This window comes from uncultured Eudoraea sp. (assembly GCF_947260015.1).
Taxonomy (GTDB): Bacteria; Bacteroidota; Bacteroidia; order Flavobacteriales; family Flavobacteriaceae; genus Eudoraea.
Genome location: NZ_CAMYOM010000021.1, coordinates 1 through 56,480, shown reverse-complemented (window position 1 = coordinate 56,480; position 56,480 = coordinate 1). Strand labels below are relative to the sequence as shown.

The 56,480-nt window shown below is 38.0% G+C and carries 64 protein-coding genes and 2 pseudogenes; 50 read left to right on the top strand and 16 right to left on the bottom strand.

Features of this window, described 5'->3' with window-relative positions; all coding sequences use genetic code 11:
- From rplB to ctlX, 30 genes and pseudogenes are all read left to right on the top strand, one after another.
- On the top strand, positions 1 to 809 hold an 809-nt coding region (gene rplB / locus Q0X66_RS10360), incomplete at its 5' end, for a 50S ribosomal protein L2 (RefSeq protein ID WP_297706048.1).
- A gap of 13 nt (positions 810 to 822) precedes the next feature.
- Positions 823 to 1,101: a 30S ribosomal protein S19 gene (gene rpsS, locus Q0X66_RS10355; RefSeq protein ID WP_297706046.1), complete on the top strand. Its 279-nt coding sequence runs from the start codon at positions 823 to 825 to the stop codon at positions 1,099 to 1,101.
- 7 nt (positions 1,102 to 1,108) lie between these two features.
- Positions 1,109 to 1,516 (top strand): 50S ribosomal protein L22, encoded by a 408-nt coding sequence (gene rplV / locus Q0X66_RS10350; RefSeq protein WP_297706044.1) that lies wholly within the window; start codon positions 1,109 to 1,111, stop codon positions 1,514 to 1,516.
- A gap of 10 nt (positions 1,517 to 1,526) precedes the next feature.
- Complete coding sequence (gene rpsC / locus Q0X66_RS10345; RefSeq protein ID WP_297706042.1) at positions 1,527 to 2,243, top strand: 30S ribosomal protein S3; 717 nt, start codon at positions 1,527 to 1,529, stop codon at positions 2,241 to 2,243.
- Between the two features lie 24 nt (positions 2,244 to 2,267).
- The gene (rplP, locus tag Q0X66_RS10340; RefSeq protein ID WP_297706039.1) at positions 2,268 to 2,690 is read left to right on the top strand and encodes a 50S ribosomal protein L16; all 423 of its coding nucleotides are present in this window, start codon (positions 2,268 to 2,270) and stop codon (positions 2,688 to 2,690) included.
- Between the two features lie 17 nt (positions 2,691 to 2,707).
- Positions 2,708 to 2,899 carry a 50S ribosomal protein L29 gene (rpmC, locus tag Q0X66_RS10335; RefSeq protein ID WP_297706037.1) on the top strand — a complete coding sequence of 64 codons (192 nt, stop codon included), beginning with the start codon at positions 2,708 to 2,710 and terminating at the stop codon, positions 2,897 to 2,899.
- A 13-nt stretch (positions 2,900 to 2,912) separates the two neighbouring features.
- Positions 2,913 to 3,170 (top strand): 30S ribosomal protein S17, encoded by a 258-nt coding sequence (rpsQ, locus tag Q0X66_RS10330; RefSeq protein WP_297706035.1) that lies wholly within the window; start codon positions 2,913 to 2,915, stop codon positions 3,168 to 3,170.
- A 2-nt stretch (positions 3,171 to 3,172) separates the two neighbouring features.
- A complete protein-coding gene (rplN, locus tag Q0X66_RS10325; protein WP_161437260.1) occupies positions 3,173 to 3,541 on the top strand; it encodes a 50S ribosomal protein L14 in 369 nt (122 codons plus the stop codon).
- Positions 3,542 to 3,552: 11 nt separating this feature from the next.
- Complete coding sequence (gene rplX / locus Q0X66_RS10320) at positions 3,553 to 3,864, top strand: 50S ribosomal protein L24 (RefSeq protein ID WP_297706029.1); 312 nt, start codon at positions 3,553 to 3,555, stop codon at positions 3,862 to 3,864.
- A gap of 2 nt (positions 3,865 to 3,866) precedes the next feature.
- Entirely contained in the window at positions 3,867 to 4,418 is a 552-nt protein-coding gene (rplE, locus tag Q0X66_RS10315; RefSeq protein WP_297706027.1) for a 50S ribosomal protein L5, read from the top strand.
- A gap of 1 nt (position 4,419) precedes the next feature.
- A complete protein-coding gene (gene rpsN, locus Q0X66_RS10310; RefSeq protein WP_297706025.1) occupies positions 4,420 to 4,689 on the top strand; it encodes a 30S ribosomal protein S14 in 270 nt (89 codons plus the stop codon).
- Between the two features lie 21 nt (positions 4,690 to 4,710).
- Positions 4,711 to 5,109: a 30S ribosomal protein S8 gene (gene rpsH, locus Q0X66_RS10305; protein ID WP_297706023.1), complete on the top strand. Its 399-nt coding sequence runs from the start codon at positions 4,711 to 4,713 to the stop codon at positions 5,107 to 5,109.
- Positions 5,110 to 5,128: 19 nt separating this feature from the next.
- Positions 5,129 to 5,671, top strand: a complete 543-nt coding sequence (gene rplF / locus Q0X66_RS10300; protein ID WP_297706021.1) for a 50S ribosomal protein L6 — start codon at positions 5,129 to 5,131, stop codon at positions 5,669 to 5,671.
- 10 nt (positions 5,672 to 5,681) lie between these two features.
- Positions 5,682 to 6,038 carry a 50S ribosomal protein L18 gene (rplR, locus tag Q0X66_RS10295; RefSeq protein WP_297706018.1) on the top strand — a complete coding sequence of 119 codons (357 nt, stop codon included), beginning with the start codon at positions 5,682 to 5,684 and terminating at the stop codon, positions 6,036 to 6,038.
- A gap of 8 nt (positions 6,039 to 6,046) precedes the next feature.
- A complete protein-coding gene (rpsE, locus tag Q0X66_RS10290) occupies positions 6,047 to 6,571 on the top strand; it encodes a 30S ribosomal protein S5 (protein WP_297706016.1) in 525 nt (174 codons plus the stop codon).
- Between the two features lie 11 nt (positions 6,572 to 6,582).
- On the top strand, positions 6,583 to 6,762 hold the full coding sequence (gene rpmD, locus Q0X66_RS10285; protein WP_297706014.1) for a 50S ribosomal protein L30: 180 nt from the start codon (positions 6,583 to 6,585) through the stop codon (positions 6,760 to 6,762).
- A 12-nt stretch (positions 6,763 to 6,774) separates the two neighbouring features.
- A complete protein-coding gene (rplO, locus tag Q0X66_RS10280) occupies positions 6,775 to 7,227 on the top strand; it encodes a 50S ribosomal protein L15 (RefSeq protein WP_297706013.1) in 453 nt (150 codons plus the stop codon).
- A gap of 12 nt (positions 7,228 to 7,239) precedes the next feature.
- Complete coding sequence (secY, locus tag Q0X66_RS10275) at positions 7,240 to 8,583, top strand: preprotein translocase subunit SecY (RefSeq protein ID WP_297706011.1); 1,344 nt, start codon at positions 7,240 to 7,242, stop codon at positions 8,581 to 8,583.
- 3 nt (positions 8,584 to 8,586) lie between these two features.
- Entirely contained in the window at positions 8,587 to 8,802 is a 216-nt protein-coding gene (gene infA, locus Q0X66_RS10270) for a translation initiation factor IF-1 (RefSeq protein WP_015753973.1), read from the top strand.
- Between the two features lie 10 nt (positions 8,803 to 8,812).
- Entirely contained in the window at positions 8,813 to 8,929 is a 117-nt protein-coding gene (ykgO, locus tag Q0X66_RS10265) for a type B 50S ribosomal protein L36 (protein ID WP_297706006.1), read from the top strand.
- A 2-nt stretch (positions 8,930 to 8,931) separates the two neighbouring features.
- Complete coding sequence (rpsM, locus tag Q0X66_RS10260; RefSeq protein ID WP_297706004.1) at positions 8,932 to 9,306, top strand: 30S ribosomal protein S13; 375 nt, start codon at positions 8,932 to 8,934, stop codon at positions 9,304 to 9,306.
- A 10-nt stretch (positions 9,307 to 9,316) separates the two neighbouring features.
- Positions 9,317 to 9,709 carry a 30S ribosomal protein S11 gene (gene rpsK, locus Q0X66_RS10255; protein WP_297706002.1) on the top strand — a complete coding sequence of 131 codons (393 nt, stop codon included), beginning with the start codon at positions 9,317 to 9,319 and terminating at the stop codon, positions 9,707 to 9,709.
- A 12-nt stretch (positions 9,710 to 9,721) separates the two neighbouring features.
- Positions 9,722 to 10,327 (top strand): 30S ribosomal protein S4, encoded by a 606-nt coding sequence (rpsD, locus tag Q0X66_RS10250; RefSeq protein WP_297706000.1) that lies wholly within the window; start codon positions 9,722 to 9,724, stop codon positions 10,325 to 10,327.
- 19 nt (positions 10,328 to 10,346) lie between these two features.
- Entirely contained in the window at positions 10,347 to 11,339 is a 993-nt protein-coding gene (locus Q0X66_RS10245; protein WP_297705998.1) for a DNA-directed RNA polymerase subunit alpha, read from the top strand.
- Positions 11,340 to 11,395: 56 nt separating this feature from the next.
- Positions 11,396 to 11,839, top strand: a pseudogene (rplQ, locus tag Q0X66_RS10240) (50S ribosomal protein L17); the annotation flags it as partial.
- A 347-nt stretch (positions 11,840 to 12,186) separates the two neighbouring features.
- On the top strand, positions 12,187 to 13,314 hold the full coding sequence (gene carA / locus Q0X66_RS10235) for a glutamine-hydrolyzing carbamoyl-phosphate synthase small subunit (RefSeq protein ID WP_297705996.1): 1,128 nt from the start codon (positions 12,187 to 12,189) through the stop codon (positions 13,312 to 13,314).
- 99 nt (positions 13,315 to 13,413) lie between these two features.
- Positions 13,414 to 14,703: a phosphopyruvate hydratase gene (gene eno / locus Q0X66_RS10230; RefSeq protein WP_297705994.1), complete on the top strand. Its 1,290-nt coding sequence runs from the start codon at positions 13,414 to 13,416 to the stop codon at positions 14,701 to 14,703.
- A gap of 297 nt (positions 14,704 to 15,000) precedes the next feature.
- Positions 15,001 to 16,284 (top strand): citrate synthase, encoded by a 1,284-nt coding sequence (locus Q0X66_RS10225; RefSeq protein WP_297705992.1) that lies wholly within the window; start codon positions 15,001 to 15,003, stop codon positions 16,282 to 16,284.
- Between the two features lie 19 nt (positions 16,285 to 16,303).
- Positions 16,304 to 17,218, top strand: a complete 915-nt coding sequence (locus Q0X66_RS10220; protein WP_297705990.1) for a dimethylarginine dimethylaminohydrolase family protein — start codon at positions 16,304 to 16,306, stop codon at positions 17,216 to 17,218.
- A 231-nt stretch (positions 17,219 to 17,449) separates the two neighbouring features.
- Positions 17,450 to 18,382, top strand: a complete 933-nt coding sequence (gene ctlX / locus Q0X66_RS10215; RefSeq protein ID WP_297705989.1) for a citrulline utilization hydrolase CtlX — start codon at positions 17,450 to 17,452, stop codon at positions 18,380 to 18,382.
- 28 nt (positions 18,383 to 18,410) lie between these two features.
- Here ctlX and Q0X66_RS10210 read toward each other — a convergent pair whose 3' ends face one another.
- The 3 genes from Q0X66_RS10210 to Q0X66_RS10200 all read right to left on the bottom strand — a co-directional run bounded on the left by Q0X66_RS10210 (position 18,411) and on the right by Q0X66_RS10200 (position 21,831).
- Positions 18,411 to 19,904, bottom strand: coding sequence for a carboxypeptidase-like regulatory domain-containing protein (locus Q0X66_RS10210; protein ID WP_297705987.1), 1,494 nt, complete (start codon positions 19,902 to 19,904; stop codon positions 18,411 to 18,413).
- 73 nt (positions 19,905 to 19,977) lie between these two features.
- The gene (locus Q0X66_RS10205) at positions 19,978 to 21,402 is read right to left on the bottom strand and encodes an SDR family oxidoreductase (protein WP_297705984.1); all 1,425 of its coding nucleotides are present in this window, start codon (positions 21,400 to 21,402) and stop codon (positions 19,978 to 19,980) included.
- Positions 21,403 to 21,405: 3 nt separating this feature from the next.
- Positions 21,406 to 21,831 carry a hypothetical protein gene (locus Q0X66_RS10200; protein ID WP_297705982.1) on the bottom strand — a complete coding sequence of 142 codons (426 nt, stop codon included), beginning with the start codon at positions 21,829 to 21,831 and terminating at the stop codon, positions 21,406 to 21,408.
- A gap of 162 nt (positions 21,832 to 21,993) precedes the next feature.
- Here Q0X66_RS10200 and argS point away from each other — a divergent pair, with 162 nt between their 5' ends.
- Positions 21,994 to 23,781, top strand: coding sequence for an arginine--tRNA ligase (argS, locus tag Q0X66_RS10195; RefSeq protein WP_297705979.1), 1,788 nt, complete (start codon positions 21,994 to 21,996; stop codon positions 23,779 to 23,781).
- Between the two features lie 65 nt (positions 23,782 to 23,846).
- Here the strand turns inward: argS and Q0X66_RS10190 are convergent, their stop codons facing one another.
- Positions 23,847 to 24,578 (bottom strand): bacteriorhodopsin-like, encoded by a 732-nt coding sequence (locus tag Q0X66_RS10190; RefSeq protein ID WP_297705977.1) that lies wholly within the window; start codon positions 24,576 to 24,578, stop codon positions 23,847 to 23,849.
- Positions 24,579 to 24,676: 98 nt separating this feature from the next.
- Between Q0X66_RS10190 and Q0X66_RS10185 the strand changes: the two genes are divergently transcribed.
- Positions 24,677 to 25,573: a Brp/Blh family beta-carotene 15,15'-dioxygenase gene (locus Q0X66_RS10185; RefSeq protein WP_297705975.1), complete on the top strand. Its 897-nt coding sequence runs from the start codon at positions 24,677 to 24,679 to the stop codon at positions 25,571 to 25,573.
- Here the strand turns inward: Q0X66_RS10185 and Q0X66_RS10180 are convergent.
- The 3 genes from Q0X66_RS10180 to Q0X66_RS10170 form a co-directional block, all read right to left on the bottom strand.
- Positions 25,570 to 28,158, bottom strand: a complete 2,589-nt coding sequence (locus Q0X66_RS10180) for a carboxypeptidase-like regulatory domain-containing protein (RefSeq protein WP_297705973.1) — start codon at positions 28,156 to 28,158, stop codon at positions 25,570 to 25,572. The genes Q0X66_RS10185 and Q0X66_RS10180 overlap by 4 nt on opposite strands.
- Entirely contained in the window at positions 28,139 to 29,050 is a 912-nt protein-coding gene (locus Q0X66_RS10175) for a FecR family protein (protein ID WP_297705971.1), read from the bottom strand. Before Q0X66_RS10175 ends, Q0X66_RS10180 begins: the two co-directional genes overlap by 20 nt.
- Before the next feature lie 106 nt (positions 29,051 to 29,156).
- Positions 29,157 to 29,654, bottom strand: a complete 498-nt coding sequence (locus Q0X66_RS10170; protein WP_297705970.1) for a sigma-70 family RNA polymerase sigma factor — start codon at positions 29,652 to 29,654, stop codon at positions 29,157 to 29,159.
- Between the two features lie 124 nt (positions 29,655 to 29,778).
- Here Q0X66_RS10170 and Q0X66_RS10165 point away from each other — a divergent pair, with 124 nt between their 5' ends.
- From Q0X66_RS10165 to Q0X66_RS10145, 5 genes are all read left to right on the top strand, one after another.
- Positions 29,779 to 31,572, top strand: coding sequence for a hypothetical protein (locus Q0X66_RS10165; protein ID WP_297705969.1), 1,794 nt, complete (start codon positions 29,779 to 29,781; stop codon positions 31,570 to 31,572).
- A 169-nt stretch (positions 31,573 to 31,741) separates the two neighbouring features.
- Positions 31,742 to 33,070, top strand: coding sequence for a signal recognition particle protein (gene ffh, locus Q0X66_RS10160; protein WP_297705967.1), 1,329 nt, complete (start codon positions 31,742 to 31,744; stop codon positions 33,068 to 33,070).
- A gap of 29 nt (positions 33,071 to 33,099) precedes the next feature.
- Positions 33,100 to 33,984 carry a bifunctional methylenetetrahydrofolate dehydrogenase/methenyltetrahydrofolate cyclohydrolase FolD gene (gene folD, locus Q0X66_RS10155; RefSeq protein ID WP_297705965.1) on the top strand — a complete coding sequence of 295 codons (885 nt, stop codon included), beginning with the start codon at positions 33,100 to 33,102 and terminating at the stop codon, positions 33,982 to 33,984.
- A gap of 91 nt (positions 33,985 to 34,075) precedes the next feature.
- Positions 34,076 to 35,812, top strand: coding sequence for an alpha/beta hydrolase-fold protein (locus Q0X66_RS10150; protein ID WP_297705963.1), 1,737 nt, complete (start codon positions 34,076 to 34,078; stop codon positions 35,810 to 35,812).
- A gap of 11 nt (positions 35,813 to 35,823) precedes the next feature.
- Positions 35,824 to 36,012, top strand: coding sequence for a hypothetical protein (locus tag Q0X66_RS10145; protein ID WP_297705961.1), 189 nt, complete (start codon positions 35,824 to 35,826; stop codon positions 36,010 to 36,012).
- Between the two features lie 7 nt (positions 36,013 to 36,019).
- Here the strand turns inward: Q0X66_RS10145 and Q0X66_RS10140 are convergent, their stop codons facing one another.
- The 5 genes from Q0X66_RS10140 to Q0X66_RS10120 all read right to left on the bottom strand — a co-directional run bounded on the left by Q0X66_RS10140 (position 36,020) and on the right by Q0X66_RS10120 (position 40,573).
- Positions 36,020 to 36,442, bottom strand: coding sequence for a VOC family protein (locus tag Q0X66_RS10140; RefSeq protein WP_297705959.1), 423 nt, complete (start codon positions 36,440 to 36,442; stop codon positions 36,020 to 36,022).
- Between the two features lie 10 nt (positions 36,443 to 36,452).
- Positions 36,453 to 37,316: an alpha/beta hydrolase gene (locus Q0X66_RS10135; protein WP_297705957.1), complete on the bottom strand. Its 864-nt coding sequence runs from the start codon at positions 37,314 to 37,316 to the stop codon at positions 36,453 to 36,455.
- A gap of 110 nt (positions 37,317 to 37,426) precedes the next feature.
- Complete coding sequence (locus Q0X66_RS10130; RefSeq protein ID WP_297705955.1) at positions 37,427 to 38,389, bottom strand: DUF4440 domain-containing protein; 963 nt, start codon at positions 38,387 to 38,389, stop codon at positions 37,427 to 37,429.
- 99 nt (positions 38,390 to 38,488) lie between these two features.
- Complete coding sequence (locus tag Q0X66_RS10125) at positions 38,489 to 39,043, bottom strand: hypothetical protein (RefSeq protein WP_297705953.1); 555 nt, start codon at positions 39,041 to 39,043, stop codon at positions 38,489 to 38,491.
- A 6-nt stretch (positions 39,044 to 39,049) separates the two neighbouring features.
- Positions 39,050 to 40,573 carry a helicase HerA-like domain-containing protein gene (locus tag Q0X66_RS10120; protein ID WP_297705951.1) on the bottom strand — a complete coding sequence of 508 codons (1,524 nt, stop codon included), beginning with the start codon at positions 40,571 to 40,573 and terminating at the stop codon, positions 39,050 to 39,052.
- 57 nt (positions 40,574 to 40,630) lie between these two features.
- On the opposite strand from Q0X66_RS10120, the gene Q0X66_RS10115 reads away from it, so the two are divergent.
- Both Q0X66_RS10115 and Q0X66_RS10110 read left to right on the top strand, forming a co-directional pair.
- A complete protein-coding gene (locus Q0X66_RS10115; RefSeq protein ID WP_297705949.1) occupies positions 40,631 to 41,083 on the top strand; it encodes a Rid family detoxifying hydrolase in 453 nt (150 codons plus the stop codon).
- A gap of 55 nt (positions 41,084 to 41,138) precedes the next feature.
- The gene (locus Q0X66_RS10110; RefSeq protein WP_297705947.1) at positions 41,139 to 41,771 is read left to right on the top strand and encodes a 7-carboxy-7-deazaguanine synthase QueE; all 633 of its coding nucleotides are present in this window, start codon (positions 41,139 to 41,141) and stop codon (positions 41,769 to 41,771) included.
- 86 nt (positions 41,772 to 41,857) lie between these two features.
- On the opposite strand, the gene Q0X66_RS10105 is transcribed toward Q0X66_RS10110, so the two are convergent.
- Together Q0X66_RS10105 and Q0X66_RS10100 are read right to left on the bottom strand one after the other, a co-directional pair.
- Positions 41,858 to 42,652, bottom strand: coding sequence for a hypothetical protein (locus tag Q0X66_RS10105; RefSeq protein WP_297705945.1), 795 nt, complete (start codon positions 42,650 to 42,652; stop codon positions 41,858 to 41,860).
- A 66-nt stretch (positions 42,653 to 42,718) separates the two neighbouring features.
- Positions 42,719 to 43,432: a methyltransferase domain-containing protein gene (locus Q0X66_RS10100; RefSeq protein WP_297705943.1), complete on the bottom strand. Its 714-nt coding sequence runs from the start codon at positions 43,430 to 43,432 to the stop codon at positions 42,719 to 42,721.
- Between the two features lie 89 nt (positions 43,433 to 43,521).
- Between Q0X66_RS10100 and Q0X66_RS10095 the strand changes: the two genes are divergently transcribed.
- Together Q0X66_RS10095 and Q0X66_RS10090 are read left to right on the top strand one after the other, a co-directional pair.
- Entirely contained in the window at positions 43,522 to 44,016 is a 495-nt protein-coding gene (locus Q0X66_RS10095) for a YkgJ family cysteine cluster protein (protein ID WP_297705941.1), read from the top strand.
- A gap of 77 nt (positions 44,017 to 44,093) precedes the next feature.
- Positions 44,094 to 44,933, top strand: a complete 840-nt coding sequence (locus Q0X66_RS10090; protein ID WP_297705939.1) for a sterol desaturase family protein — start codon at positions 44,094 to 44,096, stop codon at positions 44,931 to 44,933.
- Positions 44,934 to 44,936: 3 nt separating this feature from the next.
- Here the strand turns inward: Q0X66_RS10090 and Q0X66_RS10085 are convergent.
- Positions 44,937 to 46,146: pseudogene (locus tag Q0X66_RS10085) on the bottom strand (DUF1343 domain-containing protein).
- A 3-nt stretch (positions 46,147 to 46,149) separates the two neighbouring features.
- On the opposite strand from Q0X66_RS10085, the gene Q0X66_RS10080 reads away from it, so the two are divergent.
- The 9 genes from Q0X66_RS10080 to Q0X66_RS10040 all read left to right on the top strand — a co-directional run bounded on the left by Q0X66_RS10080 (position 46,150) and on the right by Q0X66_RS10040 (position 54,935).
- Entirely contained in the window at positions 46,150 to 47,391 is a 1,242-nt protein-coding gene (locus Q0X66_RS10080; RefSeq protein ID WP_297705937.1) for an FtsX-like permease family protein, read from the top strand.
- A gap of 132 nt (positions 47,392 to 47,523) precedes the next feature.
- The gene (locus Q0X66_RS10075) at positions 47,524 to 48,507 is read left to right on the top strand and encodes a PLP-dependent cysteine synthase family protein (RefSeq protein ID WP_297705935.1); all 984 of its coding nucleotides are present in this window, start codon (positions 47,524 to 47,526) and stop codon (positions 48,505 to 48,507) included.
- A 19-nt stretch (positions 48,508 to 48,526) separates the two neighbouring features.
- Entirely contained in the window at positions 48,527 to 49,825 is a 1,299-nt protein-coding gene (locus Q0X66_RS10070) for a M20/M25/M40 family metallo-hydrolase (RefSeq protein ID WP_297705933.1), read from the top strand.
- A gap of 3 nt (positions 49,826 to 49,828) precedes the next feature.
- Positions 49,829 to 50,602: an aldose 1-epimerase gene (locus tag Q0X66_RS10065; protein ID WP_297705931.1), complete on the top strand. Its 774-nt coding sequence runs from the start codon at positions 49,829 to 49,831 to the stop codon at positions 50,600 to 50,602.
- A 54-nt stretch (positions 50,603 to 50,656) separates the two neighbouring features.
- Positions 50,657 to 51,289, top strand: coding sequence for a Crp/Fnr family transcriptional regulator (locus tag Q0X66_RS10060; RefSeq protein WP_297705929.1), 633 nt, complete (start codon positions 50,657 to 50,659; stop codon positions 51,287 to 51,289).
- 4 nt (positions 51,290 to 51,293) lie between these two features.
- Positions 51,294 to 53,024, top strand: a complete 1,731-nt coding sequence (gene sulP, locus Q0X66_RS10055; RefSeq protein ID WP_297705927.1) for a SulP family inorganic anion transporter — start codon at positions 51,294 to 51,296, stop codon at positions 53,022 to 53,024.
- A gap of 57 nt (positions 53,025 to 53,081) precedes the next feature.
- Complete coding sequence (locus Q0X66_RS10050; protein WP_297705925.1) at positions 53,082 to 54,491, top strand: MBL fold metallo-hydrolase; 1,410 nt, start codon at positions 53,082 to 53,084, stop codon at positions 54,489 to 54,491.
- A 97-nt stretch (positions 54,492 to 54,588) separates the two neighbouring features.
- Positions 54,589 to 54,753: a DUF2892 domain-containing protein gene (locus Q0X66_RS10045; RefSeq protein WP_297705923.1), complete on the top strand. Its 165-nt coding sequence runs from the start codon at positions 54,589 to 54,591 to the stop codon at positions 54,751 to 54,753.
- Positions 54,754 to 54,806: 53 nt separating this feature from the next.
- A complete protein-coding gene (locus Q0X66_RS10040; protein WP_297705921.1) occupies positions 54,807 to 54,935 on the top strand; it encodes a hypothetical protein in 129 nt (42 codons plus the stop codon).
- Positions 54,936 to 55,465: 530 nt separating this feature from the next.
- Here the strand turns inward: Q0X66_RS10040 and Q0X66_RS10035 are convergent.
- Positions 55,466 to 56,480, bottom strand: a 1,015-nt coding sequence (locus Q0X66_RS10035; protein WP_297705919.1) for a GIY-YIG nuclease family protein, incomplete at its 5' end; no start/stop codon positions are given.

The following is a 56,480-nucleotide window of genomic DNA, read 5'->3' as shown; positions in this document are numbered from 1 at the left end:
TAAAACCGATCACTCCAGGACAGCGTTTTAAAGTAGTAAACGGGTTTGACGCCATTACTGCTGATAAGCCGGAGAAAAGCTTGCTTGCTCCGTTAAAAAAGTCTGGAGGTAGAAACAGTCAGGGAAAAATGACCATACGCCATAGAGGTGGTGGGCATAAAAGAAGGTATCGAATTATTGATTTCAAACGGGAAAAGCAGGACGTTGCTGCAGTAGTAAAGTCTATCCAGTATGATCCAAATAGAACGGCTTTTATCGCCTTGGTGGAATACACAGATGGTGAAAAGCGATATATTATTGCTCCAAATGGCTTGCAGGTAGGACAAAAAATATCTTCTGGAGGAAATGCAGCTCCTGAGATAGGTAATGCTCTTCCCTTAAATAAAATTCCTTTGGGAACTATTATTTCTTGCATTGAATTACGTCCCGGTCAGGGTGCGATAATGGCAAGAAGTGCTGGAACTTTTGCTCAATTAATGGCAAGAGAAGGAAAGTATGCAACAGTAAAATTGCCTTCTGGTGAGACAAGATTGGTGCTGGCAAATTGTTTGGGTACTATTGGTGCCGTCTCAAATTCAGACCAACAATTGATTGTTTCTGGTAAAGCCGGGAGAAGCAGATGGTTGGGTAGAAGACCAAGAACGAGACCGGTGGCTATGAATCCTGTAGATCATCCAATGGGTGGTGGTGAAGGTAGAGCCTCTGGTGGACATCCAAGATCTAAAAACGGAATTCCTGCAAAAGGATTCAGGACTAGGTCCAGGACCAAGGATACAAATAGGTATATATTAGAACGTAGAAAGAAATAAAAAGTAGAAAGAAATGGCACGTTCACTAAAAAAAGGACCATACATTCATCATAGTTTGGATAAAAAAGTCCAGCTGAATATAGGTTCAGGTAAGAAGTCGGTAATAAAGACCTGGTCCAGAGCATCGACAATTAGTCCGGACTTTGTAGGTCAGACCATTGCGGTTCACAACGGAAGACAATTTGTCCCCGTATATGTTACCGAGAATATGGTAGGACACAAACTGGGCGAATTCTCTCCAACAAGATCTTTCCGAGGTCATGCCGGGGCAAAAAATAAAGGTAAAAAGTAAGTAAGCTATGGGAGTTCGAAAAAAACAAATGGCCGAAAGACTAAAGGCTGAAAAACAAAAAATAGCATTTGCTAAATTAAATAACTGTCCTACATCACCAAGAAAAATGCGATTAGTCGCAGATTTGGTTCGTGGAGCAGAAGTAGAAAAGGCCCTTGCTATTCTTAGATTCAGTCCTAAAGAAGCCTCCCGTAGGTTGGAAAAGTTATTGCTTTCAGCAATCGCAAACTGGCAGGCGAAAAATGAAGAGGTAGATATTGAAGAAGTTGAGCTGTTTGTAAAAGAAATAACAGTAGACAGTGGACGAATGCTAAAAAGATTAAGGCCGGCACCTCAGGGTAGGGCTCATAGAATAAGAAAACGTTCCAACCATGTTACCTTGGTATTGGGATCTAACAATAATACACAAAGCTAGAAATTTTAGTATGGGACAAAAAACAAATCCAATCGGAAATCGTCTAGGAATAATCAGAGGTTGGGAATCTAACTGGTATGGTGGAAACGATTATGGCGATAAACTAGCGGAAGATGATAAGATCAGAAAATATATTCATACACGTTTGGCGAAAGCTAGTGTATCAAGGGTAATTATTGAAAGAACGTTAAAGCTTATTACAGTTACCATAACCACGGCCAGGCCAGGTATAATTATCGGGAAAGGTGGTCAGGAAGTGGACAAATTGAAAGAAGAGCTTAAAAAAATTACAGATAAGGAAGTACAAATAAATATTTACGAGATAAAAAGGCCAGAAGTTGATGCAAATCTCGTAGCAGCCAGTGTAGCCCGGCAAATTGAAAATAGAATTTCCTTTAGAAGAGCAATTAAGATGGCTATTGCCGCGGCAATGAGAATGAATGCTGAAGGGATAAAAATACAGATTTCAGGAAGGTTGAACGGAGCAGAAATGGCCAGGTCAGAATCTTATAAAGACGGTAGAATACCTTTATCCACTTTTAGGGCTGATATAGATTATGCTCTTCATGAAGCACATACTACCTATGGAAGATTAGGAATTAAAGTATGGATAATGAAAGGTGAGGTTTATGGTAAAAGAGAGCTTTCTCCGCTAATTGGAATGTCGAAAGGACAGTCCAAAGGAAAGCAACATGATGGAGGCAAAAAGCAACGTCGCAGAAAGTAATAATTAAAGAAGAAGTTAGAGATTATGTTACAGCCAAAAAGAACGAAGTTTCGCAAAGCGCAGAAAGGCCGTATGAAAGGGAATTCCGGTAGAGGGAATCAACTTTCAAATGGAATGTTCGGGATTAAATCTTTGGATTCCTGCTTTCTTACTTCACGCCAGATTGAGGCGGCTCGTATTGCTGCGACCAGGTATATGAAAAGGCAAGGGCAATTATGGATTAAAATTTTCCCGGACAAGCCTATTACCAAAAAACCTTTAGAGGTTCGTATGGGTAAAGGAAAAGGAGCTCCGGAATATTTTGTAGCAGTAGTTAAGCCCGGAAGAATAATGTTCGAGGTTGCAGGCGTACCTATGGACGTGGCAAAGGAAGCTTTAAGGCTTGCAGCGCAAAAATTACCAGTAAAGACAAAATTTATAGTGGCTAGGAACTACGAAGCGGAATAATTTTTATAATTAGGATGATGAAACAATCAGAAATAAAAGAATTATCGGTAGAAGAATTGAAGGAAAAAATGGCACAATTTAAGAAGCAGCATGCAGATCTTAAAATTGCGCATTCTGTCACTCCACTGGAAAACCCCCTTCAAATCAGGAAGGTAAGAAGAAATGTGGCGCAATTGGCTACTGAATTAACAAAAAGGGATAACCAATAATTGGTTCTGCTTTATGGAAAAAAGAAATTTAAGAAAGGAAAGAGTAGGCGTTGTAACTAGTAACAAAATGGAGAAATCTATTGTAGTTGCCGAAGTAAAGCGCGTTAAGCATCCTATGTATGGTAAGTTCGTACTGCGGACAAAAAAGTATGTTGCACATGATGAGACCAATGACTGCAATATTGGGGATACTGTTAAGATAATGGAGACACGTCCATTGAGTAGAACCAAATGCTGGAGACTGGTTGAAGTCCTAGAAAGAGCTAAATAATTATGTTACAGCAAGAGTCAAGATTAAAAGTAGCAGACAATACGGGTGCCAAAGAGGTATTAACCATACGAGTGCTGGGTGGTACAAAGAGGAGATATGCATCGGTTGGGGACAAAATTGTAGTCACTGTTAAAGAGGCCACTCCAAACGGAGGTATTAAGAAAGGAGCCGTTTCAACGGCAGTTGTTGTAAGAACAAAAAAAGAAGTAAGAAGACCGGATGGTTCTTATATTCGTTTTGATGATAACGCCTGTGTTTTGTTAAATCCTACAGGTGAAATGAGAGGAACTCGCGTTTTCGGACCTGTTGCCAGGGAGTTGCGTGATAAACAATTCATGAAAATTGTTTCATTAGCTCCTGAGGTGCTTTAAAATATTGTAAGATGAAATTAAGAATAAAAACGGGAGATAAAGTAAGGATAATTGCAGGTGACCATAAAGGAACCGAAGGCAAGGTTACTCTTGTGGACCGTGAAAAAAATAAGGCGATCGTAGAAGGTGCCAATATGGTGTCTAAACACGAAAAACCAAGTGCACAAAATCCTCAGGGAGGAATTGTCAAAAAAGAAGCTCCTATACATTTATCAAACTTGTCACTTATTGATTCCAAATCTGGTGAAACAACAAGAGTGGGCTATGAGGTAAGAGATGGGAAGAAAGTACGGTTTTCTAAAAAATCTAACGAAGTAATTTAGTTATGGCTTACGTTCCGAGATTAAAGCAAGAATATGGAGAGCGAATTGTTTCAGCTCTCAAAGAAGAATTTGGTTACAAAAATGTAATGCAAGTACCCAAGCTGCAAAAGATAGTTGTTAGCAGGGGTGTTGGTGCAGCAGTAGCCGATAAAAAATTGGTGGACCATGCTTTAGATGAGTTAACCCTAATCACAGGGCAAAAGGCGATATCAACAATATCAAAAAAGGATGTTGCAGCTTTTAAACTCAGAAAGGGTATGCCTATAGGGGCTAAAGTTACTCTTAGAGGTGAGCAGATGTATGAATTTTTAGATAGATTAGTGACTTCTGCCTTGCCAAGGGTAAGAGATTTCCAGGGAATTAGAGCTACAGGTTTTGATGGAAGAGGAAATTACAACCTGGGTGTAACAGAGCAGATCATATTTCCGGAAATTAATATTGATAAGATTAATAGGATTAATGGAATGGATATCACCTTTGTAACCAGTGCTGATACAGATAAAGAAGCAAAATCATTGTTAACCGAATTGGGATTACCTTTTAAAAAGAATTAGTATGGCTAAAGAATCAATGAAAGCTCGTGAAAGAAAAAGGGCGAAGGCTGTAGCAAAATATGCTGAGAAGAGAAAGGCTTTAAAAGAAGCCGGCGACTATGAGGCTTTGCAAAAACTGCCTAGAAATGCTTCTCCTATTCGTATGCACAATAGATGTAAATTAACAGGTAGGCCTAAAGGCTATATGAGAACTTTTGGTATTTCTCGGGTAATGTTTAGAGAAATGGCTAATAAAGGATTGATTCCCGGTGTTAAAAAAGCAAGTTGGTAACCCAATATAAAAGTTAAGAAGATGTTTACAGATCCAATAGCAGATTATTTAACAAGAATTAGAAACGCGAGTAGTGCGGGTCATAGGGTAGTTGAAATTCCTGCTTCTAATTTGAAAAAAGAAGTAACTAAGATATTATTCGATCAAGGATATATTTTGAGTTATAAATTCGAGGAGAATGAGATTCAGGGAATCATTAAAATTGCCTTAAAATATGATAGGCTGACCAAAGAACCGGTGATCAGAAAGATTCAGCGTATAAGTACGCCGGGTCTTAGAAAATATGCCAGTTCCGGAGATATGCCCAGAGTACTGAATGGCTTGGGAGTTGCTATTGTGTCTACTTCACATGGAGTTATGACAAGTAAACAAGCTCAGCGAGACAATGTTGGCGGAGAAGTTTTATGCTACGTTTATTAAGAAATAAAGAGATAGGAAAATGTCTAGAATAGGTAACAATCCAATAGAAATTCCGGAAGGAGTCACAGTTGAACTGCAGGATAATCTTATTGCTGTAAAAGGGAAATTGGGTGAATTAACTCAGGAGTATTCAGGGGTTTCCATAAAAGCAGAAGAGGGTCAGATTTTGGTTACAAGACCTTCTGATTCTAAAGATCATAAAGCCAAACACGGCCTCTATAGATCCTTGATTTCCAATATGATTTTGGGAGTGACCAATGGATGGACTAAAGAGCTTGAATTGGTTGGTGTTGGTTTCCGTGCAGGTAATCAAGGTCAAAAATTAGATTTGGCTTTGGGTTTCTCTCATAATATTGTTATGGATTTAGCTCCTGAAGTTAAAGTTGAGACTATTTCTGAAAAGGGAAAGAACCCGGTTATAAAGCTTACATCACATGACAAACAATTGGTAGGCCAAATTGCCGCCAAAATAAGATCATTCCGCAAACCGGAACCTTACAAAGGAAAAGGGATAAAATTTGTTGGAGAACAATTAAGAAGAAAAGCAGGTAAATCCGCTTAAGAATTGAATTATGGGATTATCAAAAACTGAAAGAAGAGAGCGTATTAGAAAAAGGATAAGAAAAGTATCCTTTGGTACAACAGAGAGGCCTAGATTGTCCGTTTTTAGAAGCAATAAAGAGATTTATGCTCAAATAATAGACGATAATAATGGGACCACTTTAGTTGCCGCGTCTTCTAGGGATAAAGAACTAAGTAAGGCAAAAGGTACAAAGACAGAGATTGCTAACCTTGTTGGAAAGGCAGTAGCCGAAAAAGCAAAGAAAGCCGGTATAGAAGCAGTTGCTTTTGATCGTGGTGGTAATTTGTATCATGGTAGAGTAAAATCATTGGCCGAAGGTGCCAGAGAGGTCGGTCTAAAATTTTAATAGGAAATATGTTCGGGAAGTACAAAAATGTAGAAACTGTTAAACCGGGAGGTCTTGAACTCAAAGACAGACTGGTTGGTGTTCAAAGAGTTACTAAAGTAACTAAAGGTGGTAGAGCTTTTGGTTTTTCTGCGATCGTGGTTGTAGGTGATGAGAATGGTGTAGTAGGTCATGGTCTGGGGAAGTCTAAAGAAGTAGCTACAGCGATAGCTAAAGCTATTGAGGATGCTAAAAAGAATTTAATTAGAATACCACTGAGCAAAGGCACTTTGCCACATGAGCAAAAAGGAAAGTATGGAGGAGCACGTGTATATGTGCAGCCTGCTTCCCATGGTACAGGAGTAATTGCCGGAGGTGCGGTTAGAGCCGTATTGGAATCAGTTGGAGTACAGGACGTTTTGTCCAAGTCTCAGGGATCTTCTAACCCACATAATGTGGTAAAGGCAACATTTGATGCTTTACTACAATTAAGGGATGCCAGGACTGTAGCAAAACAAAGAGGTGTTTCGTTAGAAAAAGTCTTTAAAGGATAAGTAGCAAGAGTATGGCAAAGATTAGAGTTAAACAGGTAAGAAGTAGCATTAAAAGGCCACAAAATCAGAAAAGAACACTGGAGGCACTTGGATTGCGTAAGATTGGTCACGTTGTGGAGCATGATAACACTCCCACTATTATAGGGATGATCAATAAGGTTAAACACTTAGTTTCTACGGAAGAAGCATAAAAAATATTTGTAATGAATTTAGGGAATTTAAAACCAGCCAAAGGATCTGTTCATAAAGCCGGGAAAACCATAGGCCGAGGCCAGGGTTCTGGTAAAGGCGGTACAGCAACAAGAGGGCATAAAGGTGCTAAATCAAGATCCGGGTATTCCAGGAAGATCGGTTTTGAAGGAGGTCAAATGCCTTTACAGAGACGAGTACCCAAATTTGGTTTTACCAATATTAACAGAAAAGAATATCAGGGTATTAATCTGAATAAACTTCAGGAGCTTGCAGATAAAGGATTGGTTAAAAAAACAGTCACTGTTAAAGATCTTGTGGATAACGGAATGGCACATAAAAACGATTTGGTTAAGATATTAGGCGGCGGTGAATTAAAGGCGTCTCTTAAAATAACCGTACATAAATTTACTGCAACTGCAAAAGCTGCTATTGAAGCTGCTGGTGGTGAGGCAATAAATTTATAAGTAAAGAAGATTATGAAGAAATTTTTTGAGGTTATATCAAATATCTGGAAAATTGATGAACTAAGGGGCAGAATTATTGTAACCCTGGGTTTGCTGTTGGTGTATCGCTTTGGTGCTCAGGTTGTTCTTCCCGGTATTGATACTACTCAATTAGCAGAATTATCTTCTAGTACAGAATCAGGTATATTAGGTTTATTAAACGCCTTTACCGGTGGTGCATTTGCCAATGCTTCTGTATTTGCTCTTGGAATTATGCCCTATATCTCGGCATCTATTGTGGTTCAATTAATGGGAATCGCGGTGCCTTATCTTCAAAAACTAGATAAGGAAGGTGAAAGTGGAAGAAAAACAAAAAACCAGATAACCAGATGGCTAACCATTGGTATCTGTATTGTGCAGGCTCCGGCCTACCTCTATAGCCTTGGTGCTCTGGGTGTTCCGGATAGTGCATTCCTGTTAGGTAAAGGCTTAGGTTTTATAGTACCCTCAGTAATCATTTTGGTAACAGGTTGTGTCTTTGCCATGTGGTTAGGAGAAAAGATTACAGATAAAGGAATTGGTAATGGTATTTCCCTCCTTATTATGATTGGTATTATAGCGAATATGCCACAATCTTTTGTTCAGGAGTTTATTTCCAGAACGGCGAATAATACAGGCGGACTGATGTTTATGCTTATAGAAGTTATTCTTTGGTTTCTTGTTATTCTGGCCAGTGTTCTATTGGTTATGGCAACGAGGAGAATACCGGTTCAATATGCAAGAAGGACGGCCTCCGGAGGGTATGAAAAAAACATTGCGGGTTCAAGACAATACATTCCTTTGAAATTGAACGCTTCCGGTGTAATGCCTATAATTTTCGCACAAGCCATTATGTTTGCGCCAGGTTTATTGGGAAGAACTTTTAATAATACAGCAGTTGGCCAATGGATGGAGGTACAGTTTCAGGATATTTTTGGATTGGCCTATAATATTTTATTTGCATTGCTGATTATAATATTTACATATTTCTATACGGCTATTACAGTTCCTACGAATAAAATGGCCGATGATTTAAAACGCAGTGGTGGTTTTATACCAGGCATCAGACCAGGTAAAGAAACAGGAGATTTTCTTGATAAAATAATGTCATTAATCACCTTGCCGGGATCCGTTTTCCTTGCCCTATTAGCAGTATTACCTGCCGTAGTGGTTAAATTAATGGATATTCAGGCAGGATGGGCCTTATTTTACGGAGGGACATCACTTTTGATTATGGTAGGGGTAGCCATTGATACAGTACAACAGGTTAACTCTTACTTGTTGAACAGGCATTATGACGGATTAATGAAATCAGGTAAAAACCGAAAAGTAGCATAAGTTATGGCCAAACAAGCACCCATAGAACAAGACGGTAGCATTATAGAGGCTTTGTCCAATGCAATGTTTCGTGTGGAACTTGAAAACGGACATGTAGTTACAGCTCATATTTCCGGGAAGATGCGTATGCATTATATAAAATTGTTGCCCGGAGATAAAGTAAAACTGGAAATGAGCCCATACGATTTAACAAAGGCTAGAATTACATATAGATACTAACAAAGACGAAATGAAAGTTAGAGCATCCATAAAGAAAAGAAGTGCCGAATGCAAAATAGTACGCAGAAAAGGCACATTGTACGTAATTAATAAAAAGAATCCTAGATTCAAACAAAGACAAGGATAATTATGGCAAGAATTGCAGGTGTAGATATACCAAAACAAAAAAGAGGTGTCATAGCACTTACCTATATTTTTGGTATCGGTAAAAGCAGAGCACAAGAGATATTAGAGAAAGCCCAGGTAAATCTGGATAGCAAAGTATCAGACTGGAACGATGAGGAAATTGGTCATATTCGTGATGCTGTTTCGTCCTATAAGATTGAAGGGGAACTTCGTTCTGAAAATCAGTTGAATATTAAGCGTCTGATGGATATTGGCTGTTACAGAGGAATCCGTCACAGATCCGGACTTCCACTAAGAGGACAAAGGACCAAGAATAATTCCAGGACAAGGAAAGGAAAAAGAAAAACGGTTGCAAATAAGAAAAAAGCAACTAAATAATTAGCATAATATGGCAAAGACAAGTACCAAAGGAGCTAAAAAGCGCAAGGTAATCGTTGAATCGACTGGTGAAGCCCATGTAACGGCATCCTTTAATAACATAATAATTTCTTTGACCAACAAAAAAGGCGATGTTATTTCATGGTCTTCTGCTGGTAAGATGGGATTTAGAGGTTCTAAAAAGAATACTCCTTATGCCGCTCAGGTAGCAGCTGAAGAATGTTGTAAAGTGGCTCATGAAGCGGGATTGAGAAAGGTGAAAGTTTATGTAAAAGGACCGGGTAACGGAAGAGAATCTGCAATTCGTTCAATTCACAATGCAGGTATTGAAGTTACTGAGATTGTGGATGTAACACCATTACCACATAACGGTTGCCGACCACCCAAAAGAAGAAGAGTTTAATTTTAAAAGAAGATGGCAAGATATACAGGACCTAAATCAAAGATCGCACGTAAATTCGGCGAAGCAATTTTCGGAGACGACAAAGCTTTCGAGAAAAAAAATTATCCCCCGGGACAACACGGTAATAACAGACGTCGAGGTAAAAAATCTGAGTATGCTGTCCAGTTGATGGAAAAGCAGAAAGCAAAATATACCTATGGCATATTGGAGAAACAATTCAGAAACCTTTTTGCCAAAGCTAACAGGAGTAAAGGTGTAACCGGTGAAGTACTTCTCCAATTTTGTGAAGCACGTCTTGATAATGTAGTTTACAGGATGGGAATTGCAAATTCCAGAAGAGGCGCAAGACAGCTGGTTTCTCATAGACATATTACTGTTAATGGTGAATTGGTAGATATTCCTTCTTATGCCTTAAAAGCCGGTGATGTTATAGGGGTGCGGGAAAAATCAAAATCGCTTCAGGCCATACAAGATGCACTTAGTGCAAATAGCAGTGTGTATGAATGGATGACATGGAACGATGATAAAATGGAAGGAAATTTTGTTTCCATTCCAGAAAGAATTCAGATTCCGGAGAATATTAAAGAACAATTAATCGTGGAGTTATACTCTAAATAAAAACAACACAAATCCGACTATGGCATTATTAAATTTTCAGAAGCCCGATAAAGTTATAATGATAGATTCCTCAGATTTCGAAGGCAAATTTGAATTTCGCCCTTTGGAACCTGGTTATGGTTTGACTGTTGGGAACGCCTTGCGAAGGGTATTGCTTTCTTCTTTGGAAGGTTTTGCAATTACATCCGTAAGAATTGATAAAGTGGAGCATGAATTTTCGGTTATTGAAGGTGTTGTGGAAGATGTTACCGAAATCATCCTCAACCTTAAACAAGTTCGATTTAAAAGACAAATTGAAGATGTTAATGAAGAAACCGTTTCCATATCTGTAAGTGGTAAGGATCAGCTTACTGCTGGAGATTTTCAAAAATTCATCTCAGGTTATCAGGTGCTAAACCCCGACCTTGTTATTTGCAACATGGAGCCGAAGGTGAGCATAAATATGGAGATAATCATTGAAAAAGGTCGTGGTTATGTACCAGCAGAAGAAAATAAAAAGTCTAATGCACCTTTGGGAAGTATAGCTATCGATTCAATTTTTACCCCGGTAAAAAATGTAAAATATAGCATTGAAAACTTCCGTGTTGAGCAAAAAACGGATTATGAGAAATTGGTATTTGAGATCGTTACCGATGGTTCTATTCATCCAAAAGAGGCATTGACAGAAGCGGCTAAAGTATTGATACACCATTTCATGTTGTTTTCTGATGAACGTATTACTCTTGAAGCTGATGAAATAGCGCAAACAGAGACCTACGATGAAGAATCTCTGCATATGCGCCAACTTTTAAAAACTAAACTGGTTGATATGGATCTTTCTGTTAGAGCATTAAATTGTTTAAAAGCTGCGGAAGTAGATACATTAGGCGATTTGGTTTCGTTCAATAAGAACGATTTAATGAAATTCAGGAACTTTGGTAAAAAATCATTGACAGAATTAGAAGAGCTGGTTATAAACAAAGGCCTTAATTTTGGGATGGATCTTTCAAAGTACAAATTAGATAAGGATTAATTTATCAATAAAGACAGGACTTTTCCTGTTTTTATTAAGCATTTATATAAGTAACGATGAGACACGGTAAAAAAGTCAATCATTTAGGAAGAAAGTCAGCTCATAGAAAAGCTATGTTGGCTAACATGGCTTGTTCGTTGATTGAACATAAAAGAATTAATACAACTGTGGCAAAGGCTAAAGCCTTAAAGCAGTTTATAGAGCCATTAATAACTAAATCAAAGGCTGAAAATAATCAGACTACTGAAAAAGGAACCCATAACAGGCGTATCGCATTTAAGAACCTAAGGGATAAGTATGCGGTTACTGAATTATTTGGAAGTGTTTCCGACAAGGTTGGTGAACGGCCCGGAGGTTATACCAGAATTATTAAATTGGGAAATAGGCTTGGAGATAACGCAGATATGGCAATGATAGAACTTGTTGACTACAATGAGATTTACAATGCTGGCAAAGCTGCTAAAAAGAAAACTACAAGAAGAAGTAGAAGAGGTAAAAAGGCCGATGAGGCCATAGTTGAAAAAGCTACTGAAACTGCTGTAGTTGAGGAGGCTGCGGAAGCCGTAACGGAAGAGGTTAAGGAGACAGAGGCGATAGAAACTGAGGAAGCAACTCAAGAAGTTGAAGAGGTCAAAAAACCAAAGGCAACTAAAGAAGAAGTTTCAGAACCTGAAGCAACTAAAGAAGAGTCAGAACCTGAAACAACTGAACCAGAAGATCCCGAAGAAAAGAAAAATGATTCTGAAGCATAAATTGTTTATAAAATCTTTAATATTTAATCAAGGATAGACCTGAAAGTCTATCCTTTTTTTATGTTTATTTGTCAAACGTAATTTTATTTGAAAATATGAAGTATCAGTCCAAAAAGAAAGCGCTATTATTATTGGAAGACGGGACCATTTTCTATGGTAAGGCTGTAGGTAACAAAGAAGGAACTGCATATGGAGAAGTTTGTTTTAATACCGGGATGACTGGTTATCAGGAAATATTTACAGATCCTTCTTATTTCGGTCAACTCATGGTTACTACAAATGCACATATAGGTAATTATGGGACCAACAAGGATGAAGTGGAATCTGGTTCAGTAAAAATAGCGGGATTGATATGTAAGAATTTCAGCTATGAGTACTCAAGACCCATAGCAGATCATAGTCTGGAGGAATTTTTGGAAGTAAGCAATCTGTTTGCCATTTCAGACGTAGATACCAGAGCCCTGGTAAGCCATATTAGGGATCAGGGCGCCATGAATGCCGTAATCTCTACTGAAGTAGAAGACATTGACGCCTTAAGGGAATCCTTAAAAAAAGTGCCTAATATGGAAGGCTTAGAACTTGCTTCGAAAGTATCAACCACAGAACCTTATTTTTTTGGAAACAAGAATGCTCAATACAAAATAGCCGCCTTGGACATTGGAATAAAAAATAATATTTTACGTAATCTGGCTAAAAGAGATGCTTATATAAAAGTCTTTCCTTACAATGCTACCTATGAGGAAATGAACGAATGGCAACCTGATGGGTTTTTCATTTCCAACGGGCCCGGAGATCCTGAGCCTTTGCATGAGGCTGTTGAGGTAGCTCGTAAGATTATGGCTAATGATAAACCACTATTTGGAATTTGCCTTGGTCACCAGGTTATTGCGTTGGCTAATGGGATATCTACATACAAAATGCATAATGGTCATAGAGGGATAAACCATCCGGTATTGAACCTTTTGACAGGTAAAGGTGAAATTACCTCTCAAAATCATGGGTTTGCCATAAGCCGGGAAGAAACGGAATCTAATCCGGAAATTGAAATTACTCATGTCCATCTAAACGATAAAACCGTGGCCGGAATAAGGCTACAAAATAAAAATGTTTTTTCAGTTCAATATCACCCTGAAGCCAGTCCGGGACCTCATGATGCAGATTATCTTTTTGATCAATTTTTTGAAATGATAGCTTCCACTGTTAATAAAGATACGTTGGTTTAAGGAATTGTTATATTCTGGTCTTTATGAGGCTCAATATTGCCTTACGTCCATCCGCCTTTTGTATCTTTGTCAAATAAGTCAACCTTAAAATTTAACATTATGAGTACCATAATTGATGTGCATGCAAGACAGATCCTGGATTCAAGAGGAAATCCGACCGTAGAAGTAGATGTTATAACCGAAAATGGCGTTTTAGGACGTGCAGCGGTTCCTTCCGGGGCTTCTACCGGTGAACATGAAGCCGTTGAATTACGTGATGGAGGAAAGGCCTTTATGGGCAAGGGTGTAACTAAAGCTGTGGATAATGTAAATAATATTATAGCAAAAAAAATAGTTGGGATGTTAGTTTTTGAGCAAAACCTAATAGACCAGACCATGATAGAACTTGATGGTACTCCAAATAAATCTAAATTGGGAGCCAATGCAATCTTAGGAGTGTCTTTAGCAGTTGCTAAAGCGGCTGCCAATGAGCTGGGAATGTCCCTGTACAGATATGTAGGTGGTGTTAGTGCGAATACTTTACCGGTGCCTATGATGAATATAATTAATGGTGGCTCGCATTCAGATGCGCCTATAGCCTTCCAGGAATTTATGATTATGCCAATCAAAGCAAAAAGCTTTTCACATGCTATGCAAATGGGGACTGAAATATTTCATAATCTTAAAAAAGTATTGCATGGCAGGGGCTTGAGCACTGCAGTAGGTGATGAAGGTGGGTTTGCACCTACACTGGATGGTACAGAAGATGCAATAGAGACTATTGGACTAGCCGTTAAAAATGCCGGATATTCTTTTGGTGATGAGGTTATGATTGCACTTGATTGTGCTGCAGCAGAATTCTATGAGAATGGTAAATACGATTATACCAAATTTGAAGGAGATTCGGGCGCCGTTCGCACCTCAGATGAGCAGGCAGCGTATTTGGCAGATCTCAGTAAAAAATACCCTATTATATCTATTGAGGACGGGATGGATGAAAATGACTGGGATGGATTTAAGACATTAACTGATATGATAGGTGATAGCGTTCAATTAGTTGGAGATGATTTATTTGTTACCAATGTAGAAAGATTATCAAAGGGAATTAAGAACGGCATTGCCAATTCAATACTGATAAAAGTTAACCAGATTGGTACGCTTACAGAAACGATTGCCGCTGTGAATATGGCTAAAAATGCGGGATATACTTCCGTAATGTCGCACAGATCAGGTGAAACCGAAGATAATACTATTGCAGATTTAGCAGTAGCACTTAACACCGGGCAGATAAAAACAGGATCTGCTTCAAGAAGTGATCGTATGGCCAAATACAACCAATTACTTCGCATAGAAGAGGAGCTAGGTGATGTGGCCTATTATCCGCAGGAAAAGGCATTTAAAGTAAAATAGAGATAATCCTTAAAATTATAAAAGCCTTTCTTTCTAAGAAGGGCTTTTTTGTTGAAATGAATATATTAAAATAGCTGGATGATAAATCTCGAATTCGAAGATTATTTGAATAAGAATTAATCTGTGTGGGAGTACTATTTGAATCTAAATGAAAATGGTCATTCGAACTTTAAAGTGGCTGTTATTTAGAACAACTATATTCTTTAATTTTTACACTTCTTATTCGCCTCAGTAATTGTTAACGTCCTTCCTTTTTCTTAAATTTACACTACCGTTCTATTAATCAAAATCAAGCACATGTCAGAAAAAGCTACATTGCACGTTAATGGGGAAAAATATGAATTTCCTGTTGTTGAAGGCACTGAAAATGAATTAGCCGTTGATATTAAAACCTTACGATCATCTAGTGGTATAATAACCCTGGATCCGGGTTATAAGAATACCGGTTCCTGTGAAAGTGCTATTACTTTTTTAGACGGTGAGAAAGGTATTCTCAGGTACCGTGGATATGCCATTGAAGAATTGGCAGAGAAAGCAGATTTTCTTGAAGTTGCCTACTTGCTAATTTTTGGTGAATTGCCAACTGAAGAACAATTAATAAAATTTGATAAGGATATAAAAGCTGAGGCCCATGTAGATGAGGAAATGAAAAAAATCCTTAATGGATTTCCTAAATCTGCGCATCCCATGGGCGTTTTATCGTCATTGACCAATGCTCTGATTGCCTTTAATCCGAGTTCTGTAAACGTGTCTTCAGATGAGGATATGTATCATGCAATAGTTCGGATTTTAGGTAAATTTCCTGTTTTGGTCGCCTGGACTTTGCGCAAGAAAAAAGGTTTGCCACTGGAATATGGAAGTAGTTCATTGGGTTACGTGGAAAATATTCATAAAATGATGTTTAGAAGGCCTGATCATGAATATCACAAGAATGAAATAGTAATTGAAGCTTTGGATAAACTATTAATTCTTCATGCAGATCATGAACAGAATTGTTCTACCTCTACGGTCAGAATAGTTGGTTCTTCGCACGCAGGATTATTTGCTTCCCTATCTGCTGGAATTTCTGCACTTTGGGGCCCTTTACATGGAGGTGCTAATCAAGCCGTACTGGAAATGCTTGAAGCTATTGATAATGATGGAGGTGATACCAAGAAATATATGGCCAAGGCCAAAGATAAAAGCGATCCATTCAGATTGATGGGATTTGGACACAGGGTGTATAAGAATTTCGACCCAAGGGCCAAGATTCTTAAAAAAGCTGCGGATGAGGTTTTGGGAGATCTTGGGATCGATGATCCAATATTGGATATTGCCAAAGGTCTTGAGAACGAGGCTTTGGAAGATCAGTACTTTGTAGATCGCAAATTGTATCCCAACGTAGATTTCTATTCTGGTATAATCTACAGGGCCTTAGGAATACCTGTAGATATGTTCACCGTAATGTTTGCCTTAGGCCGACTTCCCGGATGGATAGCCCAATGGAAGGAAATGAGGCAAAGAGGAGAACCAATTGGAAGACCACGGCAAGTTTATATAGGAGAAAATTTAAGACCTTTTAAGGCACTTAACAAACGATAGCCTTACATAGACAACTCTAATGCTGAAATTAAACGTCTATGATGAGACATCCCGTCTAAGATCTGTTTTATTGGGAACAGCCCAAAGTAATGGCTCTATTCCAAAGCCGGAAGACGCTTATGATCCTAAATCTCTGGAACATATCCTCGCAGGTACATATCCCCATGAAAAAGATATGATTGAGGAAATGGAGGCATTTGCCGCTGTATTCATGAAATATGGTGTAGAAGTTTACAGGCCTGAGATAATAGCTGATTGTAACCAGATTTTTTCAAGGGATATTGCATTTGTTATAGAGAATAAACTCATCAAAGCCAATATACTTCCACACCGGGAGGAGGAATTTCAGGCCATTCTTCATGTTCTTGAATTTATTGCCATCGAAAACATCTTATATCCACCAGAAGAAGTCCATATAGAAGGGGGCGATGTAATGCCATGGAAAGATTACATTTTTATTGGCACTTATACCGGGCATGATTACCCTGATTATATTACTGCAAGAACCAATTGGGAAGGTGTGGAATACATCAAGAAGATGTTTCCACATAAGAAAGTAAAATCATTTGAACTCCGCAAGTGTATTGTAAATCCTAAGGAAAATGCCCTTCATCTCGATTGTTGTTTTCAGCCCATTGGTCATGATAAGGCCATCATTCATAAAAATGGCTTCCTGATTGAAGAAGAATACGAATGGCTGGTTTCGCATTTTGGCAAGGAAAATCTCTTTGAAATCACCGGTGATGAAATGTATCATATGTTTAGTAATGTGTTTTCCATAAGTCCTGATGTTATTGTCTCCGAGAGAAATTTTACAAGGCTGAATAATTGGCTTAGAGATCAGGGTTTTACTGTGGAGGAAATACCATATGCTGAGGTCTCAAAGCAGGGCGGATTATTAAGATGCAGTACAATGCCTTTAGTCCGGGACTAACACTTTTCTTTGTCTGATTCTTTTAATTTGAAATTAGCTTACCAGGATTGATGGGTTGTAGTTACCCATTAAAATTTACTTACTCCACTTTGTAATTTTTGACACTTCTGTTTAAGAATTTGATTAATGATAAATATCTATTGCCATATAGTACTGTTATACTATAGGTTAAAATTTGCAGTAAAATGATTGGGGAAATGGTTACATTTATCCTGAATTTTTAAGCAACTAATGAAGCAGATTACCAACACCATTTTGATGATTCGCCCGGTACAATTTCGAATGAACGAACAGACCGCAGTGAATAACTATTTTATGGAAGACATCGACCTCCAAAACAATACAATTAACCTGAAGGCACAGCAGGAGTTTGATGCATTTGTTGATGTATTAAGGAATAAAGGAATAGAGGTCATAGTGATTGAGGACAAGCCTGTTCCCGATACACCAGATTCAATTTTTCCAAACAACTGGATCTCTTTTCATTCTGATGGTACGGTAGTCATTTATCCTATGTTTGCCGAAAATCGCAGAGAGGAGCGAAGAGAGGATATTCTTGATATCCTTGAAGCCAATGGTTTTCTGATAGAGAATATAATAGACTATACTTCTGCTGAAAAAGAAGGACTTTTTCTGGAGGGAACAGGAAGTATTTTAATGGACCGTGTAAATCAAAAAGTGTATTGTGCGCTTTCTGACCGCGCACATGAAGAACTGGTAATTGAATTTTGTGAAGACTTTGAATGTACTCCGGTAATCTTTACTGCATATCAATCTGTGAATGGAGAACGATTGCCTATATATCATACCAATGTTATGATCTGCATGGGCGAGACCTATGCCGTAATTTGTTTAGACGCTATAGATGATAAGAAAGAAAGGAAAAACGTTTTAAATCATCTGAAACAGGACGGGAAAGAGATCATTGAAATCACTGAGGAACAAATGCATCACTTCGCAGGAAATATGCTACAGGTAGCAGGAGCCTCAGATAAACGTTATCTGATTATGAGTACCTCGGCATATAACAGCCTAAGGCCGGATCAGATTAGTATTTTGGAAAAGTACAACCCTATTGTGCATAGCACTTTAGATACCATTGAGACTTGCGGCGGCGGGAGTGCCCGTTGTATGATGGCGGAAGTGTTTTTACCCAGACAATAGTTTTAAAATACTTTCACCAAACGAACTCTTATTTAGCAGATACGGTAAATTCACGAATAGCCCTATTGGGTTCCATAATATCATATCCTTCCCAGAATTCAGGATTGTAACTGGAAAGGTAAGTGGCTTTAACAGTTTCATTTTCAACCGAATTTGAAAATTCACCGGTGCTTATTAGCTTGGAATCAAAGACAACCAATTCGTATTTCTCTGTATTGAAGTTAATAATATCCAGCTCCATAGATAATTCATTTTGCTTCCTTCTTCCCTTTACATGCTTGTTTTTCTCTATTACGCTCAAAGGTCTTCTTATACCCATTTTACGACCGAATACCTTATCAATAAATCGTAAATCATACTTATTATTACTTCCCTTACTGAAAATTGTAGTTCCTTTATAGGTGATTTCCTCATAGGAGAACCCCAATAATTTTATTCTTTTCAATGAATTTACGTTCTCATAGTCTATTCGCATTATGGCAAAATCTTCTATATTTACATAGATTGTTCCTCTAAAATCTTCTGACCTTTTTGGGTCAAATTCAATAACATATACGCCTTCGTCTTCCAGGGCAGTAAATCCTTTTAATCTAAATTCATAGCGGTTAGATTTGTTAATAAAATTTAGTTTGGTGTCATCATTATAGAAGAGTTCAGAATAAAGATCGTGCAGCTGATCTTTTTTGGATGACAGAAAATGTTTATTACCATCGTCTTTGAGTTTATCTTCTAACTCATCCGTCTCGTCTGAGGCATCAAATAAGGAATCTAGCTCCACTTTTTGACCAAACCAGCCCGACTTAATTTTTAAATAGGAATCAGGTTTTACATTTTCTTTAAAAATGCGCTCTAATTTGGCCGAAAGAGCCTCCATAGAACCTTTATTGTTTTTATCGTATAATTCAGCCGCCTTTTCTATGTATAGGCGATGCTCGTCTGGTTTTCTGTAAAAATCGCACAAACTTTCTGTATAGTAGGATGCATTTCTTGGTAAAATGGAGACCACACTATCCAGAAATTTTTTATTTAGCTCTTCTATGGTAGATTTTTCAAATTCAATATCCATTTTAGTCATGGTATTGAGGCTGGATTGCCTAAAGAACAAACGCTGTTTTATGGGCTCTTTATTATAATTTGTCGGTAAATTTTCTTTTACTTTTTCAATGATTTCATCAATACTGAGATTATTGTTAAATAGATATACTTCATTTAGTTCTATAGCCTTTGGTTCTATGTATATAACACTATCCAAAATAGCCTTAAAATGGATAGCTGTTTTTTTATATCCCATACTGGAAATATAGATGGAATCTTGTTGTTCGGACCTGGATTTTAAATTTACACTAAATCTGCCTTCCTCATTAGTAATAATACCACGATGCTCGCTAAATTGAACCGTTGCATAGGGAATACCTTCGTTTGTTTTGGTGTCTACTACCCTGGAGGAAATAGATTGGCAATGTACAGATATAGAAGCAAGTAGAAATATGTAAATAAAAATATTAGAAATGGGTTTGCTCATAAGTCCTCTCATTAATTAATATATTATCAAGACGATGTAACCATATAAAACGTTACTAATGTTTATAAAATAATTATGCTTTTGCCAGATTTCTTATCATACCCCCAAAAATGAAATAATGAAAGGGAAGTACGCTATACCAATATAGCCTGCCTTTTAACCCTCTTGGCCTGAAGGTAGCCGTCTGATGTAACACACTGTCTTCATCAATTCTAAATTCTAACCAGGCTTCCCCGGGCAAACGCATTTCCGCAAATAGCAGAAGACGTTTATTTTTTTTATCGGCCAATAGAACTCGCCAAAAGTCCAGGGAATCTCCGGGGAAGATTTTATCAGGATGTGTACGCCCGCGCCTTAGTCCAACACCACCTGTAAGTTTATCAATAAACCCTCTGAACCTCCATAACCAATTGCCATAGTACCAGCCATTATCTCCGCCAATCTTCCAGATATTCTTTAAAACCCTTTCCTTATCCTGTACTTTTAGTTTTTTCTCGTCTTTAAGTACACCGTATTTAGGCACCTGGATAAACTTTCCCAGGTTTTTATTCAATCGACCGCTAATCATACTATCCTTCCAGCTACTTACAACCAGGTTTTGTTCAATTTTTATAAACGCCATATCTATGGCCTCCTCATAGGTATGTGTTTTTATCCCCAATAATTGTTCGAGTTTGTTGTCCCTCGCCACTACTTCAATTTTCATACTGTCAACAAGGTTTAAAGCCAATTTATAGGAAGTAGAAGTAACAAAATAAAGCCAGTAAGAAGATAACTTAGGAGTCATTATAGGAACAGTAATAATCCAGTTTTTGAAGCCCCTTATCCTGGCGTAACGCTGCAGCATTTGCTTATAGGTAAGGACATCCGGTCCGGCAATATCAAAAGATTGATTATATGTTTTTCTGTTACCCAGGACACCCGTCAGAAAATGCATGACATCCCTAATGGCGATAGGCTGGGTTTTTGTGAGGACCCATTTTGGTGTAATCATAACCGGCAACTTTTCGCAGAGGTCACGAATTATTTCAAAAGACGAGCTTCCAGATCCTACAATGATCCCTGCTCTGAGTACCGTAAGGTTAAATTCGCCATTAGATAATATCTCCTCAACATTTTTTCTTGACCATAGATGCTTCGACAGATTTTCATCATTTACGATTCCACTTAGGTAGATTACATGTTCTACCTTGGTTTTATTTATATAGCTATTAAAATTATAGGCTGTCCTGGCTTCCATTTCATCAAAATCACGAGTAGATGTGCTCATGGAATGAATTAGAAAATAAGCAGCTTCAATATCAATAGGTATTTTTCCTTCCTCAACAGCTTCTAAAAAATCGATCTCAATAATTGTAATCTTAGAGCGTGTCTCAGGGTCTATCGAAAGTCGTTCTTTGTTGCGGACGGCACATATTATTTCATGGCCCTCATCTAGGAGTAGGGGCAATAAACGCATTCCAATATATCCGTTAGCTCCGGTTATTAGTATTTTCATCGGTTATAAATCTTCAATAGAGGTTGGTAAATTGTCCGTTTTAAAATCCAGTATTTTTTTAAAGAATTTCTGAATGGCTTTGGTATCCGATTTCACTTTTATAAAGTAATGGTCCCGAAAGATTGAATAAATAGCTAAATCACCTTTATAGATAGTTAGCTTGTAATACGGAATAACCAGCGCATAGGTTTCTAGAAGGGATCGGAAGCGCACAATTATCCCTTTTGGACGCATTTCCACATTACAACTATTCAGATTATTGTCTAAAAGCAGTAGATTTCCAATTTCAATGCTGGTTTCAGTTATAAATAGTTTAGGAGATCCTATGCCATTCATCGCCCAACGTTCTTTTAACATAAAAGGTTTACCTACTTCGTTATCAATTTTCATTGTAAGATCGCGGTTATTATAGGATACATTTACGAGCATGGTTTTTATTTTATTCTATATTTTTTATAATGGTATTATTTCTAGTATTTGGGAATTTTCAATATAGTTGTCTAAAACACCATATTTTTGTAAACACCAAAGACTATGAGCTATAAAAGTCTAAAAATTCATTAGTTTTGCAGCCTTAATTGGGGAAATTTTATGAATATTCAGGAGGTTATTCAGACAAAAGTGATAGAGGCAGTAGCTTCGCTATATAATATAACAATACCCTCGGTTGAATTTCAACCTACCAGAAAAGATTTTGAGGGAGATATCACTGTAGTTGTTTTTCCCATGCTTCGCTATATAAAGGGTAATCCCGTGCAAATTGGAACTCAAATAGGCACCTTTCTGGAGAAGGAGCTAAATGAGGTTAAGGGATTTAACGTAATAAAAGGATTTTTGAATTTAGTAATTACGGATAATTACTATAAGAATTTCTTTGATTCCATAAAAGAAGATGAAAGTTATGGGCGTAAGCCAGAGCAAGATAATAATGCCTTCTTAGTTGAATATTCCTCACCCAATACCAATAAACCCTTGCATCTTGGTCATATCCGGAATAATTTACTCGGTTATTCTGTGGCAGAAATTCTAAAGGCTAGTGGGAATAGGGTATATAAAACACAGATCATAAATGACAGAGGTATTCATATCTGTAAAAGTATGTTGGCCTGGCAAATGTTTGGGAATGGAGAAACTCCGGAGAGCACCGGATTAAAGGGCGACAAATTGGCGGGTTTGTATTACGTAAAATTTGACCAGGTCTATAAGGAGGAAGTGGCAGGGCTCATTTCGGCTGGAATGGATAAAATTCAGGCAGAAAAACAAGCACCGATATTACTGGAAGCGCAGGAAATGTTACTGAAATGGGAAGCAGGTGATGCAAAAGTTATAAACCTTTGGAAAAAAATGAATAGTTGGGTTTATAGCGGATTTAATGAGACCTATGCCAATTTGGGCGTTGATTTTGATAAACTCTATTACGAAAGTGAGACTTATTTGTTGGGTAAAGATATGATTGCCGATGGGATAGAAAAGGGAATATTTTACCGAAAGGAAGACGGGAGTGTCTGGATAGACCTCACCGATGAGGGACTGGATGAGAAAATTGTTCTCAGGGCAGACGGCACTGCAGTGTATATGACACAGGATATTGGTACCGCTATTCAGCGTGTAAAAGATTTTCCGGATATTGGGGGAATGGTATATACTGTTGGTAATGAACAAGATTATCATTTTAAGGTATTGTTCCTGATCCTAAAGAAACTGGGTTATTCCTGGGCACAACATTTATACCATTTAAGCTATGGGATGGTCGACTTGCCGGAGGGGAAAATGAAAAGCAGGGAAGGAACCGTGGTAGATGCGGATGATCTGATTGACGAAATGACCAACACTGCTGCCCAAATCTCCCAGGAATTGGGAAAACTGGATGATTACTCTGAAGAAGAAAAACAAAAACTATATCGTATCATTGGCCTGGGAGCATTAAAGTACTATATATTAAAGGTTGACCCTAAAAAACGAATTTTATTTAATCCTGAGGAATCGGTTGATTTTCAAGGAAATACGGGACCCTTTATTCAATATACATATGCCAGGATTCAATCTATTCTTCGGAAAGCAAACTTGAGTACCAGTGAACTTTTAAATCAACTGGGGCAGAGTATTGAACTGCACCCAAAAGAGAAGGAATTAATAAAGCTGTTGGAAATCTACCCTGAAACTGTGAAACTTGCCGCTGAAAACTACAGTCCGGCCTTAATTGCCAACTATACTTATGATCTTGTTAAGGAATTCAACTCATTTTATCAGCAGGTCTCTATATTGGGTGAATCGAAAGAAGAGATAAGGATATTTAGGGTACAGCTTGCAAAGAAAGTAGGAGAGGTAATTAAATCTGCTTTTCAGCTACTTGGCATACAAGTGCCTGTAAGAATGTAAAAAGACCGCCATTCCGGCGGTCTTTTTGTTTTAAATAATTATACTTTTTAAACTCTTGTTTGTTCTTAGGCTTTCTCTTCAGTAGCAACTACCGCAAGGTTGTAGACTACCAGGCCAAATCCAATTTTATTAATTGCGTCTCCAATGTTGTAAACCACATCCATTGATAAACCGCCAAATAAACCTTCATACCATCCTGGAGTTCCAGCCATATAGCCCAGCGGATAGATAGCCCATCCAACAAGGACAAACCAGCAAAGCATTTTATGGGCCTGTAATACGGCTCCTCCGGCTTTTACGGCGAGCTTCTTGGCCGTTCCGAACCAGATCTCATAAACAATAATAAAGTATGCGATACCGGAAATAAGACCCCATATCCATGCGGCATCTCTGTAAACGGCTTCTCCCAAATAACCTGTAACCAACATGATTACGGAAAGAAGAATAAGTCTCCACATAAGAGATCTTTTAGCTCCCGCAACTTTTAAGATTAAAAAGAATTCCACACACATCAGCGGGACGGTAAGGATCCAGTCTACATAACGGAAGAAAGTAGGCGATTCTCCGAAATCTGCCCAATAATCGCGCATGTACCAGTAGTGCACTGCGGCAATAAAAGTGATTAATCCGGAAACAAGGATTGAGGTTCTCCACTTTTTGTCAAAACTATTCATTGATAAAAAGAAAAAGGCAGCAGCTGCCATCATAGCCATACAACCTACAAAAAAGGTAAAGCCTACATAATCATTGGTGGCTAGTTTGGCAATCAAAGGGAATGATAATAAAAAATTTTCCATACGAATTTATTTAGTTAATTTTGTGGATATAAAAGTATGAAAAGTTAAACATAATTTGTTTAAGGATATGTTAATTTTGCTAGACAATATTCCAAAATATGCAAAATAAAGAGGTAGATTTTACAAAGTTGCAAGCTGCCACGCTTATTGCCACATTTTTTTCACTGTGGCTAGCTGTATATTTTGAGCATGCAGTAGAAAATTTACTTGCTTATATTTTGATTCTTTCCTTTGGAATACTTCATGGTGCTAATGACATTAAATTGTTGCAGGTTGAAGCTAAAAAGAAATCTAAACCCTATGATTTTTTACGAATACTTGCCTATTATGTCTTTTTTGTCCTTAGCGTGGCTGGCTTGTTTTATATTCTCCCGAGCATTGCTTTGGGTTTATTTATTCTTTTCAGTGCATACCATTTTGGTGAACAGCACTGGATCTCCAAAATTAATGGGAGTTCACGCTATTCAATCTTCCTTTTTACTGCCTACGGACTTGTAATCCTTTTTCTATTGTTTGAAGCTCATAGTTTGGAGGTTAGCGATATTATTTTTGACATCAGCAAGGTATATATAAACAATACCTATTACCAGATTATGCTGGGAATATCATTGATTATATTTGTTTTATTATTCCTGGTAAAATATAAACAGATACAGTGCAATATTTTGCTCGAATTATTTTATTTATTGGTTTTCTTTATTATTTTCAATACCGCCTCGTTACTATGGGCTTTCGCCATATTTTTTATTTTGTGGCACGCTATCCCATCATTGGGAGACCAGATTACCTATCTGTATGGGGATTTGTCCAGAAAACACTTTATAAAATATCTGAGGACATCAGTAATTTATTGGTTGGCATCGGTGATAACACTTGTACTATTATTTTTTTTTATGGAGGGCAGCAGTCAGGAGTTCATCCCCTTTTTATTCTCATTCCTTGCGGCAATTACATTTCCCCATGTCCTGGTAATATCCGGGCTGAATAAAAATTAGAAACTTATTCTGAAGCTCACATTAGGTGTGAATCCTAAGGAAACACTTTCAATGGTCACTATTTCGTCCTGCTCGTTTAATCTGTAGTAGGTATTCAATATGTTTTCTTTGTTCAGAATATTTAAGATGGACGCGCCGGCTGTTGCCTTTACCCTTTTCGAAATATTAAAGTTATAAATCGCGGAAGCGTCAGCCCTTAGGTAATCAGGGAGTCTGCTGGTGTTTGGTTCCTGATAATTGATTGAGACAGGGAAGGTTGTAAAATCAATTCCGTCTACACCTTCCTGGGGCTTTGTAAAAGGTTTACCCGTCCTGTAATTAATGCCTATTCCAATTTTTAAATTTTCATAGGTATAGGTACTTGCAAAGGTCAGGGTATGGCGGATGTCCAGATTATTGGGAAAAACATTAGGAACGATATCCTCAAAGGTGTAATTATTTAAATTATAGGCATAGCTCAACCACGTACTGAAAAGTGCGTTTTTGTGATTTATCAAAAACTCCAGGCCTTTCACATCATATTTTCCAATTTCACCATTGAACTGATTTTGGTTTTGAAAGCCCTGTGTTACAGTGCTTATGCCATTTACTTCTTTATAATACCCTTCCAGGCCAATAAACCATTGTCCCTTATCATAATTTATTCCCATAGAGCCTTGTTTACTTTTTACTATGGGCAAATTTGGATTTCCCGGAACTGTATCATTCTTGTTGTTGGATAACATCCAGCGCCTTTTTTCTATCCCCAGAAAATTCTGTTCCAAATCAATTATTTGATTTGTTGTCTGGTTCTTAAACTCCCCTTTTACTTCTAATTGAAGATTTGGGTAGAGCTCATAACTTAGGTTCAATCGGGGCTCAACAATAATTTCATCAAAATATTGCACATTTACAATATAATACAATCGGCCGCCTCCTCTTGCAACTAATCTTTTATTAGGCGAGGCATAGGAAATTTCACTGTACAACGAATTTGTACGTATGACCCCCTTTATGTTGCTCTCGTAAGGTGGTTGTGTAACATCGGTAAAATTGGTGATACCAACTTCTGAAAATTGAAATCCATTGAGCCAGTTTAAATTAGTTGTGAGTTTGTAAGTCGTATTTAATTTTACAGAGGTCTCTATTACCTCATTTCTTTGATCAAGTATTTGTTGTCCATTGTTTATACGGTTTTCGGAATCAAGGTTATAGTTAGAATAATAAGCATTTAACTTTGTTGAGAACCTGTCTGTCCATTCACTTTCAAGATTTCCTCCAAAAGAAAGATTGGTTTGACTTAGATTGCTCTGGTCTGTTCTTGCTGAACTTACGGCCGTTTCCGTGTAGTCCAGGTTATTGTTGATATTAATAAAACTAAATCGGGCCTTATGTTGCTCATTGATATCATATAAGACTTTGGCTGTAAAATCATAGAAATAGAATTTTTCATCCTGGCTTATATCTACACTACTATTTTGGTTTGAACCTCCTCCGACCTCAGTATCCTGAAAGGCTCTTTTAAAAAACTCCTTATAGGTTGGAGTCTTGATTAAGTCTGTAATGGAACGTCTTGCAGAAACTTGCAGAGCTAATTTATTTGAGATTGGGATCTGACCATAGAGGTCTCCGCTAATCATATTAATGCCCGCTCCACCAAAGAAATTACCCGCAATTTTATTTTTTGATTGCATATTAATTATTCCACTAACCCCATCTCCATATTCAGCGCTGGTCCCATCTTTTATTATGGTAACATGTTCAGTCAAATAGGGGTTAAAGGCAGAAATCAATCCGAAAAAATGACCGGATTGATACATTTTAATATCATCCCAAAGAATAAGGTTTTGATCGTTAGTCCCTCCTCTTATATTAATATCTGACACAGTCTCATCTATACTTTTTATTCCGGGAAGGGCTTGTACGGTTTGAAGAACGTCTGGTTCTAAGAGTCCCGGAAGAATTCCAAATTCTTCGGTATTAAGAGTAATGCTGCCATCAGTTTGTTTGGTAAGTCCTGTTGTCAAAAATTTATAAACCACAACTTCATCCAGCTGTTGATAGTTTAAACTGAATAAAAGGGTGGTACAGGGGTTTTTACTTACCAGATCCTCGGCGGTTACGTATTTTGGTTTATAACCTATATGTTTTATCCGAATGGAAGCTTTTCTGGGGATATTATCCAGAGAAAACCGGCCATTCATGTCTGTTACCGTAGATATACTACTGCCCAATACTTGTACTGATGCCCCTGAAGTTGTATTCTCACTGTAATTATCAAGGACAAATGCACATATATCTACTGTAGTGCTTTTGGAGAGCGTATAGTAGCGCTCACTTAGCTTTTTAATGATCAATTGGGTCTGATTCTGGATATCACTTAAAATACCCTCAAGAGAACTAGCTTTAGGAGTATCTACAAGTAAGGGTTGAAGGTCCTCATCGACATAAGAAAATTTTACATCAAAATCCTTCTCTAACTGCCGGATATAGGAAACCAGACTAATATTTTTTGGGAAGGTATCTACCTGAGCCCTGCCTGAAAAAAGGGCAAACAAAAGTATTAGGTATAGAAGTAGTATACTATTATGGCGCGTTTTCGGCATAGAATAGCACGTTGTTCCCCTCTAATTCATACTTGATCTGAGAAGGAGTACTAATACTCTGTAACGCCAAATTTATGTTTGTGTTGCTAAAAGAACCGGTAAATAATTGCTCAAGATTAACATTTTCAGTTTTAACCTCAATGTTGTATTGTCTTTCAAACTCATCCAGGACATAATTCAACGGTATACTATTAAAAGTACTTTCATTACTCATCCAGGAAGGAGTAGTCTCTGCTGGCGACTCTGTATTCAATACATTACCGTTAATTGCTATAAAAGAATTCCCGGCAGGAAGTTTAGTTTCTTTACCATTAAAAATGACACTCACCAGGCCTTCATAACAGGTAACCTCAAAAAATCCTGTTCTATTTTCTACATTAAATTGAGTACCCAATACGGTAACTAAACCATCATTGGTAGCAACCGTAAATTTTTGTCCTTTGGCAACCTTAAAGAAAGCTTCTCCTTGCAGGGAGATATTTCGTTCTTTAGCCCAGTTCTTTTCACTGTATGTTATCCTGGAATCAGCATTTAAGATAATCTCAGAATTATCCGGCAGCCTCACTTCATTGCGTTCCGCATATTGTGTAGAAACAGATTCATCTAAAGTTGATATATAAAAGTAAGATGCTGCAAAAATTACTACGATAGCAGCTGCAATGCGCCATAACCTGCGCATAGGATTCATCTTTATTACTTTAACATCTTTTTGCGGTTGATTGTTTTTGAATTCATTCCATGCCTTATCTATATCAAAATCCGGCGCTTCCAAAGTACCGCTGACCTGCATTAACTTCTCATAAGAAGCGTACTCAGCAGATTTTTTAAATGCTGCGAGTTCTTCCTCGGAGAGGTCATTATTCAGCCATTTTGCTAAGTAATTTTCTTGCATGATTTCTAACTTTATATCATTAAAACAATTAATTCTAATAAAACCCTACCCTCAATGACAAAAATAATTCTAAAACATCCGGAGTTACTTCCCAGGGACATGAAAGCTATATCCCTTCTATTTGATCTCTTAGCGCTTTTAGGGCCAGATGCATACGCTTTTCAATAGCTTTTACACTTACACCCTCCATCTCTGCTATTTCCGCATATTTTTTACCATCAATCCTATTTAGTAAAAAAGTGGTTCTCTGATTTTCAGGAAGACTATTTAAGGCATTATCCAGCTTTTCTTTAAACTCTTTTTCTTCCAGCAAGAATTCCGGTGATTCGTAAGAGCTATTATTTGTCCTGTCTGCATACTTTAAACGGACCTTTTCCGCTTTTATAACATTTAAATAAAGGTTATTTGCTATAGTATATACATAAGACTTTGCTTTTTCAGGACTTACTTTAGCACAATTCTCCCATAGTTTAACAAAAGCTTCCTGAACTACATCATACGCTTTCTCTTCGTTTCCGAATTTATAATATATATAGTTAAAAACCGTTTTGGAATTGGTTTTGAAGAGGTTACTGAACACTTCCTCCTCACATACGTTGTCCATATTTATTTGTTCTTACAGTTGGTTCTGTTTCAAAGATATTTTAAAAAAAATTAAAACAAGAGTAGGGTATTTTAAAATGTAGTTGTTTTAAAGTTGTACGAACAATAAAAAAATCCAAATCGTTATGAAAAAGTTTTTTAAGTATTCACTGCAAACCCTACTTCTGGTACTGGCATTTTCATTTAATGCCTGTCAGGAAGCATTTGAAGAATTACCACAACCAGACGAACAGCAAACTATAATTGCAAGTTCCTCTACAGCTAAGCTTATTGAAAATACCGCTTCCAATGACGGCTCCTTCGATAATATTGTAGATGGAGCAAGTTGTTTCGCTCTTGAATTTCCTTATACTGTTGAGGCAAATGGAGTTACGATCACCATAGAATCTAAAGATGGCCTGTATTTAATTGAAGAAATATTTGATCAATTAGAAGGTGATGAAGATATTCTTGAGATTATTTTCCCAATAGTTATTACGCTTGCTGATTTTACCACAATGGAAATTGAGGGTATAGATCACTTACGCGATTTGGCCAAAGAATGTATTGAAGGTGGACAGGATGATGACATAGAATGTATAGATTTTGTTTATCCTATTACGATATACACGTTTGATCTCAATGAGGTTGAAACAGGTTCAGTTACTGTAGGGTCCGATAAAGACCTTAGAACATTTTTTGCCGGTCTGGACGAAAATGACTTAATCGGGATTGACTTTCCCGTAGCCTTGGAACTTTACGATGGTACAAAAGTTGAAGTAATTAGTAATGCTGAATTGGCCAATGCACTTGAAATGGCTAAAGAAGCATGTGACGAGGATGACGATGATGATTATAACGATGATGATTTTACTCAGGAGCGTTTAGAGAATCTATTGGTAGAATGTCCATGGTTGATTCATGAGGTTGTAAGGGATGAAGTAAATCAATCAGATCAGTACTTTGAATACGTAATGAACTTTACCGAAGATGGTGCTGTAAACGTAAAAGACAGAATGGGTAATAATATAACCGGTACCTGGAGTACACGAGTTACTGACCATGGAGTTCTTATTAAACTTGAATTTGATGTATTGGTTGACTTTAACCTTGAATGGTTCGTATACGAACTGGGAGAAGGTAAGATTAAACTTTACGCCGAAGGAGGAAACAAGATTATAATGAATATCGCTTGTGATCTTTTCAATACCGATCCCGATACCCTAAGAGAGATTTTGAAAGAATGTAGCTGGGTAATAAAAAAGGTAAAAAACCAGGGTGAGGAAATTGACAGATTACTTGGCTATGAGTTTAACTTCTTGCCAGAAGGATTACCAATAGGTACTGTAACCCTTGGTAATGGTCAAAATACATCTCAAGGAACATGGGAAATTACCATGAATGAACAAGGAAGACTTGTAATGGCAATTACCATGGGATCAGAACCAGGAGTAAACTTTGAATGGCCATTATCTGACCTGAGAAATGACAGATTAAAGTTTGAAGTTGAAGATATCGGATATGAGCTAGTATTGCAAAGAGTATGTGATGACAATAATAGCGATGGTGATGTTCCGGAGATCAGAAACTTTATGATGGGTGGTGACTGGATGGTTGCCCTTTATGAAGACGGTGAAATGAATGAAACTGAAAATTATATGGGTTACACATTCAATTTCATGGCTAATCACTTAATATCTACTACACTTTCTGAAACTGGTGTTTCTTATCCGGGACTGTGGCGAGTGCTTCGTAATAGCGATAGTAAACTTAAAGTATACCTGAACTTCGGAGATGTAGATCCTCTTGCTGAGCTTACAGATGATTGGGAATGGGTTCCTACTATGGATGGCAGTATTAAACTGAGACATGTTAGCGTTTCAAATGACGGTCTTACTGAAAAAGTGAGTACCCTGGTTTTTGTAAAAATAATACCATAGATATACCCTAAGGAAAAGTATTTAAAATACCTTATTTGCCCCCCTATTTTGCTGAAAAGGGTAACTTCTTACAGAAGTTACCCTTTTCTCTTTTATATTTTTTTCTTCAGTCTTCCATCATCCCATTGTTATTATTAAATTTGCACTTCGCCATAATTGACATAAAACGATGTTTGATAATTTAAGTGATAAGCTGGATAAAGCATTACATGTCCTCAAAGGGCATGGCCAGATTACCGAAATTAATGTTGCTGAGACTACCAAAGAAGTAAGAAGGGCTCTCCTGGATGCCGATGTTAATTTTAAAATAGCCAAGGAATTTACGAATAGAGTAAAAGAAAAGGCCTTGGGTCAGAATGTTTTGACCAGCTTACAACCCGGGCAGTTGATGGTTAAAATTGTAAAGGATGAACTTACCCAATTAATGGGCGGGGATGCAGAAGGCATTGATCTTTCCGGTAATCCATCCGTAATACTTATGTCAGGTCTTCAGGGATCTGGTAAGACCACCTTTTCAGGCAAACTTGCGAATTATTTAAAGCAGAAAAAATCTAAAAACCCTTTATTAGTAGCCTGTGATGTTTACAGACCAGCGGCCATTGATCAGCTGCATATTGTAGGAGAACAGCTAGGAGTGGAGGTATTTTCAGATAAAGAAAATTCCGATCCGGTATCCCTTGCAAAGGCAGGATTGGCTCATGCTAAAAGTAATGGTTTCAATGTCGTAATTATTGATACCGCAGGCCGGCTGGCTGTTGATGAACAGATGATGACGGAAATAGCCAACATCCGCGATGCGGTAAATCCGCAGGAAACCCTCTTTGTGGTAGATTCCATGACAGGTCAGGATGCGGTGAATACGGCAAAGGCATTTAATGATGTTCTGAATTTTGACGGAGTTATTCTAACCAAGCTGGATGGGGACACACGTGGTGGTGCTGCAATTTCTATTAAATCTGTAGTTGATAAACCCATAAAATTTATTGGTACAGGTGAGAAGATGGATGCCATTGATGTCTTTCACCCGGCACGTATGGCCGATCGTATTCTGGGAATGGGCGATGTTATCTCCCTGGTGGAAAGGGCACAGGAACAATTTGATGAAGACGAGGCTCGTAAAATTCAGAAAAAGATTGCGAAGAATAAGTTCGGATTTGATGATTTCCTCAAACAGATACAGCAGATCAAGAAGATGGGGAGCATGAAGGACTTAATGGGGATGATACCCGGAGCCGGGAAGGCACTAAAGGGAATGGATATAGATGATGATGCATTTAAACATGTTGAAGCCATTATTCATTCTATGACACCCGATGAAAGGTCCAATCCTTCTAAACTGGATGCCGGTAGGAAAAAAAGAATAGCCAAAGGCAGCGGACGTAATATTCAGGAAGTAAATCAATTGCTAAAGCAGTTTGATCAAATGAGCAAAATGATGAAAATGATGCAAGGTGGTGGAGGCAAAAAAATGATGCAGATGATGCAGAATATGAAATAAGAGTTTTTAAACCAATAATTAGTTAATAAATGACCCTTCTCAACGGAAAAGAAATTGCAAATCAGATTAAAGATGAAATTGCCGCTGAGGTTGGTGAGATCAAATTACGTGGCGAAAAAGTTCCTCATTTGGCCGCGGTACTTGTTGGAAATGACGGAGCCAGTCTTACCTATGTGGGAAGCAAGGTACGCTCATGTAAACGCATAGGTTTTGAATCTACCCTTAAACACTTGCCTGAAGACACTTCAGAAGAAGAATTATTAAAACTGGTAAATGAACTCAATTCAGACCCGGAAATAGATGGTTATATAGTACAATTGCCTTTGCCTGAGCACATCGATGAACAAAAAGTCCTACTGGCCGTAGATCCGGATAAGGATGTAGATGGTTTCCATCCTGCAAATTTTGGTAAAATGGCCCTGGATATGGAATCTTTTATATCCGCTACCCCGTTTGGTATCATGGAATTATTAAGAAGGTATGAGGTAGATGTTGAAGGGAAACATGCTGTTGTTATCGGTCGCAGCCATATTGTGGGCAGGCCTATTAGTATATTACTTAGCCAGAAAGGCAAATTTGCCAATGCCACAGTAACCTTAGCGCATAGCAGGACTAAAGATATTAAAGCCTTAACCTTGCAGGCAGATATTATCGTTTCTGCCTTGGGAGTACCAGGTTTTCTAACGGGAGATATGGTACGTGACGGAGCTGTAATTATTGACGTTGGAATTACTAGGGTTCCCGATAAGAGCAAAGAGAGAGGTTATTACTTAGCAGGTGATGTTGATTTTGAGGCCGTTAGTAAAAAAGCATCTTATATTACACCCGTTCCAGGTGGGGTGGGCCCTATGACTATTGCAATGCTTTTGAAAAATACACTGCTGGCACGTAAAAGGCGTACTCAAAAAAAATAGCAAATAGCCATTCTAAACTGGCCGGAATAATTAGGTGAGAAATTTCATGATTTAAGGGAAATGAGTACCTTTTGTCGCAAATCCAACTTCTATGTTCAAACCAGTATTTTTTCTTAGTTTTCTAATTATTTGTTTGTCGGGATGTCAATTTGTTGAAGAAAAAACATCCGATATCACCATTAAAGTTTCATTCTCTGATAATATCAGTCCCAAGGCACAAGATGGTCGATTATTGCTTATGCTATCTGCAAACGATGAAGATGAACCGCGTTTCCAGATAAATAGTGGTCTTAACACACAGCTAATATTTGGTATGAATGTAGACGGAATGGCACCAAATGTTGAACAGACTTTTGATGCTTCAGACCATGGATTTCCATATGCCAGTTTAGCAGATTTACCGCCGGGCGAATATTGGGTGCAAGCTTTATTACATATCTATGAAACCTTTAAACTAAGCACCGGTCATACGGTAAAGTTACCTATGGATAATGGTGAAGGACAAAAATGGAACAGGTCTCCCGGTAATATATACAGCAAACCATTTAAAGTTACCATCCCGGAAAATGGTGATTTGGAAATAGCTGTCGTAATGGATCAGGTGATTCCGCCTATTGAAGAACCTGAAGATACAGAATGGATAAAACACATTAAGATGCGATCCGAAAAACTTTCAGAGTTTTGGGGAAGGGACATCTATTTAGGTGCTCATATCCTGCTTCCAAAGAGTTTTGATGAGCATCCGGAAGCAAAATATCCGCTAATGATATTCCATGGGCATTTCCCAAATGATTTTGGGGGATTCAGAACTGTTCCACCAGATCCTAAGCTTGAACCGGATTATGCAGAGCGCTTTAAGGTTTCAGGTTATAACATCATACAGCAACAAGAAGCCTACGATTTTTATAAAAGATGGAACGAACCGGATTTTCCGAGGTTCCTGATCATTGAAATACAACATCCTACTCCTTACTATGACGATTCATATGCCGTGAATTCTGCCAGTCAGGGTCCTTATGGCGACGCTATAACCCATGAGCTCATTCCGTATATTGAAAAAGAGTTTCGGGGCTTAGGCGAAGGCTGGTCTCGTTTTTTATACGGGGGCTCAACAGGAGGCTGGGAGGCACTGGCGGTTCAGGTTAAATACCCGGAAGAATATAATGGTTGTTTTGCTGCCTGTCCTGATCCTATTGATTTTAGTGCTTACGTCCTTACAAATATTTATGAAGATGAAAATGCGTATTACTACAAAAGTGATCATAAAATGCTGGAAGTGCCTGCGCATAGAGACTATTTAGGTCAGATTCAATCTACCGTACGTGACGAAAATCATCTGGAATTGGTTTTGGGAGATAATTCCCGCTCCGGTCAACAGTGGGATATTTGGGAAGCCACCTATTCTCCACAGGGAAAAGAGGGTTATCCTGAACGTATATGGGACAAAAAGACTGGAATTATAAATCCGGAAGTAGCAAGTTACTGGAAAGAGAATTATGACCTCCGCCACATTCTGGAAAGGGACTGGGATAAGCTGGGCGAGAAGTTAAAAGGTAAAATTAATATTTACTGCGGGGATATGGATAACTATTATTTAAACAACGCGGTTTATAAAATGGAAGAATTCCTTGAAAATACCTCCGATCCTTATTACGATGGAGAAGTTTTATATGGTGACCGGGCGGAACACTGCTGGAATGGAGACCCTGTAGAACCCAACCATATTTCCAGGCTGAGGTATAACAGCATGTATGTTCCTAAGATTATGAAACGAATCGCAGAAAGTGCTCCCCCCGGAGCTGATCTAAAAAGCTGGAGGTATAAATAGATTGAATTATCATGGATAAAAAGAAATTCACAAGCCAAATAGTGGCAGCCATTTTTTTCTACACTTTATTTTCCTGGATTCTTGGAAAAGACTATTCTATGGAAGCTATTTTTAGTGAATTAAAAGGAGGCGTGGTTTTTGGAGTAATCTACGCCATTGTCATGTGGTTATGGTACACGTATATAAAAAAGACTAAGTAAATTATGTTTATTTGGCAAATAACTGCCCCATATCTTTAAAAGCCTTGAACTCCAGGGCATTACCTGCCGGGTCTAAAAAGAACATAGTAGCTTGTTCTCCAACCTGGCCTTCAAAACGGATATAGGGTTCAATCACAAAAGATATTCCTTTAGCTTCTATTTCTTTGGAAAAAGTTTGGAAGGTATCCCATGGCAATACCACACCATAGTGAGGCACGGGAACATCTTTACCATCCACCGGATTGGAATGTAACTCTTCTTTAGCCTTTGGCTTGTAATGAATTACCAGTTGATGCCCAAAAAAATTAAAGTCAACCCAATGCTCGCTACTACGTCCCTCTTCGCATTTAAGTACATCTCTGTAAAAAGTTCGGCATTCATCCAGGTTATGAACAGGAATCGCGATGTGAAATGGTGAAATAGTTGGCATAGTAAGTAATTTATGCGCTAAAATTAGCCCTTTTCTTTGATTTCAAAAAATCTACAATTTGATTATTTACATCGTCCTGATGCATGGAATGACCTAAACCACGAGTGCTAATTAGTTTACTGTTTTTCCAATTAGCATGTACTTTTTCTGAGTTGTGAAAGGGAGTTATCGGATCTTCTATATCATGTACTAACAATCCTTCAATTTGAATCTTCTGTGCAAACTGAGAACTGGAAAAATCCCGGATTCCATACCCAAAATGCGCCTGAAAATAATCGTCCATGGCAGAAAGCACATTGTTGTTGAACCCTAACAGTTTTTGATAGTGGTCCATAAGTTCATATTGTTCGGATGGGGAGCCGATGGAGACGATCTTTTGAATGGAACTATGTGGATAAATGTATTGGTGATACAAGGCTGCCATACCTCCAACGGAATGCCCAATTATAAAAGCCGGTTTATAATGTTTAACGATATGTTGCGCACATTCCGCATATAACGGGACATTAAAAATTCCCCCGGATGAATTTCCGTGGGCAGGTGCATCAAACGCAACTACAGCAAAATTTGCGTCACTCAGAAAACTTATCAGCTTACGCCAGCGAAATGAATTACTCTCCCAACCGTGAAGTAATAAAACGGTTTCTTTAGTTCCTGCCCAGGAATAAGTTTGTATTTGTTTACCACCCACTTCAATCATTATATCCTCAGCTTTTTTTAAAAAGGAAGCTTGAATGGGAAGCACTTTGCCTTTTCGGGGTGAACTAAACAGGGTAACTGCCTTTTCTCCAACCAGTTTTTTTGAGAACAGAGCAATGATATTAAAATAGGCCCCATATGCCCGGGCAAGAATACGATTTACTATTTTTTTCATTTATTATCAAATTTACCGGATGAGTGCAAAAATATAGCGATACCGGTATAGACAAAAGAGCTAAATCCCAATAATTACAGGTGTAAAGATGATAGATTTATAAATAGGAGTTATTCTACGACCTGGTTCCATATGTCCAAATACATTTTCCAATCCTCGTTCACCTTTTTCCAAACAACGACATATTTACCTTTCCAATCTACCTTATTCCCATTTGCGGTTTGGGTACTACCGTTGTAGTACCCATAGTCATAGGCGTAGTTTCCAAGAATATTTATTTCTTCCGGAAGTATTTCATGATGGATAATTTTTGATCCTTCAGCCAATATCCATCTTTGTCTTATAGCATTCATTCCTTCTATAATTGATGAATTATTCGGAAAAATCTTGGCATCAGAAGCATAAACCTCCATGAGATTATCATAATCTGCATTTATATAAGCTTTAGAAAATTGTCTGGCTGCCTCCTTAATTTTGCCTTTATCTTCTGCACTTTGCATGGAGAATTCTCGTTTGCACGTAATTTTCCATGTTGGATAGGATAAAGTCTCATCTTTGTTAACCCATTCACCTAGCCAGTTAAAGCCATTTTCAGAAATATCATAAAAAGTTATTTTGTAATATCCATCCATTCCATTAGGCGCACTTTGCTCTCTGTAAAGGATAATTCTGCCATCTTTATTTTTTTTTCCATTCCATGCCGGCAGTATTGTGGAGGGAGACCCGGAACTGTAATAATGTACATACCAGCGGGTGCTGTCTTGTATATATTGACGAATGCTTCCAGCGTGTTTTCCGTCTTCCTTAAGAGTTTCATCCTGGACAGCCATGCCATTCATAATATACTTAAAACGCCATTTCATTGTTACTGGTTCAGACCACGATTTATCAGCCTTACGTGAAACAGATTCGCAATTACAGCTACCTATTAAAGGAGCAAAATCCAATATTTCTGGGGGTGCTTTTGGATTGGGAAGACCGTAAGGGTTTTGGCTTGTTGGTTCGTATTCATATTGACCAAAAACGATTATAGAAAAAAACATAAAAATAAGGCTAAAGGAATATTTTACCATGATGTGGTTGTTTTTACATTAATTTAATGAAAAAAGGAAGTTTTAATAGTAAGTCTTATGAAATAATTAACAGGGGTTAAAATCGAAAAAACCTTAATATTAATCCCATCCAACCATCAGGTATTTGATTTTGGCATCATCGGGGATTTGCACCTCTTCAATATTAATACTGGTATCATACCGCAGACTTGCCGGTAATTCTTCTTTATCTATTGTAAAATACACATCACTTCTCTCAATAAATATAATTACGTTATTTAAGGAGGTTACTATTTTCTTTATGACGAATTTATCTTTTATTTGCTTAAACGTACTTTGGAGCCCAATTCCGTTTTCTGTTTTAAATCTGGGGTCCAGTACACGTACTATCCCAATTTTTGGAATACTATCCCTGTTTGGAGTTAAGGTTAACATATGCTGTCCGCCTTTTTCATAGATTTGAATAGTATTAGAATTAGATATAAAGGCGGGCGCTGAAGTATCCTTAACTATTGAATCATTGCTATAAATACTTTCAAGTTCGCTCACAGGACTGGTTCGCATTAGTTTTCCAACTTGCGTATTGTTAATCAAAAAGTCCGGATCCCTTTCATTTTTACAATTTATTAAGATCAGTACTATTACTAAAACAGATGTAAGTTGAAGTTTTTTCATATTTTACTATCGCATAACTTTTTTTAATACTCCCAGAACCCCACGAATAAACGTTGCACTGGTTAAAACTTTTATAACAGGATTTTGACGTGTACTTCTCCGTGTTGTAGTTCTTCTTTTAGATGTTCTTCGGGTTTGAACTTCTTGTTCTGCCTCTTTCTCTGCTTCTTTTTCTGCCTTTTCTATTTTTTCATTTAAAATCTCGTAGGCACTTTCCCTATCAATAGTCTTATTGTATTTACTTACCAGTTTTGAATTATTAATTACGGAATCTAATTCACTATCAGTTAAAACATCCATTCGGCTCATAGGGGCACGCAGCATTGTGGCAGCAAGTGGGGTTGGCCTTCCTTTTTCATCTAATACGGTAATAAGTGCCTCCCCGATACCCAGTGAAGTTAGTACCTCTTTGGTGTCATAATACTCTGAGACAGGATAGTTCTCCGCGGTTAGTTTAATGGCCTTGCGATCTCTGGCTGTAAAGGCTCTCAGGGCATGTTGTACTTTCAGACCCAATTGTGCGAGCACCGCATTGGGCACGTCTGTTGGATTCTGTGTAACAAAATAAAGCCCAATACCTTTGGAACGAATTAGTTTTACGATACTTTCTATCTGGTCCAATAAGGCATCTGAAGCTTCTTTAAAAATTAAATGAGCCTCGTCTATAAAGAAAATCAGCTCGGGTCTGTCACTATCTCCCTGCTCGGGAAATGTGGAATATATTTCCGCTAATAAACTCAGCATAAATGTGCTGAATAATTTAGGTCTGTCCTGTATATCTGTTAAACGAACGATATTTATATAACCTCTTCCATTTTCATCAATACGTGTAAGGTCTTCCACGTCAAAGGATTTCTCACCAAAAAACAAATCGGCTCCCTGTTGTTCTAATTCTATAATTTTCCTTAGAATAGTTCCTGTTGAGCTTGTTGAAATTCTTCCATATTCCTTTGCGAACTCTTTTTTGCCAGTTCCCGTAGCGTACTGTAATACCTTTTTGAAGTCCTTCAAGTCTAACAAAGGAAGTTTATTATCATCACAATATTTAAAAATAACGGCTACAATTCCTTCCTGTGTTTCTGATAAATCCAGGATACGGGAAAGTAAAATGGGTCCAAATTCTGAAACAGTCGCACGGAGTTTTACGCCATCTTGTTCTGAAAGGGAAAGAATTTCAACAGGAAAGCTTTTCGGTTCAAAAGGCAATCCAATCTTCTCATGTCTTTCATCAATTTTGGGATGTCCGGGGCTGGGTTGGGCTATCCCGCTGAGGTCACCCTTTAAATCCATTAATAGTACCGGTATTCCCTTATCAGATAAGTTTTCCGCAATTATTTGAAGTGTTTTGGTTTTACCAGTTCCGGTGGCACCAGCTATTAGCCCATGTCTGTTCAGGGTCTTTAAGGGAACTTTTACATAGGCCCCCGTAACTGTTTCTCCTTCTAACATTGCCGCACCCATTGTTATAAAATCACCCTTAGTTGTATACCCTTTTTCTATATGCGCATAGAATTCTTCTTTGGTACTCATTTGGTCTATTTTTTATAAAAATAGGGTAATTTTAATCAACAATAAAACCAAAATCCAATGAAAACATATTTACAATTATTTACTATTCTTTCATTAATTTGTTGTTCAACGCTGAGTTCGCAGGAAGATTCAGTTATTACTTTTCATCAATCCCATGAAGAGAAGAAAAGAAGTGCACCCTTTAGTGATGCAGTGGAAGCCGGAAATCTTTTTTTCCTTTCCGGTCAAATAGGGATGGACCATTCTACCAGAACTATGGTTGTGCCCGGAATTAAAACAGAAACGGAACAGGCCATTACGAATATACAGGCAGTACTGGAGCATCATGGACTAACTTTAAACAATGTTGTGAAATGCACGGTGATATTGAGTACTATGGATGATTTCTCAGCTTTTAATGAAGTTTATTCCAGGTATTTTACAAAGAAACCTGCACGTACAACTTTTGCTGCCGGCGCCCTGGCAAGAAATGCGAAGGTCGAGATCGATGTAATAGCTGTAAAAAATTGATTTTATTCAGGAAATTACATTGATAATACCATCTTCTATATGTTATCTTTGCGGGATGATTGATAAGGAGGTTTTAGAATTGGTGAACCAGGGTGTAATGCTCCCGCTCATGGAAGAATTCTATACTATTCAGGGAGAGGGCTTTCACAAAGGTACGGCCGCATATTTTATCAGGGTTGGAGGTTGTGATGTTGGTTGTCATTGGTGTGATGTAAAAGAAAGCTGGAATGCCGAAATCCATCCTCCAACAGCTATTGAGAGTATTGTGGAGCATGCCGCCAACTATTCAGATACCATAGTTGTAACCGGCGGGGAACCCTTAATGTGGGATATGGGGCCTTTAACGGAAGCCCTAAAAAAGAAGGAACTCAATACCCATATAGAAACCTCAGGAGCTTACACTTTGACGGGCACATGGGATTGGATATGTTTATCGCCTAAAAAAAACAAGCTGCCTGTAGATCCCATTTACGAACAGGCTCACGAGTTAAAAGTAATTGTCTATAACAGGAATGATCTGGTTTTTGCAGAAGAGCAGGCAAAAAAGGTTGGCAAAAACTGTATTTTGTATTTGCAACCGGAGTGGAGTGTTAGGGATAAGGTTACTCCTATGATTGTAGATTATGTAATGAAAAACCCTAAATGGAAAGTATCCTTACAAACCCATAAATATCTGAATATTCCATAAGTTTTAAGCATTCCGCTGATGGTAATTGCCATTATTCCGGCTTATAAAACGGGATAATAAAAGAAATCTATATTAGGTTGAAAGGATTATCTTCCTCCGTTATTTTGAAGATCAAGGATACACTCAGGATCTAAAGTGGGAACTGCGACACCTTTGGAAGTTTTACTTTTTTCTAAAACGCCCATCATACCTCCGCCAAATTGCAATTCAGCTCGCATTAGACATCCGGCCACATCGCAATGATTTTCAGCATCCGGGTCCTCATGATTATTCACCATTTCGGATCCCAGATCAACCAAACCAAAAAGATGTCCAAATTCATGGTTAAGCGTAGACGTTTCCACATCAGAAATTGTAATGAGGGAACTCTGATTTGCGAGTTGGCGCACCACGCTTTCATGTATGACCATTGAGGTGTTTCTATATACTGCTCCAAGAGTCACAATACCTTCGTCTTCATCATCGGAATCTGAGGGTGCATCAGTAAAATAAATATAAATGGCCAGTGTTTCTCCATCATTATATTCTGTTCTGTTTTCGCTTTCAAGATCGCCAATCTCCTGTAATGTCAGGGTTTCTTCATTTGGTGAAGGCAATTGCCGGTATACCACCTGAATGTCTTCTTTAAAAGTTCGATCCCTGAGATAGGTTTCAAAATTATTCATGGTCTCCATTGTAGGCCTGAAACCATCAACATAAGCAGCTTCTATTAATAAAGTTGTGAACGTGGTATTGGAGAGAATATCACCGGCAGAAGCTCCGGTGGCCAATAAGTTGGCAGATTTATCAATGCCGCCATTCTGGTTATCGTCACTGTCTTTTGAACAATTTAAAAATAAACCAATGGTTAGTAATAGTATTAGTATTCGAAATTTTTTCATAGCATCTTTAATTTTCTTTCAGGACCAAATTTACATATAAAATACAACGTGAATTTCAGGTTTCTATTATGGCTGTACTCTTAGCCTGGCTAAATAATCGTAATGTGTGCCTTCACAAACAAGCTCACAGCTTAAATTTTGTTCCTCAGCAAGCTGTTTAAGTCTGTTATAGTCTACATACAACCAATTAAAAGGAGGGCTTTTTAACCCTTTATACTCCATTGTAAATTCCACTTCACCATAATATTTCCCATTATTCGGGATCCAGTAACCACCATCATCATCTACTTCAAACATATAAATGATATCACTGGAATCCACCAATATCTGCCCTCCGCGATTCAACAATCCTTCTAAATGACTTAATAAACGATGTACCTCAATTAACTGTCCTGCTATTCCTATTCCATTCATTAACAGCAAAATAGTATCAAATTTCATACCAGAATAATCGTAGATATTTGAGTAAATTATATTGTTTACACCCCTTGACCTGGCTGTGAATACGGCCCCTTCAGATTCATCAAGGCCGGTAACTTCAACACCTTTATTTTGCAAATAGAGACTGTGGCTGCCGGCCCCGCAACCCACATCCAATACAGTTCCCCGGCAGAGATCTAAAGCTTTTTGTTCTATTAAAGGCATAGCATCATAATCCCGGAATAAATAGGGCAGAGGAAGTATGTCTTTCTCGTTCAATGAGGAGTAAGTTGTAATATCTTCAGAATAATTTCCATTTTGAAAATCAATCAGAGCCATGCCAAAAATATCCCTGCTCATTTAATTAGTAATTTTACCTGCAAAAGTCAACTTTTTGAATGGAAAGTAAAAACAGCCAACTATTAAATAAATTGAATTTATAGATCCGGATGAAAGAACAACTTAAAAACTTACCCATAAGGGCAAAAGAAAAGCATACAGAAAACAAAAAGTTCTTTTCGAAACTCAAAAAGAGGCCTCCACACAATCTGGACTATATCATGCAGGAATTGCATCAGGCAGAGTTTAAAAAAACAAATTGCCTGGATTGTGCTAATTGTTGCAAGACTACCGGGCCACTTTTTACAAATGCAGATATTGTTCGAATATCCAAAAGTCTTAAGCAAAAACCACAAAAATTCATAGATACTTATTTAAGAATTGATGAAGACAATGATTTTGTGCTTAAGCAGGTTCCTTGTGCTTTTCTTGGAGAGGATAACTATTGTTCAATATATGATGTCAGACCCAAAGCCTGTCAGGAGTTTCCCCATACGGATCGCAAAAAATTTCAACAAATTACAAATCTTACACTGAAGAATGTAGCCATATGTCCGGCTGCGTATAACATTGTTGAAGACATGAAACGGAGAATTAAGACTTAGGCAAAGACCAAAATAGTTCGTTATACAAAACTGCACTCCCGAAAAAAATTAATCTGAAAATAAGTAACTTTACGTTTATGGAGGTTATATTAAACTATTTTGAAAACATACCGTCTTCACACAGGAGCCTTATTCTGGTCCTGGGAATAACCTTTTTTTGGCTTCTTGAAGGGGCACTGCCGCTTTTTAATTTCAAGTATAAAAAATGGAGGCATGCCCTGCCTAATTTCTTCTTTACACTTACCACAATTGTTATCAATTTTGCACTGGCTTTTGTACTATTGCAATCCAGCGATTGGGTCACGGCAAATAAATTCGGTATTATAAATTGGTTGCCTGAAATTCCTCTATGGCTCTATGTTATTTTAGGCGTTCTGCTGCTCGATTTTTTTGGAGCCTATTTATCACATTATGTGGAACATAAGGTAAAACCCCTGTGGATGATTCATTTGGTTCATCATACAGATCATGAAGTAGATACAACCACAGCCAACAGGCATCACCCACTGGAGAGTCTTATCCGCTTTACATTCACATTAGTGGGAGTATTTATAGTGGGTACACCCATAGGTATAGTAATGCTCTATCAATCTTTGTCTCTTGTTGCTACACAATTTAGCCATGCTAATATCCGCTTGCCAAAAAAAGTGGACGATATTCTAAGTTGGGTGATCGTATCTCCTGACATGCACAAAGTGCATCACCATCATAGGTTACCTTATACCGATTCCAATTATGGAAATATCTTCTCTGTCTGGGATCACTTCTTCGGGACTTTTATGAAATTAGACCGCAGCAACATTGTGTATGGCGTGGATACTTTTCCTGACAAAAAGGAAAATGGAAGTGTAATCGGCCTGTTAAAACAACCTTTTCATAAGTACAGAAGGCCAACCACTACGCCGGCAAATAAGTAGGGATTATTTGTAAAGGAGATATTTTCTGCGTATTTGTTTGAATTTATCCAGGTCACTCTGCCAGCTGTTTTTTATCTCTTTTTCGCTTAACCCTGCCTCAATTTGTTGCTGAAGTTTTTCGGTGCCGGCGTGTTTGGTAAATCCACCATTGCAAAGATACTTCGCTCATTCCGGGCCACGCAGAGAGATCCTTACCAAAGCATTTTTCCCCTGTGTGCTTCGGGTTTTTGGAACCAAAATTGGGTTTTGGAACATAGCTGAAATTGTAGGCGGTGCTGTCCAGAAAAGGAGCTCCATATCTTTGAAATTGACTTTCTGTGCCACGGCCGGCATTAATATTGGTCCCTTCAAACAACCCCAGACTGGGATAAAGGTTAATTGCTGCCTGGTTTGGAAGATTGGGCGAAGGTCTTACAGGAATACTATAAATGGACTTATGCGTATAATTTATGAGCGGTATTACCGTTAAATCGGCTTTGATTTCTTTTTCGAGCCACCCTTCATTATTTATCATTTGGGCATATTCTCCTATAGTCATACCATAGACCAGCGGAATAGGGGTAAGTCCCAGAAATCCCTTATGTGCAATTTCCATTGTTGGCCCATCAACATAATGACCATTGGGATTGGGACGATCAAGGACCAGAACAGGAATACCTTTTTCTGCACAGGCTTCCATTACTAGTTGCATGGTGGCTATGTATGTGTAAAATCTAACGCCCACGTCTTGAATATCAAATACCACAATATCCAGTTTGTCTAATTGGGATGAAGTGGGTTTTCTGTTTTTACCGTAAAGTGAGATAATGGGTAGTCCGGTTTTGGTATCTATACCATCTTTTACATGTTCTCCGGCATCTGCCATTCCGCGAAATCCGTGCTCCGGAGCGAATACTTTTTTTATTTCAATATCCAGTGATAATAAGGAATCTACCAGGTGTGTGAAGGTCTCATTCTCTCTCTTTTCTGAGCCGTAATTCTTAAAAATAAGACTGGTCTGATTGGCAACTACGCCCACCTTTTTTTTTCGCAGGTAAGGGAGGTATTCTTCGGTAGAATTGGCACCAACTATAATAACTGAATCTGATAGTTTTTTAGTATCTGTTAATTCCAAAGCTGCCGAATCCCTATCTTTTTTTACGGGGTTTCCACAGGCTGTTAGTATCAAAAGCCACAATAAAAATGTATTTTTGAACCTGGATAAAAAAGCCATCTATTGAATTTAGAATTTTTTATAGCAAAACGCCTTATTAAGGGTAAGGAGCATAAAATTAGTATATCCGCGCCAATAATAAAAATTGCCATTGCTGCAATTGCACTAGGGATCATAATGATGCTTATTGCTATTGCCACCGGGGTAGGATTAAAATATAAGATCAGGGAGAAGGTTGCTGCCTTCAATGGCCATATTCAAATCTATAATTACGATAATAATGTTTCAGATGTTTCCGTGGTTCCGGTATCTGTGAATCAGGAATTTTATCCGGAATTTACATCTGTGGAAGGAATTTCACATATCCAGGCGGTTGCCAGTAAGGCAGGGATCATAAGGACCGAGGATACATTTGAAGGAATTATTGCCAAAGGAGTTGGGAAAGATTATAACTGGGAAGTATTTAGTGAATATTTACAGGAAGGGCGCCTGCCGGACTTTAAGGGAGAACTAAACACCGAGGTGCTGATGTCATCTTTTATGGCAAGAAGGCTTCAATTGAAAGTAGGCGATGAATTCTTTACATTCTTTTTAAAAGATGAGGACCCATCCAAAACTCCTAATCAAAGAAAATTTAAGATTGCAGGAATTTATGATAGCGGATTTGAAGAGTTTGATGCCAAGTATGTTTTTACAGATATCCGTCACATTCAAAGGGTTAACAAATGGCAGGAAGATCAGGTAGGTAACTTTGAAATTTTCCTCATCAACTTTGAAGATATTGACACTAAAACTAAAGAAATATACGGTAAAACACTTAGTGATCTGGATACCCAAAATATAAAGAATAAGTATTACAAAATTTTTGAATGGATTGGCTTATTCGATTTTAATATCGCCCTTATCATAGGTATAATGATTATTGTTGGCGGGATAAATATGATCACTGCTCTTTTGGTATTAATCCTGGAAAGAACACAGATGATAGGAATTCTTAAGGCTCTGGGCTCATCTAATTGGAGTATTCGTAAAGTTTTTTTATATAACGCTACTTATCTGATAACTATTGGTTTGCTCTGGGGCAACCTGATCGGACTTGGGATTATCTGGTTTCAGGGGACATATCGGATTTTCAAATTTCCAAATCCCAAAGAGTATTATATAGACTATATTCCGGTGCATATAGATTTTCCAACAGTTTTAATTTTAAATCTTGGCGTACTAATATTATGTCTCCTGATGCTTTTAATACCGTCTTATATTATTACAAAAATCACCCCTGTAAAAGCTATTAAATTTGAATAATAAAGACAGTTTTTTGCTTTCCTGTAACGCAAGGTTGTATCTATGAACTAACTTAAAATTATCTGAATCACAACCTTTACTGAGGGGAAATGCTGAAATCTACTTCTTGAAAATACTATCTTTGCACTGCTTATGAAATACGCCAATAATATCCTGGAAACCATTGGAAATACACCATTGGTTAAAATAAATAAATTAACCGCAGAATTACCATGCCTGGTTTTGGCTAAGTATGAAACATTTAATCCCGGAAACTCCGTAAAAGACCGGATGGCGGTTCAAATGGTTGAGGATGCAGAAGCTGAAGGGAAATTAAAGCCCGGAGGAACCATAATTGAAGGAACTTCCGGTAATACGGGAATGGGGTTGGCCCTTGTTGCGGTTGTAAAAGGGTATAAAATGATCTGTGTGATCAGCGATAAACAATCCAAAGAAAAAGTAGATATTCTTAGAGCAATGGGTAGCGAAGTATATGTATGTCCCACAGATGTTGCACCCGAAGACCCTCAAAGTTATTATTCTACCGCCAGAAGATTATCAGAAGAGATTCCTAATTCCTGGTATGTAAACCAATACGATAATCCGTCCAATACGAAAGCCCACTTTTTGACTACGGGGCCCGAGATCTGGGATCAGACTAAGGGTAAAATAACCCATTTTGTGGTAGGTGTGGGCACCGGAGGTACAATTTCCGGAGTGGGAACTTTTTTAAAGTCAAAAAACCCGAATATTAAAATTTGGGGTGTGGATACTTATGGCTCAGTATTTAAAAAATATCACGAAACAGGCATATTTGATCAAAATGAGATATACCCTTATATAACTGAAGGTATCGGAGAAGACATTTTACCAAAAAACGTGAATTTTGAGATCATAGATGGTTTTACCAAAGTGACAGATAAAGATGCCGCTGTCTATACACAGCGGCTGGCAAAAGAAGAAGGGATGTTTCTTGGTAATTCTGCAGGTGCTGCGATTAAAGGTGTTCTCCAGCTAAAGGAAAAATTTAATAAGCACGATGTAGTGGTGGTTCTTTTTCACGATCATGGTAGCAGATACGTGGGTAAGATTTATAATGATGACTGGATGAAAGAACAGGGCTTTTTAGACGAATGATTTTAATTTGACTTTATATATGAATTTTAAAAGATTAATGAGCGTACTGGTAGTTCTCTTTTTTTGTGTTCAATTACCCGCCCAGAAGCTTTCAAAAGTTGAAAGAAAATTGGTTAAAACGGTTGAAGCCAATAATCCTGAAGCTATAGATTTTTTGGAAAATGTTGTCAATATTAACAGCGGAACTTTAAATGCAAAAGGTGTAAGGGAAGTAGGGATGGTTTTTAAGAATGCCTTTGAAAATTTAGATTTTAATTCGCAATGGATTGAGATGCCGGAAGAAATGAATAGGGCCGGTCACTTCTTTGCAGAAACAGAAGGTACAAAGGGTAAAAAACTATTGCTGATTGGTCATTTGGATACCGTTTTTGAAGAAAACAGCCCTTTTCAGGAATTTACGCGAGTCAATGACAGTATTGCGCATGCGCCCGGTGGCAATGACATGAAAGGTGGTGATGTTATTGTTCTTTATGCTTTAAAAGCGTTGCGCGCTAATGGATTGCTGAATGATGCTCAGATTATAGTTGCATATACAGGTGATGAAGAAAGTACGGGTAAACCTCTCGATATAAGCAGAAAAGATTTGATTGAGGCGGCAAAGCGGAGCGATATTGCTCTCGGATTTGAGACTTCTACGGGCTTCAATTATGCTACAGTAGCAAGGAGAGGGTCTTCCGGATGGGAATTAGAGGTTGAAGGAAAACGCGCCCATAGCTCGGGTATATTTAATGAGCGGGTTGGTGCGGGAGCCATTTTTGAAATGTCAAGAATATTAAATGCATTTTATGAAGAAGTTCGTGGAGCGGAATACCTGACTTTTAACCCCGGGATACTCATGGGAGGTACTTTTGTTGATTATGATGCGTCTACCGGCAAGGGAGAGGTCTTCGGGAAAAGTAATGTTGTCTCCCAAACCGCCATGGTAAAAGGAGGATTGCGTTTTATTTCTGAAGAACAAAAGGAAGATGCGAGAAATAAGATGAGGGAAATTGTGGCAAACAACCTGCCTAATACATCGGCAACAATAAATTTTACCGATAGTTATCCGGCAATGGTACCTACTGAGGGAAATAACAGGCTCTTGGCAGAGCTAAATCAGGTAAGCCTGGACCTCGGTCAGGGTGAAGTAATAGGCTATGATCCGGGTAAAAGGGGAGCGGCAGACACTTCTTTTGTGGCCAAATATGTCGATTGTCTTGATGGCTTAGGTACTATGGGAAGCGGAGCACATACGCCTGAAGAGACTGTAAATTTGAACACTATTGAAGAGCTTACAAAGAGAACGGCAGTACTTATTTATAGATTGATCAATCAATAGCATATGATAAATCTTGGTTCAGGAAACGCAAAAGTCCTAATAGAGGAAGGTGAATTAGTAAGTTACCGGCTAAACGACTTTGAATATATTCATCAAAAGGGGGGTGCGGGTTGGCGCAACTCGGATACTGAAATGTTTCCTGTAATCGGACCAACGGCTGAAGCCGGATTCCGGGTGCATGTACCAAAAGGAAATGCCATTCAGGATCAGCACGGATTATTGCGCGAACTGGATTACGAGCTTCTCTCGGGTACAGAAACAACAGCTCAATACGTAAAATCTTATAAGGCAGGGACTGTTATCAATAATTCCAAATTTCCTGATAAATCTACTGCCCGCTTACTTATCTGGCCCTTTAATTTTGAATTTTACAAGAGTTTTAAACTCTCTGAAAAAAGTCTGGAGATAAGCTTCAGGGTTTCAGGAGAAAAAGATATGCCCTTTATGCTGGGGTATCATCCTGCGTTTAAACTATATACTGATAATCCCACTGTTATTGTGGAAGATCAGACAATTTCACTGGATTCTGTTCTTGCAGCCGGGAGCAGAGCTCTTGAAGTGGCGGATTGCCAAAGTATTATATTGAAAGATCAAAAAAAGTTAAGCATAAAAACTGAAGGCTTCAACCATTTTATGTTGTGGACGGAGGTGCCAAATATGATATGTATTGAACCGATAACCTTCTACCCCTATGCAGTAGATCAAATGCAGCTGCATGATGGTTTTGAATATTTAACAGATGAAGACAGGAATTTTAAAGTCACTTTAATTCCATAATTTAATAAGCTGTTAAAAAAAATAAGAATTTGTATTAATCCAAATAATCTAAAAATGCGAGTACTGTTGGAACGTCATTACGGTTATCTTTTTGAACCGGAACTCTTGGATGAGATAGAAGCTACAGGAAAATGTAAACAAATAAAACAAGGGGAACGATTAATGGATATTGGCCAGGACATAACTGCAATGCCCTTGATTTTTAGTGGAGCAATAAAGATTCTCAGAGAAGACGATCAGGGCGATGAATTGCTTCTTTATTTTATTGAAAAAGGAGATACCTGTGCTATGACATTTTCCTGTTGCCTGGGGACCGGTAAAAGTGAGATAAGAGCAATTGCGGAGTCAGATTCAGAGTTGTTGATGATTCCTATAGAAAAAATGGATGAATGGATGGTGAAATACCAAAGCTGGAGAGAATTTATTTTGGATAGTTACCACACCAGAATGTCAGAATTACTGGAAACGATAGATACTTTGGCATTTATGAAAATGGATGAGCGTATAATGAAGTATCTTCAAGACAGGGCAATGGTTACCAATAATGATGTTATATATTCGACACATCAGGATGTGGCCCAGGATTTACATACCTCAAGGGTAGTAGTGTCAAGGCTTTTAAAAAGTTTGGAGAAACAAGGTAAAATAGAGTTAAGCAGAAACCATATAAAGGTTATTGAATTATAGAGTAATGCGAAAATTTTTCCCAATTCTACAAACGCTGCAAAACTATAAAAGGAAAGAGCTTCCAAAAGATATCCTCGCTGGTTTTAGTGTAGCGATAGTGCTTGTTCCACAAGGAATGGCATATGCCATGATAGCCGGTCTCCCCCCGGTATACGGCTTGTATGCCTCCTTAATGCCTGTGCTTATGTATGCGCTGTTAGGTACATCAAGATCGCTTGCAATTGGGCCGGTAGCCATGGATTCTTTGCTTGTCGCCGCAGGTTTGGGTACCCTGGCAATCGTGGGATTGGAGAACTACATTGCTCTTGCTATTTTACTCGCCTTTATGGTGGGTGTCATTCAATTTGTTTTAGGCATTTTTAAAATGGGGTATCTGGTTACCTTTTTAGCCAAACCGGTAATCAGCGGATTTACATCTGCGGCTGCCGTGATTATAATTTTTAGTCAGTTAAAGCACTTACTTGGCGTCGATATAGAAGGGAGTAATCAGTTTCACCGAATTTTTCTAAATGCCATTCAAAAAATTCCGGAGACCAATTTTTATGATCTGGCTATAGGTTTAGTCGGTATTATACTGCTTATTGGTTTTAAAAAATGGAGCAGACATATTCCGGGGATTCTTATCATCGTTGTTCTTGGAATATTAGGAGTATATTTTTTAAATATGGAATCGCTGGGCATTGAGATTGTTGGTACAATTCCTAAAGGATTGCCCGGATTTGTTTTACCGGCTATTGAAATGGATAATTTAAGACAACTATGGCCAATTGCATTAACACTGGCTCTGATCGGATATCTTGAAGCTATTTCAATTGGTAAAGGTATTGAAGAGAAAAATGAAGAAGACCTGATTGATGCCAATCAGGAATTAGTGGCATTAGGTTCTGCAAATATTTTAGGTTCCTTTTTTCAGTCCTATCCTGTTGCAGCAAGCTTTTCCAGGTCTGCGATAAATGATGAATCCGGATCAAAAAGTACACTCTCCGGATTGTTTACTGTACTTCTGGTTTTGGTAACGCTCATGTTTCTTACTCCTCTTTTTTATTATTTACCAAATGCAATTCTGGCAAGTATTATTATGGTATCTGTCTTTGGTTTGATCGATTTAGAATATGCAAAACGCTTGTGGATCTATAGAAAAGATGAATTTATTGTTTTGATACTCACGTTTTTGATAACCCTGTTTATCGGAATTACCCAGGGCATTCTAACGGGGGTCCTGCTCTCTCTATTGTTGATGGTTTACAGAACTTCCAAGCCTCATTTCGCAGTTTTAAGTAAAATAAAAGATTCAGACTATTATAAAAATATTTCACGCTTTGAAGATGAAGTTATCATGCGGGATGATCTGCTCATTGTGCGTTTTGACTCCCAATTATACTTTGGGAATTCAGATTATTTTAAAAATCAGCTTTATAAGTATATGGACCTTAAAGGGGATAATTTAAAAGGAGTAATATTAAATGCTGAAGCTATTAATTATATAGATTCTACGGCAACCCGAATGCTGATAAAGGTTATTAAAAAAATCAGGAATGATGGAATTCAGTTCTATATTGCCGGTGCTATAGGTCCGACCAGGGATATAATTTTCAGGAGTGGGATAAGTAAGGTGCTACCCAGAAAATTCCTGTTTGTTAAGATAAAGGAGGCAGTCGCTTACTTTGACAATCCGGAGAACGCGTCCGTCAGCCACGAAAGAGTGGCTTATCAGCGGAATAAAACGGGTAACTAATGTTACTCATTTTAAAGCAAGAAGCAGTATTTTTGAAAAAAATTAAGAACTAAAGCTATGATCATAGAGCAGATTTATACCGGATGCCTTGCTCAGGGAGCGTATTATATTGAAAGCAACGGCGAGGTTGCCATCATTGATCCCTTACGCGAAGTGATTCCTTATATAGACAGGGCGAAAAAGAATAAGGCTGAAATAAAATATATTTTTGAAACCCATTTTCATGCCGATTTCGTAAGCGGGCATGTTACATTAGCCAGGGAAACGGGTGCGCCTATTGTTTTTGGCCCTAACGCAAATCCTTCTTTTGAGGCAATCATTGCTAAAGATGGTCAGGAATTTCCACTTGGGAATATTACTATCAAAGTATTACATACCCCCGGACATACTATGGAAAGCACCACGTATCTGTTGCGTGACAAGGCAGGGAAAGACACTGCGATTTTTTCAGGAGACACTTTGTTTTTGGGTGATGTGGGAAGACCAGATCTTGCCCAGAAAGCGGCGGATATGACCAAAGAAGATCTTGCCGGACTTCTGTTTGATAGTTTAAGAAGTAAAATTATGCCTCTGGCAGATGATGTTATTGTTTATCCGGCTCATGGCGCCGGTTCAGCTTGCGGTAAGAACATGATGAAAGAAACAGTGGATACCCTGGGGAACCAAAAACAAATGAATTATGCGCTGAGGGCAAACATGACAAGGGAGGAATTTATAAATGAAGTTACCGATGGCCTGCTTCCACCACCTAAGTATTTCCCTTTAAATGTTAAAATGAATAAGGAAGGATATGAAGATATAGGTGATGTGCTAAAACGCGGTATGGCAGCACTTTCACCTGATGCTTTTGAATTGGCGGCTAATGAAACAGCTGCCCTGATATTGGATGTGCGCAACCAGGATGAATTTGTAAAAGGACATATACCAAGATCCATTTTTATTGGTTTGAACGGGGATTTTGCACCCTGGGTAGGTGCTTTGATTGCCGATGTTAAACAACCCATATTATTGGTGACGCCGAAAGGAAAGGAAGAGGAAGCAGTAACACGCTTGTCGAGGGTAGGTTTTGATAACACCTTAGGAGTCTTAAAGGGTGGTTTTGAAGCCTGGGAAAAAGAAGGCAAAGATACAGACAAGATCATCGCATTATCTGCCGAAGAAGCCAAAGAGATATTAAAAGGCAAGCATTTGCCCATTTTTGATGTTCGGAAGGAAAGCGAATATAAAGCAGAACATCTGGTTGATGCAAATAACACCCCATTGGATCTGTTAAACGATCATTTGGCTGAATTACCCAGGGATGAAACTTTTTACATTCATTGTGCCGGAGGTTACAGGTCCGTTATTGCCGCCTCTATCCTTAAAGGCAGAGGGATACACAATTTGGTTGACATAACCGGCGGTATTGCTGAGTTAAAAAAGGCCGGTATGGAGGTAACCAATTATATCTGCCCCACTACGCAGTAGTATGATTTATATCATGGTTTGTGTTAAGCACGCATCTTACTTTTAAAGATGGAATTCTAAGGTGAAAGAACTTTTTTGCCTTTTAAAAGGTGGAATTATGAAACGAAACATGGGAAAAATCGATAAGATTGTGCGCTCTGCCGTTGCCGTTATTATTGCATTATTGGTATACTACGAGCTGGTGCAGGGGATGCTTTCTTATGTTTTATTGGCGGTTGCCGCCGTTTTTGTATTGACCAGCCTAACAGGCGATAAACCTTAAATTTTGAATTAAAAAACTTAATTCTAGAATTAAAAAATAAAGTTTTCTGTGATATGAATTTAATAAGTATTCCTTTGGTTGATTGGAGTAACGGTATAGTAATGATTGCCGTTTTTGCATTTGTTGTGATTGCAATGATTGCCATTTTGGTTAGTCTTATGAATAGCGGTAAAAGGAAATAGAATTATTGACTTTTTAAGTACTTCCGACCAGATTTTTCGTATTGTTTCATCAGATCCTATTTGTTGATAGGAAAGAAGGCCTTTTATCTCCATTTCAGTACTATTTCCCTTCTATTTTTTTCATTTTCCTTAAAAGTTAATAGATTTAACACTTTAATAAGCAACTCTTGATATATTCAATATCTTATTGTTACTTTTAGCTACCTGTGATGTTAAAAAATTTTGTTGAAAGGATTGGAGCCATTAATGTATTATTGCTATTAGTGGTTCTATCTATTATCGTAGTTTCGGAATATATGTTTCTATCAGGAAACAAACTAGAAGCCATTTTCGTTGCCTTTTGGGCACCAACAATTTTAGGCTTTATGAATTACTTAAAGTATAGAAAATGACGGATTTTATCTTCATATATTCCGTTGTTGTTGCCATTATCTTTTTGATATGGTTAGTTTTTGTAGTCCGGATGTACAATGAAATGGATAAATATAAATAGATTCACTACCACAGCTGCTTTCCTATGAAGTAGGTCTTCACACTTTTTGCACAGATTTAAGGATGCCCGAAGAAAAATCGAGTATTGAGTTCGGGTTTTTTAGCCTGTACGTTTGGATAAGCCGGGTTGTTTCCAGATTGTTTTTTTGAGGAATAAGAAAAGCCATAATATCTTCAATGGAATTAATTGAAACACTTTTTGGAACAAATCCGTAACCAGAATAAACTGCCTCCTGCACAATCACCACTGCATCTTCATCAATGGTTCTTCCCTTGTCCTTTATGATATAAGTCTGTTTAGCCGACAATATATTTTCAATTGCAGCCTGCACCCTTTTATTATAAGACGCAGCAGATTCTTTACCCCGGCAAATACCTTTACAGTTAGCTACCCTGAAATGTGAGCAAGTAGCTACATTTTCCTGTAAATGACAATATTTGGGGCATAAATTATAGTCGATACACATTTGCTCAATAAAAAGGCGGCAATCTGTGGTGTTGTAAAAAGTAATTAAGGATCGTGGGACCTGACTTAATTTGTTAAATGCAAGGTGCATTATCCCTTGCCGGTCTTCATAGGAGAATACCCCGTAAGGAACCACATTTCTTTTTTGCGCCCTGTTGTATAAGGGGTAATGATGTTTTATAGCTACAGATTCCATTAAAAGTGCAAGCAGTTCATTACCTGATAGCTCAAAATCTATATTTGAAGTCTCTCTGCACATCTGCACTTCTTTGGTAGACTTATCGTAAAAGTGGCTTAGGACCCTTTTCTTTATGTTTTTAGCTTTACCTACATAAATAATCTCCCCTTTACTGTTTTTAAAGTAGTAAACCCCCGGTTTTGAAGGTAGCCTTTCATATACTTCCCTGTTAAGTGAAGGCGGTAAGGTAGCTTCCTGAGAACGTGCATTTAAGAATGAAGTAAAAACAGTCCCGGAATTGTCTGTTTCAAGAAGTTTTCTGAACAAATGTACAGTTGCATACGCATCGCCCCTTGCCCTGTGCCTGTCAGTAATAGGTATATTCAGGGAAGAACACAGTTTACCAAGA

Bases quoted from the DNA above. Each gene is read 5' to 3' on its own strand.
- rpsD (WP_297706000.1), top strand. From the start codon at position 9,722: ATGGCAAGATATACAGGACCTAAATCAAAGATCGCACGTAAATTCGGC.
- rplR (WP_297706018.1), top strand. From the start codon at position 5,682: ATGGGATTATCAAAAACTGAAAGAAGAGAGCGTATTAGAAAAAGGATA.
- Q0X66_RS10185 (WP_297705975.1), top strand. From the start codon at position 24,677: ATGCAAAATAAAGAGGTAGATTTTACAAAGTTGCAAGCTGCCACGCTT.
- Q0X66_RS10040 (WP_297705921.1), top strand. From the start codon at position 54,807: ATGAATTTAATAAGTATTCCTTTGGTTGATTGGAGTAACGGTATAGTA.
- rplN (WP_161437260.1), top strand. From the start codon at position 3,173: ATGTTACAGCAAGAGTCAAGATTAAAAGTAGCAGACAATACGGGTGCC.
- rplO (WP_297706013.1), top strand. From the start codon at position 6,775: ATGAATTTAGGGAATTTAAAACCAGCCAAAGGATCTGTTCATAAAGCC.
- Q0X66_RS10140 (WP_297705959.1), bottom strand. From the start codon at position 36,442: ATGCCAACTATTTCACCATTTCACATCGCGATTCCTGTTCATAACCTG.
- rpsK (WP_297706002.1), top strand. From the start codon at position 9,317: ATGGCAAAGACAAGTACCAAAGGAGCTAAAAAGCGCAAGGTAATCGTT.
- Q0X66_RS10245 (WP_297705998.1), top strand. From the start codon at position 10,347: ATGGCATTATTAAATTTTCAGAAGCCCGATAAAGTTATAATGATAGAT.
- ctlX (WP_297705989.1), top strand. From the start codon at position 17,450: ATGAAGCAGATTACCAACACCATTTTGATGATTCGCCCGGTACAATTT.
- rpsC (WP_297706042.1), top strand. From the start codon at position 1,527: ATGGGACAAAAAACAAATCCAATCGGAAATCGTCTAGGAATAATCAGA.
- secY (WP_297706011.1), top strand. From the start codon at position 7,240: ATGAAGAAATTTTTTGAGGTTATATCAAATATCTGGAAAATTGATGAA.
- eno (WP_297705994.1), top strand. From the start codon at position 13,414: ATGAGTACCATAATTGATGTGCATGCAAGACAGATCCTGGATTCAAGA.
- rplE (WP_297706027.1), top strand. From the start codon at position 3,867: ATGGCTTACGTTCCGAGATTAAAGCAAGAATATGGAGAGCGAATTGTT.
- Q0X66_RS10145 (WP_297705961.1), top strand. From the start codon at position 35,824: ATGGATAAAAAGAAATTCACAAGCCAAATAGTGGCAGCCATTTTTTTC.
- sulP (WP_297705927.1), top strand. From the start codon at position 51,294: ATGCGAAAATTTTTCCCAATTCTACAAACGCTGCAAAACTATAAAAGG.
- Q0X66_RS10105 (WP_297705945.1), bottom strand. From the start codon at position 42,652: ATGAAAAAATTTCGAATACTAATACTATTACTAACCATTGGTTTATTT.
- Q0X66_RS10150 (WP_297705963.1), top strand. From the start codon at position 34,076: ATGTTCAAACCAGTATTTTTTCTTAGTTTTCTAATTATTTGTTTGTCG.
- Q0X66_RS10100 (WP_297705943.1), bottom strand. From the start codon at position 43,432: ATGAGCAGGGATATTTTTGGCATGGCTCTGATTGATTTTCAAAATGGA.
- rpsQ (WP_297706035.1), top strand. From the start codon at position 2,913: ATGGAAAAAAGAAATTTAAGAAAGGAAAGAGTAGGCGTTGTAACTAGT.
- Q0X66_RS10045 (WP_297705923.1), top strand. From the start codon at position 54,589: ATGAAACGAAACATGGGAAAAATCGATAAGATTGTGCGCTCTGCCGTT.
- ykgO (WP_297706006.1), top strand. From the start codon at position 8,813: ATGAAAGTTAGAGCATCCATAAAGAAAAGAAGTGCCGAATGCAAAATA.
- carA (WP_297705996.1), top strand. From the start codon at position 12,187: ATGAAGTATCAGTCCAAAAAGAAAGCGCTATTATTATTGGAAGACGGG.
- Q0X66_RS10115 (WP_297705949.1), top strand. From the start codon at position 40,631: ATGAAAACATATTTACAATTATTTACTATTCTTTCATTAATTTGTTGT.
- Q0X66_RS10075 (WP_297705935.1), top strand. From the start codon at position 47,524: ATGAAATACGCCAATAATATCCTGGAAACCATTGGAAATACACCATTG.
- Q0X66_RS10175 (WP_297705971.1), bottom strand. From the start codon at position 29,050: ATGCAAGAAAATTACTTAGCAAAATGGCTGAATAATGACCTCTCCGAG.
- Q0X66_RS10050 (WP_297705925.1), top strand. From the start codon at position 53,082: ATGATCATAGAGCAGATTTATACCGGATGCCTTGCTCAGGGAGCGTAT.
- rpsN (WP_297706025.1), top strand. From the start codon at position 4,420: ATGGCTAAAGAATCAATGAAAGCTCGTGAAAGAAAAAGGGCGAAGGCT.
- rpsE (WP_297706016.1), top strand. From the start codon at position 6,047: ATGTTCGGGAAGTACAAAAATGTAGAAACTGTTAAACCGGGAGGTCTT.
- rplV (WP_297706044.1), top strand. From the start codon at position 1,109: ATGGGAGTTCGAAAAAAACAAATGGCCGAAAGACTAAAGGCTGAAAAA.
- infA (WP_015753973.1), top strand. From the start codon at position 8,587: ATGGCCAAACAAGCACCCATAGAACAAGACGGTAGCATTATAGAGGCT.
- Q0X66_RS10130 (WP_297705955.1), bottom strand. From the start codon at position 38,389: ATGGTAAAATATTCCTTTAGCCTTATTTTTATGTTTTTTTCTATAATC.
- rplF (WP_297706021.1), top strand. From the start codon at position 5,129: ATGTCTAGAATAGGTAACAATCCAATAGAAATTCCGGAAGGAGTCACA.
- folD (WP_297705965.1), top strand. From the start codon at position 33,100: ATGACCCTTCTCAACGGAAAAGAAATTGCAAATCAGATTAAAGATGAA.
- ffh (WP_297705967.1), top strand. From the start codon at position 31,742: ATGTTTGATAATTTAAGTGATAAGCTGGATAAAGCATTACATGTCCTC.
- rpmC (WP_297706037.1), top strand. From the start codon at position 2,708: ATGAAACAATCAGAAATAAAAGAATTATCGGTAGAAGAATTGAAGGAA.
- Q0X66_RS10210 (WP_297705987.1), bottom strand. From the start codon at position 19,904: ATGAGCAAACCCATTTCTAATATTTTTATTTACATATTTCTACTTGCT.
- Q0X66_RS10170 (WP_297705970.1), bottom strand. From the start codon at position 29,654: ATGGACAACGTATGTGAGGAGGAAGTGTTCAGTAACCTCTTCAAAACC.
- Q0X66_RS10065 (WP_297705931.1), top strand. From the start codon at position 49,829: ATGATAAATCTTGGTTCAGGAAACGCAAAAGTCCTAATAGAGGAAGGT.
- Q0X66_RS10090 (WP_297705939.1), top strand. From the start codon at position 44,094: ATGGAGGTTATATTAAACTATTTTGAAAACATACCGTCTTCACACAGG.
- Q0X66_RS10095 (WP_297705941.1), top strand. From the start codon at position 43,522: ATGAAAGAACAACTTAAAAACTTACCCATAAGGGCAAAAGAAAAGCAT.
- Q0X66_RS10070 (WP_297705933.1), top strand. From the start codon at position 48,527: ATGAATTTTAAAAGATTAATGAGCGTACTGGTAGTTCTCTTTTTTTGT.
- Q0X66_RS10060 (WP_297705929.1), top strand. From the start codon at position 50,657: ATGCGAGTACTGTTGGAACGTCATTACGGTTATCTTTTTGAACCGGAA.
- Q0X66_RS10200 (WP_297705982.1), bottom strand. From the start codon at position 21,831: ATGCTCGTAAATGTATCCTATAATAACCGCGATCTTACAATGAAAATT.
- rplP (WP_297706039.1), top strand. From the start codon at position 2,268: ATGTTACAGCCAAAAAGAACGAAGTTTCGCAAAGCGCAGAAAGGCCGT.
- Q0X66_RS10205 (WP_297705984.1), bottom strand. From the start codon at position 21,402: ATGAAAATACTAATAACCGGAGCTAACGGATATATTGGAATGCGTTTA.
- argS (WP_297705979.1), top strand. From the start codon at position 21,994: ATGAATATTCAGGAGGTTATTCAGACAAAAGTGATAGAGGCAGTAGCT.
- Q0X66_RS10135 (WP_297705957.1), bottom strand. From the start codon at position 37,316: ATGAAAAAAATAGTAAATCGTATTCTTGCCCGGGCATATGGGGCCTAT.
- rpsS (WP_297706046.1), top strand. From the start codon at position 823: ATGGCACGTTCACTAAAAAAAGGACCATACATTCATCATAGTTTGGAT.
- Q0X66_RS10180 (WP_297705973.1), bottom strand. From the start codon at position 28,158: ATGCCGAAAACGCGCCATAATAGTATACTACTTCTATACCTAATACTT.
- Q0X66_RS10165 (WP_297705969.1), top strand. From the start codon at position 29,779: ATGAAAAAGTTTTTTAAGTATTCACTGCAAACCCTACTTCTGGTACTG.
- rpmD (WP_297706014.1), top strand. From the start codon at position 6,583: ATGGCAAAGATTAGAGTTAAACAGGTAAGAAGTAGCATTAAAAGGCCA.
- Q0X66_RS10110 (WP_297705947.1), top strand. From the start codon at position 41,139: ATGATTGATAAGGAGGTTTTAGAATTGGTGAACCAGGGTGTAATGCTC.
- Q0X66_RS10220 (WP_297705990.1), top strand. From the start codon at position 16,304: ATGCTGAAATTAAACGTCTATGATGAGACATCCCGTCTAAGATCTGTT.
- Q0X66_RS10120 (WP_297705951.1), bottom strand. From the start codon at position 40,573: ATGAGTACCAAAGAAGAATTCTATGCGCATATAGAAAAAGGGTATACA.
- Q0X66_RS10190 (WP_297705977.1), bottom strand. From the start codon at position 24,578: ATGGAAAATTTTTTATTATCATTCCCTTTGATTGCCAAACTAGCCACC.
- rpsH (WP_297706023.1), top strand. From the start codon at position 4,711: ATGTTTACAGATCCAATAGCAGATTATTTAACAAGAATTAGAAACGCG.
- rpsM (WP_297706004.1), top strand. From the start codon at position 8,932: ATGGCAAGAATTGCAGGTGTAGATATACCAAAACAAAAAAGAGGTGTC.
- rplX (WP_297706029.1), top strand. From the start codon at position 3,553: ATGAAATTAAGAATAAAAACGGGAGATAAAGTAAGGATAATTGCAGGT.
- Q0X66_RS10125 (WP_297705953.1), bottom strand. From the start codon at position 39,043: ATGAAAAAACTTCAACTTACATCTGTTTTAGTAATAGTACTGATCTTA.
- Q0X66_RS10225 (WP_297705992.1), top strand. From the start codon at position 15,001: ATGTCAGAAAAAGCTACATTGCACGTTAATGGGGAAAAATATGAATTT.